The 57,671-nt window shown below is 60.9% G+C and carries 47 protein-coding genes, 1 other RNA gene and 1 pseudogene (2 of these 49 cut by a window edge); 26 read left to right on the top strand and 23 right to left on the bottom strand.

Annotated elements, in window-relative coordinates; translation table 11 throughout:
• The 5 genes from topA to AC1RP7_RS17620 form a co-directional block, all read right to left on the bottom strand.
• On the bottom strand, positions 1-87 hold the 5' portion of the coding sequence (topA, locus tag AC1RP7_RS17600) for a type I DNA topoisomerase (RefSeq protein ID WP_493181818.1). Its footprint begins 2,541 nt before the window's first position; the window shows 87 of its 2,628 coding nt (coding positions 1-87); it begins with the start codon at positions 85-87; its stop codon lies off the left edge, out of view.
• Positions 88-201: 114 nt separating this feature from the next.
• The gene (locus AC1RP7_RS17605; RefSeq protein ID WP_057715655.1) at positions 202-438 is read right to left on the bottom strand and encodes a DUF1653 domain-containing protein; all 237 of its coding nucleotides are present in this window, start codon (positions 436-438) and stop codon (positions 202-204) included.
• Positions 439-537: 99 nt separating this feature from the next.
• Positions 538-1,713 carry an acetyl-CoA C-acyltransferase FadA gene (gene fadA, locus AC1RP7_RS17610; protein ID WP_493181814.1) on the bottom strand — a complete coding sequence of 392 codons (1,176 nt, stop codon included), beginning with the start codon at positions 1,711-1,713 and terminating at the stop codon, positions 538-540.
• A 29-nt stretch (positions 1,714-1,742) separates the two neighbouring features.
• Positions 1,743-3,890, bottom strand: coding sequence for a fatty acid oxidation complex subunit alpha FadB (fadB, locus tag AC1RP7_RS17615; RefSeq protein ID WP_057715656.1), 2,148 nt, complete (start codon positions 3,888-3,890; stop codon positions 1,743-1,745).
• Positions 3,891-4,509: 619 nt separating this feature from the next.
• On the bottom strand, positions 4,510-4,947 hold the full coding sequence (locus tag AC1RP7_RS17620) for a hypothetical protein (protein WP_090454096.1): 438 nt from the start codon (positions 4,945-4,947) through the stop codon (positions 4,510-4,512).
• Positions 4,948-5,051: 104 nt separating this feature from the next.
• Here AC1RP7_RS17620 and AC1RP7_RS17625 point away from each other — a divergent pair, with 104 nt between their 5' ends.
• The gene (locus tag AC1RP7_RS17625; RefSeq protein ID WP_046041383.1) at positions 5,052-5,492 is read left to right on the top strand and encodes a universal stress protein; all 441 of its coding nucleotides are present in this window, start codon (positions 5,052-5,054) and stop codon (positions 5,490-5,492) included.
• 183 nt (positions 5,493-5,675) lie between these two features.
• On the opposite strand, the gene AC1RP7_RS17630 is transcribed toward AC1RP7_RS17625, so the two are convergent.
• Positions 5,676-7,595: an ATP-binding cassette domain-containing protein gene (locus AC1RP7_RS17630; protein ID WP_008022990.1), complete on the bottom strand. Its 1,920-nt coding sequence runs from the start codon at positions 7,593-7,595 to the stop codon at positions 5,676-5,678.
• 215 nt (positions 7,596-7,810) lie between these two features.
• Between AC1RP7_RS17630 and AC1RP7_RS17635 the strand changes: the two genes are divergently transcribed.
• Positions 7,811-9,739, top strand: coding sequence for a transglycosylase SLT domain-containing protein (locus AC1RP7_RS17635; RefSeq protein WP_057715658.1), 1,929 nt, complete (start codon positions 7,811-7,813; stop codon positions 9,737-9,739).
• Between the two features lie 54 nt (positions 9,740-9,793).
• Here AC1RP7_RS17635 and AC1RP7_RS17640 read toward each other — a convergent pair.
• Positions 9,794-10,516: pseudogene (locus AC1RP7_RS17640) on the bottom strand (Fic family protein); the annotation flags it as partial.
• Positions 10,509-12,284 (bottom strand): ABC transporter transmembrane domain-containing protein, encoded by a 1,776-nt coding sequence (locus tag AC1RP7_RS17645; protein WP_218496888.1) that lies wholly within the window; start codon positions 12,282-12,284, stop codon positions 10,509-10,511. The gene AC1RP7_RS17645 and the pseudogene AC1RP7_RS17640, both read right to left, overlap by 8 nt.
• A 251-nt stretch (positions 12,285-12,535) precedes the next feature.
• Here AC1RP7_RS17645 and AC1RP7_RS17650 point away from each other — a divergent pair, with 251 nt between their 5' ends.
• Positions 12,536-12,715 carry a PA1571 family protein gene (locus tag AC1RP7_RS17650; RefSeq protein ID WP_057715660.1) on the top strand — a complete coding sequence of 60 codons (180 nt, stop codon included), beginning with the start codon at positions 12,536-12,538 and terminating at the stop codon, positions 12,713-12,715.
• Positions 12,716-12,805: 90 nt separating this feature from the next.
• Here AC1RP7_RS17650 and pdxB read toward each other — a convergent pair whose 3' ends face one another.
• Positions 12,806-13,948: a 4-phosphoerythronate dehydrogenase PdxB gene (gene pdxB / locus AC1RP7_RS17655; RefSeq protein WP_057715661.1), complete on the bottom strand. Its 1,143-nt coding sequence runs from the start codon at positions 13,946-13,948 to the stop codon at positions 12,806-12,808.
• Between the two features lie 255 nt (positions 13,949-14,203).
• On the opposite strand from pdxB, the gene AC1RP7_RS17660 reads away from it, so the two are divergent.
• On the top strand, positions 14,204-15,598 hold the full coding sequence (locus AC1RP7_RS17660; protein WP_057715662.1) for an MATE family efflux transporter: 1,395 nt from the start codon (positions 14,204-14,206) through the stop codon (positions 15,596-15,598).
• A 126-nt stretch (positions 15,599-15,724) separates the two neighbouring features.
• On the opposite strand, the gene tusA is transcribed toward AC1RP7_RS17660, so the two are convergent.
• Together tusA and rlmM are read right to left on the bottom strand one after the other, a co-directional pair.
• Entirely contained in the window at positions 15,725-15,976 is a 252-nt protein-coding gene (gene tusA / locus AC1RP7_RS17665; protein ID WP_056721984.1) for a sulfurtransferase TusA, read from the bottom strand.
• A 191-nt stretch (positions 15,977-16,167) separates the two neighbouring features.
• Positions 16,168-17,241 carry a 23S rRNA (cytidine(2498)-2'-O)-methyltransferase RlmM gene (gene rlmM / locus AC1RP7_RS17670; protein WP_057715663.1) on the bottom strand — a complete coding sequence of 358 codons (1,074 nt, stop codon included), beginning with the start codon at positions 17,239-17,241 and terminating at the stop codon, positions 16,168-16,170.
• A gap of 222 nt (positions 17,242-17,463) precedes the next feature.
• Here rlmM and acnA point away from each other — a divergent pair, with 222 nt between their 5' ends.
• The 3 genes from acnA (at position 17,464) to AC1RP7_RS17685 (ending at position 22,861) form a co-directional block, all read left to right on the top strand.
• A complete protein-coding gene (gene acnA, locus AC1RP7_RS17675; RefSeq protein WP_493181811.1) occupies positions 17,464-20,205 on the top strand; it encodes an aconitate hydratase AcnA in 2,742 nt (913 codons plus the stop codon).
• A 193-nt stretch (positions 20,206-20,398) separates the two neighbouring features.
• Positions 20,399-21,190, top strand: a complete 792-nt coding sequence (locus AC1RP7_RS17680; protein ID WP_090454089.1) for a CPBP family intramembrane glutamic endopeptidase — start codon at positions 20,399-20,401, stop codon at positions 21,188-21,190.
• 105 nt (positions 21,191-21,295) lie between these two features.
• The gene (locus AC1RP7_RS17685; protein WP_218496707.1) at positions 21,296-22,861 is read left to right on the top strand and encodes a methyl-accepting chemotaxis protein; all 1,566 of its coding nucleotides are present in this window, start codon (positions 21,296-21,298) and stop codon (positions 22,859-22,861) included.
• Positions 22,862-23,049: 188 nt separating this feature from the next.
• Here AC1RP7_RS17685 and AC1RP7_RS17690 read toward each other — a convergent pair whose 3' ends face one another.
• Positions 23,050-23,727: an alpha/beta family hydrolase gene (locus AC1RP7_RS17690; RefSeq protein WP_493181809.1), complete on the bottom strand. Its 678-nt coding sequence runs from the start codon at positions 23,725-23,727 to the stop codon at positions 23,050-23,052.
• A 94-nt stretch (positions 23,728-23,821) separates the two neighbouring features.
• Between AC1RP7_RS17690 and ccoN (AC1RP7_RS17695) the strand changes: the two genes are divergently transcribed.
• The 16 genes from ccoN (AC1RP7_RS17695) to AC1RP7_RS17770 all read left to right on the top strand — a co-directional run bounded on the left by ccoN (AC1RP7_RS17695) (position 23,822) and on the right by AC1RP7_RS17770 (position 39,630).
• A complete protein-coding gene (gene ccoN, locus AC1RP7_RS17695; protein ID WP_102668942.1) occupies positions 23,822-25,246 on the top strand; it encodes a cytochrome-c oxidase, cbb3-type subunit I in 1,425 nt (474 codons plus the stop codon).
• A gap of 10 nt (positions 25,247-25,256) precedes the next feature.
• Positions 25,257-25,865 (top strand): cytochrome-c oxidase, cbb3-type subunit II, encoded by a 609-nt coding sequence (ccoO, locus tag AC1RP7_RS17700; protein ID WP_057715669.1) that lies wholly within the window; start codon positions 25,257-25,259, stop codon positions 25,863-25,865.
• Positions 25,866-25,883: 18 nt separating this feature from the next.
• Positions 25,884-26,081 carry a cbb3-type cytochrome c oxidase subunit 3 gene (locus tag AC1RP7_RS17705; RefSeq protein WP_218496891.1) on the top strand — a complete coding sequence of 66 codons (198 nt, stop codon included), beginning with the start codon at positions 25,884-25,886 and terminating at the stop codon, positions 26,079-26,081.
• Positions 26,078-27,031, top strand: coding sequence for a cytochrome-c oxidase, cbb3-type subunit III (gene ccoP, locus AC1RP7_RS17710; RefSeq protein WP_218496711.1), 954 nt, complete (start codon positions 26,078-26,080; stop codon positions 27,029-27,031). Before AC1RP7_RS17705 ends, ccoP (AC1RP7_RS17710) begins: the two co-directional genes overlap by 4 nt.
• Before the next feature lie 482 nt (positions 27,032-27,513).
• Positions 27,514-28,956, top strand: a complete 1,443-nt coding sequence (gene ccoN, locus AC1RP7_RS17715; protein WP_008050393.1) for a cytochrome-c oxidase, cbb3-type subunit I — start codon at positions 27,514-27,516, stop codon at positions 28,954-28,956.
• Positions 28,956-29,564, top strand: coding sequence for a cytochrome-c oxidase, cbb3-type subunit II (ccoO, locus tag AC1RP7_RS17720; RefSeq protein WP_009042961.1), 609 nt, complete (start codon positions 28,956-28,958; stop codon positions 29,562-29,564). The genes ccoN (AC1RP7_RS17715) and ccoO (AC1RP7_RS17720) overlap by 1 nt, the downstream gene beginning before the upstream one ends.
• A gap of 5 nt (positions 29,565-29,569) precedes the next feature.
• The gene (locus AC1RP7_RS17725; protein ID WP_003175465.1) at positions 29,570-29,755 is read left to right on the top strand and encodes a CcoQ/FixQ family Cbb3-type cytochrome c oxidase assembly chaperone; all 186 of its coding nucleotides are present in this window, start codon (positions 29,570-29,572) and stop codon (positions 29,753-29,755) included.
• Complete coding sequence (ccoP, locus tag AC1RP7_RS17730; protein ID WP_057715672.1) at positions 29,752-30,729, top strand: cytochrome-c oxidase, cbb3-type subunit III; 978 nt, start codon at positions 29,752-29,754, stop codon at positions 30,727-30,729. Before AC1RP7_RS17725 ends, ccoP (AC1RP7_RS17730) begins: the two co-directional genes overlap by 4 nt.
• A 335-nt stretch (positions 30,730-31,064) precedes the next feature.
• Positions 31,065-32,480 (top strand): cytochrome c oxidase accessory protein CcoG, encoded by a 1,416-nt coding sequence (ccoG, locus tag AC1RP7_RS17735; RefSeq protein ID WP_057715674.1) that lies wholly within the window; start codon positions 31,065-31,067, stop codon positions 32,478-32,480.
• An 11-nt stretch (positions 32,481-32,491) separates the two neighbouring features.
• The gene (locus tag AC1RP7_RS17740; RefSeq protein WP_218496713.1) at positions 32,492-33,031 is read left to right on the top strand and encodes a FixH family protein; all 540 of its coding nucleotides are present in this window, start codon (positions 32,492-32,494) and stop codon (positions 33,029-33,031) included.
• A 154-nt stretch (positions 33,032-33,185) separates the two neighbouring features.
• Complete coding sequence (locus AC1RP7_RS17745; protein ID WP_218496714.1) at positions 33,186-35,639, top strand: heavy metal translocating P-type ATPase; 2,454 nt, start codon at positions 33,186-33,188, stop codon at positions 35,637-35,639.
• A gap of 22 nt (positions 35,640-35,661) precedes the next feature.
• Complete coding sequence (ccoS, locus tag AC1RP7_RS17750) at positions 35,662-35,880, top strand: cbb3-type cytochrome oxidase assembly protein CcoS (RefSeq protein WP_056721958.1); 219 nt, start codon at positions 35,662-35,664, stop codon at positions 35,878-35,880.
• Positions 35,873-36,556, top strand: coding sequence for a sulfite exporter TauE/SafE family protein (locus tag AC1RP7_RS17755; RefSeq protein ID WP_154946542.1), 684 nt, complete (start codon positions 35,873-35,875; stop codon positions 36,554-36,556). The genes ccoS and AC1RP7_RS17755 overlap by 8 nt, the downstream gene beginning before the upstream one ends.
• Positions 36,557-36,793: 237 nt before the next feature.
• Positions 36,794-38,176, top strand: coding sequence for an oxygen-independent coproporphyrinogen III oxidase (hemN, locus tag AC1RP7_RS17760; protein WP_493181931.1), 1,383 nt, complete (start codon positions 36,794-36,796; stop codon positions 38,174-38,176).
• A gap of 90 nt (positions 38,177-38,266) precedes the next feature.
• Entirely contained in the window at positions 38,267-39,001 is a 735-nt protein-coding gene (gene fnr / locus AC1RP7_RS17765; protein WP_046041331.1) for a fumarate/nitrate reduction transcriptional regulator Fnr, read from the top strand.
• Positions 39,002-39,081: 80 nt separating this feature from the next.
• On the top strand, positions 39,082-39,630 hold the full coding sequence (locus AC1RP7_RS17770) for an adenine phosphoribosyltransferase (protein WP_008057870.1): 549 nt from the start codon (positions 39,082-39,084) through the stop codon (positions 39,628-39,630).
• A gap of 139 nt (positions 39,631-39,769) precedes the next feature.
• Here the strand turns inward: AC1RP7_RS17770 and AC1RP7_RS17775 are convergent, their stop codons facing one another.
• The 5 genes from AC1RP7_RS17775 to dnaX all read right to left on the bottom strand — a co-directional run bounded on the left by AC1RP7_RS17775 (position 39,770) and on the right by dnaX (position 45,592).
• On the bottom strand, positions 39,770-40,918 hold the full coding sequence (locus tag AC1RP7_RS17775) for an acyl-CoA dehydrogenase family protein (RefSeq protein WP_493181806.1): 1,149 nt from the start codon (positions 40,916-40,918) through the stop codon (positions 39,770-39,772).
• Between the two features lie 194 nt (positions 40,919-41,112).
• Positions 41,113-41,715 carry a recombination mediator RecR gene (gene recR, locus AC1RP7_RS17780; protein ID WP_057715679.1) on the bottom strand — a complete coding sequence of 201 codons (603 nt, stop codon included), beginning with the start codon at positions 41,713-41,715 and terminating at the stop codon, positions 41,113-41,115.
• 79 nt (positions 41,716-41,794) lie between these two features.
• Complete coding sequence (gene curA / locus AC1RP7_RS17785; RefSeq protein WP_102668953.1) at positions 41,795-42,826, bottom strand: NADPH-dependent curcumin/dihydrocurcumin reductase; 1,032 nt, start codon at positions 42,824-42,826, stop codon at positions 41,795-41,797.
• 278 nt (positions 42,827-43,104) lie between these two features.
• Positions 43,105-43,443 (bottom strand): YbaB/EbfC family nucleoid-associated protein, encoded by a 339-nt coding sequence (locus tag AC1RP7_RS17790; RefSeq protein WP_007971455.1) that lies wholly within the window; start codon positions 43,441-43,443, stop codon positions 43,105-43,107.
• A gap of 67 nt (positions 43,444-43,510) precedes the next feature.
• Positions 43,511-45,592: a DNA polymerase III subunit gamma/tau gene (gene dnaX / locus AC1RP7_RS17795; RefSeq protein ID WP_090454068.1), complete on the bottom strand. Its 2,082-nt coding sequence runs from the start codon at positions 45,590-45,592 to the stop codon at positions 43,511-43,513.
• A gap of 123 nt (positions 45,593-45,715) precedes the next feature.
• On the opposite strand from dnaX, the gene AC1RP7_RS17800 reads away from it, so the two are divergent.
• Positions 45,716-46,513, top strand: coding sequence for a substrate-binding periplasmic protein (locus AC1RP7_RS17800; RefSeq protein ID WP_090454066.1), 798 nt, complete (start codon positions 45,716-45,718; stop codon positions 46,511-46,513).
• A gap of 60 nt (positions 46,514-46,573) precedes the next feature.
• Here the strand turns inward: AC1RP7_RS17800 and ffs are convergent.
• From ffs to AC1RP7_RS17830, 6 genes are all read right to left on the bottom strand, one after another.
• An RNA gene (ffs, locus tag AC1RP7_RS17805) (signal recognition particle sRNA small type) lies at positions 46,574-46,670 on the bottom strand.
• Positions 46,671-46,781: 111 nt separating this feature from the next.
• On the bottom strand, positions 46,782-47,948 hold the full coding sequence (locus AC1RP7_RS17810; RefSeq protein ID WP_493181803.1) for a zinc-binding metallopeptidase family protein: 1,167 nt from the start codon (positions 47,946-47,948) through the stop codon (positions 46,782-46,784).
• A gap of 222 nt (positions 47,949-48,170) precedes the next feature.
• On the bottom strand, positions 48,171-50,528 hold the full coding sequence (ligA, locus tag AC1RP7_RS17815; RefSeq protein ID WP_493181801.1) for an NAD-dependent DNA ligase LigA: 2,358 nt from the start codon (positions 50,526-50,528) through the stop codon (positions 48,171-48,173).
• Positions 50,529-50,619: 91 nt separating this feature from the next.
• Entirely contained in the window at positions 50,620-51,474 is an 855-nt protein-coding gene (gene zipA / locus AC1RP7_RS17820) for a cell division protein ZipA (protein WP_407515280.1), read from the bottom strand.
• A 257-nt stretch (positions 51,475-51,731) separates the two neighbouring features.
• Positions 51,732-55,220 carry a chromosome segregation protein SMC gene (gene smc / locus AC1RP7_RS17825; RefSeq protein WP_154946549.1) on the bottom strand — a complete coding sequence of 1,163 codons (3,489 nt, stop codon included), beginning with the start codon at positions 55,218-55,220 and terminating at the stop codon, positions 51,732-51,734.
• 2 nt (positions 55,221-55,222) lie between these two features.
• The gene (locus AC1RP7_RS17830; RefSeq protein ID WP_057715686.1) at positions 55,223-55,882 is read right to left on the bottom strand and encodes a GntR family transcriptional regulator; all 660 of its coding nucleotides are present in this window, start codon (positions 55,880-55,882) and stop codon (positions 55,223-55,225) included.
• 277 nt (positions 55,883-56,159) lie between these two features.
• On the opposite strand from AC1RP7_RS17830, the gene xdhA reads away from it, so the two are divergent.
• Positions 56,160-57,614: a xanthine dehydrogenase small subunit gene (xdhA, locus tag AC1RP7_RS17835; protein WP_150812383.1), complete on the top strand. Its 1,455-nt coding sequence runs from the start codon at positions 56,160-56,162 to the stop codon at positions 57,612-57,614.
• Positions 57,607-57,671: the beginning of a xanthine dehydrogenase molybdopterin binding subunit gene (xdhB, locus tag AC1RP7_RS17840; protein ID WP_493181798.1), read on the top strand. 2,335 nt of this gene lie beyond the right edge of the window; the window shows 65 of its 2,400 coding nt (coding positions 1-65); it begins with the start codon at positions 57,607-57,609; its stop codon lies beyond the right edge, outside the window. Before xdhA ends, xdhB begins: the two co-directional genes overlap by 8 nt.

The raw sequence follows: 57,671 nt of genomic DNA on the forward strand, positions 1-57,671 counted from the left end.
CGACTTCACCACGTATTCGTTGCCCAAATACTTGTTGATGGTCTTGGCCTTAGCCGGGGATTCCACAATGACCAGCGATTTGCCCATGGATCAGAAAATTCCTGAATTCGAGAAGTGAAAGGCGGTTGGCGCCTGACGCGGCACCGCTATATATAGTGGCTACAAGATGAGGTCAAGCGCAGGGCTCTGCGCGCACTCCCCTTATGGCTGCGGAAAAACGCTCGGTTCGGCCTGCACCAAAGCAAAGCGTGGCACCTGTTCGCCGTCAACCTCGACGGACTCCAGGAACATGCTCAAGGGACGCACCCAAAAGCCGTAATCGCCATACAGGGCTTGGTAGAAGACCACTTCTTCTTCGGTTTCCGAATGCCGCGCAACACTGAATACGCGGTACTGCGGACCTTTGTAATGTTGGTAGAGCCCAGGTTGTATCGGCATGCTTTGGCCCTCACTCAAATTTTTTCAAAATAAAAACAAAAATAAATCCGGAAAAACAAAAACCGGGGCACTTGGCCCCGGCTTCCATCAACGAGACGCTTAAACGCGTTCGAAGACGGTGGAGATGCCTTGGCCGAGACCAATGCACATGGTGGCTACCCCGAAGGTACCGCCATTCTGCTTCATCACATTGAGCAAAGTGCCGGAGATACGCGCACCGGAGCAACCGAACGGGTGGCCCAGGGCGATCGCGCCGCCGTGCAGGTTAACCTTCTCGCTCATCTTGTCGAGTACTTTCAGATCTTTCAGCACTGGCAGGGCCTGTGCGGCGAAAGCTTCGTTGAGCTCGAAGAAGTCGATGTCGGAAATGCCCAGACCCGCGCGCTTCAGTGCTTTTTGTGTGGCCGGTACTGGACCATAGCCCATGATTGCCGGATCCACACCTGCCACTGCCATCGAACGAATCACCGCCAGAGGCTGGATACCCAGATCCTGTGCACGCTGCGCCGACATCACGATCATGCACGAGGCACCATCGGTGATCTGCGACGAGGTACCGGCTGTCACGGTGCCGCCCTTCGGATTGAACGCCGGCTTCAGAGCCGCCAGGCTTTCCAGGGTGGTTTCCGGACGAATGGTTTCGTCGTAGTCGAAGGTTTTCAGGAAACCGTTCTCGTCGTAGCCCTGCATCGGGATGATTTCGTCTTTGAACTTGCCTTCCACGGTCGCCTTGTGGGCGAGTTGGTGGGAGCGCACGCCGAAAGCGTCCTGTTGCTCGCGAGTGATGCCGTGCATCTTGCCCAGCATTTCCGCGGTCAGGCCCATCATGCCCGAGGCTTTCGCCGCGTACAGCGACATGTGCGGGTTCGGATCGACACCGTGCATCATGCTCACGTGACCCATATGCTCGACGCCACCAACCACGAAAACGTCACCGTTGCCGGTCATGATCGCTTGCGCGGCAGTGTGCAGAGCGCTCATGGACGAGCCACACAGGCGGCTGACAGTCTGGCCGGCCGAAGTGTGCGGGATCTGGGTCATCAGCGACGCCATGCGCGCGATGTTCCAGCCCTGCTCCAGGGTCTGGTTCACACAGCCCCAGATCACGTCTTCGACTTCGTTCGGGTCGACCTTGACGTTACGTTCCAGCAGTTTGCTGATCAGGTGCGCCGACATGTCTTCGGCACGGGTGTTGCGGTGCATGCCGCCCTTGGAGCGGCCCATCGGAGTACGACCGAAGTCGACAATCACGACGTCTCTAGGATTCAAGCTCATAAGTTCACTCTCACTCTAGTTGGGGGCGCTTAACCGAAGAAGCTCTGGCCGTTCTTGGCCATTTCGCGCAGCTTCGCGGTCGGGTGGTACAGCGCGCCCAAATCAGCGTACTGGTCAGCCAGGGCAACGAACTCTGCCACACCGATCGAATCGATGTAACGCAGCGCACCGCCACGGAATGGAGGGAAACCAATACCGTAGACCAGACCCATGTCGGCTTCGGCAGCGGTTTCGACGATGCCGTCTTCCAGGCAACGCACGGTTTCCAGGCACAGCGGGATCATCATCCAGTTGATGATGTCTTCGTCGGTGACTTCGCGCTGCTCGTAAACGATCGGCTTGAGCACTTCCAGTACCGAAGGATCGGCAACCTTCTTCTGCTTGCCTTTCTTGTCGGTCTCGTAGGCGTAGAAGCCCTTGCCGTTCTTCTGGCCCAGGCGCTTGGCTTCGTAGAGCACGTCGACGGCCGAGCGACGGTCGTCCTTCATGCGGTCCGGGAAGCCTTCGGCCATTACGTCACGACCGTGGTGACCGGTGTCGATGCCGACCACGTCCATCAGGTAGGCCGGGCCCATAGGCCAGCCGAATTTTTCCATGATCTTGTCGATACGGACGAAGTCCACACCGGCGCTGACCAGCTTGGCGAAACCGCCGAAGTACGGGAACAGGACGCGGTTGACCAGGAAGCCCGGGCAGTCATTGACCACGATCGGGTTCTTGCCCATTTTCTTGGCGTAGGCAACGGTGGTGGCAACAGCCAGCTCGCTGGACTTCTCGCCACGGATCACTTCCACCAGCGGCATCATGTGCACCGGGTTGAAGAAGTGCATGCCGACGAAGTTTTCCGGACGCTTGAGGGCCTTGGCCAGCAAGGTGATGGAAATGGTCGAGGTATTGGACGCCAGGATGGTGTCCTCCTTGACCTTGTCTTCAACTTCGGCCAGTACCGCTTGCTTGACCTTCGGGTTCTCGACGACCGCTTCGACCACCAGATCCACGTGACCGAAGTCGCCGTAAGACAGGGTTGGACGGATGCCGTTGAGCACTTCAGCCATTTTCGCGGCGGTCATGCGACCTTTATCAACGCGGCCGACCAGCAGTTTGGCGGCTTCGGCCAGACCCTGCTCGATACCGTGCTCGTTGATGTCCTTCATCAGGATCGGCGTGCCTTTGGAGGCCGACTGATAGGCGATACCGCCACCCATGATGCCGGCGCCCAGTACGGCGGCCTGCTTCACGTCCTTGGCGATTTCGTCGTAGGCCTTGGCCTTTTTCTTCAGTTCCTGATCGTTCAGGAACAAGCCGATCAGGCTCTGCGCAGCAGAGGTCTTGGCCAGTTTGACGAAACCTGCAGCTTCAATTTCCAGCGCCTTGTCGCGACCGAAGTTCGCGGCTTTCTGGATGGTCTTGATCGCTTCAACCGGCGCCGGGTAATTCGGACCAGCCTGGCCGGCCACGAAACCCTTGGCGGTTTCGAAAGCCATCATTTGTTCGATGGCGTTCAGCTTCAGCTTTTCCAGCTTCGGCTGGCGCTTGGCCTTGTAGTCGAACTCGCCGGAGATGGCGCGCTTGATCAGTTCCAGCGCGGCATCCTGCAGTTGCTCAGGAGCAACCACTGCGTCGACGGCGCCGACTTTCAGTGCGTCTTCAGGACGGTTTTCCTTGCCGGCGGCGATCCATTCGATGGCGTTGTCGGCACCGATCAGGCGCGGCAGGCGCACAGTACCGCCGAAGCCCGGGTAGATGCCCAGCTTGACTTCCGGCAGACCGATCTTGGCCTTGGTGGACATGACGCGGTAGTCCGCCGCCAGGCACATTTCCAGACCGCCACCCAACGCGATGCCATTGATCGCGGCGACGGTCGGGACGTTGAGGTCTTCGAAATCGCTGAAAATCTTGTTGGCTTCGAGGTTGCCAGCAACAAGTTCTGCATCCGGCAGCTTGAAGTTGTCGACAAATTCGGTGATGTCGGCGCCGACGATGAACACGTCCTTGCCACTGCTGACGATCACGCCCTTGATCGAAGCATCTGCCTTGATGGTGTCTACGGCCTGACGCAGTTCGTTCAGGGTTAGACGGTTGAACTTGTTGACGGACTCACCCTTGAGGTCGAACTTCAGTTCGACGATGCCACTTTCAAGAGCCTTAACCGTGATGGCTTTACCTTCGTAAATCATCAACTGATCTCCACGATATGGAAGCTGAACAGTACACGTCGGACGCAGGCGAACGGCTTGGCAGGGACGTTGATCGTCAATGCTACGCCCATTCCCCCGGCACACCCGCCAACGCGATAGTCGGGATTCTGTAGGAGCGGTCTGAAATACAAACGCTCAATTCATACGCCCGTTTGATTTGGGTACGTCACCTTCACGGAATTTCCGACAATTGTCAATCGCCCGAAACACGGGTTGAAACGCGACTTTCCGGTCATATCCGTACTGCGAAGACCTTAAACACGCTTGAGCATGCAAGGTCATTCATAGAATCAATTGTTAGAAAGTTCGCCCTAATTCGCTGCAGCCCGTGTTTAACAAGCTACGCTGGCGGAACCCAGGGGAAAATTGTGAACGCTTTTGGCGAATGCCCAGCGTAAGATCAGCCAACACCGTTTTTACCGGCCTGCCTGGCCAACTCCAGCCCGATGATGAATGTCGGGCTTTTTATTGCCTGCGAAAAACACCTGTAGGAGCGAGCTCGCTCGCGATGGACGTCAACGATGACGCGGGAAGCCTGGCACCCCGCGGCGCTCTCAGGTTCATCGCGAGCAGGCTCGCTCCTACAGGGGATCGGGTTTCAGGCGAGGGCTTTGAGGGTGGCGTCGATCTGCTGCAACACCTCGGCCTCACCCTTCTCGCCCCAGTACAACGTGATCATTTGCTTGTCCGCCTCGACTTTGTAGACGTTGGCCGGCAATTTTTCGAAATGATCGAGCAGTGCCCTGTCTTCACAGATTTCCTGCCATTGATTGACCCAGACACCCGGTGATTTTTGCCAGTAACTCCAGCACGCCGGCTGATTGCCACGTCGAGGACGATGGTACTGGGCGCAGGGGCTCGGCGGCTCCTGGCTGAGCCAGTGCGGCCACTCCTGAGGCGCCAATTGCATGGCCAGCCCGATGCGCCGAGCCTCCATCCGCAAGGCGATGCGCCCGCTCTGAACTCGCGACGGCCGCAACCATGCCAGCGGACTCAGCACCACCAGCAGGATTGACACCACTATCCAGACCGTCATATCTGTACTCCCGAATTTGAATGAGCCCATTGTGTCACTTTGGAACCAATGCGCTTGAAACCAGCCATACTTACCAATATTGCATCCCTCAGGAGGAGCACCTCATGCCCTACAACCATATTCTGGTCGCTGTAGATCTGACCGAAGAGTGCGACCCTGTGATTCACCGCGCTCGCGAACTGTCGGTGAGCAACGGTGCGAAATTGTCGCTGGTGCACATTGTCGAGCCGATGGCGATGGCCTTCGGCGGCGACGTGCCGATGGACCTGTCACAACTGCAACAGCAGCAGTTCGATCAAGCCAAGGAGCGCCTTGACCGCTTGATCCTGAAATACCCGGAGCTCTCCAGGGAATACAGCCACCTGACCTACGGACAGCCACGCCAGGAGATCCACCACCTGGCCAAGGAGCAAACCTGCGACCTGATCGTGGTGGGCAGCCATGGCCGGCATGGTCTGGCACTGTTGCTGGGCTCCACCGCCAATGACGTGCTGCATGGCGCGCCTTGTGATGTGCTGGCGGTGCGTCTGCAAAACAAAAGCTGACAACACACCCTTGTAGGAGCGAGCCTGCTCGCGATGGTCGTCAACGATGACACGGGAAGCCTGACACCCCGCGGCGCTCTCAAGTTCATCGCGAGCAAGCTCGCTCCTACAGGGGGATTGCATTTCATATGAAAAGCCCGGCGTTCATCACTGAACGCCGGGCTTTTTTTGTTACCGGGTCAATCAGGCATCCAGCTCGGCCCAACGCTCGACCATGATGTCGAGTTCAGCCTGCAACTGCTCCAATTGAGCAATCACCGCAGCCGTTTCGGCCGCCGGACGCTGATAGAAGCCGGCATCCGCCATCTGTGCTTCAACGGCGGCAATCTGCTGCTCCATGGCCTCGATCTGCCCCGGCAACGCCTCCAGTTCGCGCTGCAATTTGTAGCTGAGCTTTTTCTTCGCCACTGGCGCTTCGACAGCTGCCGCAACCGGCGCAGGCTCGGCCTTCACCACCGCGGAGTTCAGGTCGGCCTTGCCGGACTTGCTCTCGGTCACGCCCAGTAGACGCGGCGAGCCGCCCTGGCGCAGCCAGTCCTGGTAGCCACCGACGTACTCGCGAACCTTGCCTTCACCTTCGAAGACCAGGGTACTGGTGACCACGTTGTCGAGGAATGCCCGGTCGTGGCTGACCATCAGTACGGTGCCGTTGAAGGTCAGCAAGACCTCTTCCAGCAGCTCGAGGGTTTCGACGTCGAGGTCGTTGGTCGGTTCGTCGAGTACCAGCAGGTTCGCCGGCTTGCTGAACAGCTTGGCCAGCAACAGACGGGCACGCTCACCACCCGACAGCGCCTTGACTGGCGTGCGGGCACGCTGCGGGCTGAACAGGAAGTCGCCGAGGTAGCTCAGCACGTGGCGGCTCTGGCCGTCGATATCGATGAAGTCGCGACCTTCGGCCACGTTGTCGATCACGGTTTTTTCCAGATCCAGCTGATGGCGCAACTGGTCGAAGTAGGCGACATCAATCCGGGTGCCCTCTTCCACTTTGCCGCTGGTCGGCTGCAAGCCGCTGAGCATCAGTTTCAGCAGGGTGGTCTTGCCGGTACCGTTGGCGCCGAGCAAACCGATACGGTCGCCGCGCTGCAGCACCATGGAGAAGTCCTTGATCAGGAACGGACCGTCCGGGTGAGCGAAACTCACGTTATCGAGGACCATTACCTGCTTGCCGGACTTGTCGGCGGTTTCCAGCTGGATATTGGCCTTGCCGGTACGCTCACGACGCTCGCTGCGCTCGACGCGCAAGGCTTTGAGCGCACGTACGCGACCTTCGTTACGGGTGCGACGGGCCTTGATGCCCTGGCGAATCCACACTTCTTCCTGGGCCAGGCGCTTGTCGAACAGCGCGTTGGCGGTCTCCTCGGCCGCCAGTGCGGCTTCCTTGTGCACGAGGAAACTGGCGTAGTCGCCGTTCCAGTCGATCAGGCCGCCGCGATCCAGTTCGAGGATGCGGGTTGCCAGGTTCTGCAGGAAAGAACGGTCGTGCGTGATGAACAGCACGGCGCCCTGGAAATCCTTCAGCGCTTCTTCAAGCCAGGCGATGGCACCGATGTCCAGGTGGTTGGTCGGTTCGTCGAGCAGTAGCAGGTCCGGCTCGGACACCAGGGCCTGGGCCAGCAGGACGCGACGACGCCAGCCGCCGGACAACTCGGCGAGGGTCTTGTCGGCCGGCAGTTGCAGGCGGCTCAAGGTGCTGTCGACGAGGGTCTGCAAGCGCCAGCCATCGCGGGCTTCGAGGTCGTGCTGGACGTGCATCAGCTTGTCCAGATCGGCGTCAGTGACGATGTTCTGGCTCAGGTGGTGATATTCGGCGAGCAAGGCGCCAACGCCGTCCAGGCCTTCGGCCACCACGTCGAACACTGTCCGCTCGTCGGCCACCGGCAATTCTTGCGGCAATTCGCCGATCTTGAGCCCGGGTGCGCGCCAAACGGAGCCGTCATCGGGCTTCTGGTCGCCCTTGACGAGCTTCATCATGCTGGACTTGCCAGTGCCGTTGCGGCCGATGATGCACACCCGCTCACCACGGGCGATCTGCCAGGACACCTTGTCCAACAACGGCATAGCGCCGAAAGCAAGGGACACATCGCTGAATTTGAGCAGGGTCATGAGCTTCTCCAAAAACCGGGCGCGCATTCTACCTGACTTGAGGCTTCAGAAGGCCGGCAATTTCACTCTCGCAGCACTCTGCATGACAAATGTTGCGAACTGATGCGGGAAGACCCGCAAAGCTTTCACCGGCTGCTGGCAAAAGGCTAAGCTACAGACAATTCAGCGCGGGCCTGGCCCGCGCTTGTCATGATTTTTCTCTGCCCGGACGTCTCATGCGCAGTCGCCTTTTCAATCTTTTATCTGCTTTTTTACTGTCTGCAGCTGCCGTTCAATCCGCCCAGGCGGTGGACCTGTCCACCCAACGCCAGTATTACGATGAAGCCAAGCGCGCCCTGGCCAAGGGCGATAGCGGACCGTATTTCCGTTACAGCCAGGCCCTCGCCGATTATCCGCTGGAACCCTACCTGGCGTACGACGAACTGACCGCGCGCCTGAAAACCGCGAGCAACGCCGAAATCGAGAAATTCCTCGCCGAACACGGCGACCTGCCCCAGGCCAACTGGATGAAGTTGCGTTGGTTGCGCTGGCTGGCGGAACGGGGCGACTGGGCGACCTTCGTCAAGTACTACGACCCGAAAATGAACTTCACCGAACTGGACTGCCTGAATGCGCAGTACCAGATCAGCCACAACCTCAAAGCCGAAGGTTACGCCAACACTGAAAAGCTCTGGCTGACCGGTAAATCCCAGCCCGAAGCCTGCGATGCCCTGTTCGGCATGTGGGCCGCCGATGGCCAGTTGACCGAGCAAAAACGTTGGGAACGCGCCAAACTCGCCGCCCAGGCGCGCAACTATCCCCTGGCCAACAGCCTGATCAACGGCATGACCACCCTCGCCCCTCGCGGCCGCTTGCTGGTGGACGTGGCGCAGAAACCGGAACTGCTCAACCAGCCGTCACGCTTTACCCCGGCCGATGAAGCCATGTCCGATGTGGTCAGCCTCGGCCTGCGCCGCCTGGCTCGTCAGGACCCGGACAGGGCCATGAATCTGCTCGACGGTTACGCCAGCAGCATGCATTTCTCCCGGGATGAAAAAGTGGCGATCGCCCGGGAAATCGGGCTGACCCTCGCCAAACGTTTCGACAGTCGAGCCCTGGACGTCATGACCAAATACGATCCGGAACTGCGCGACAACACGGTTTCCGAATGGCGCTTGCGCCTGCTCCTGCGCCTGGCGCGCTGGGACGATGCCTATCAGTTGACCCGCCGCCTGCCCCAGGACCTGGCCACCACCAACCGCTGGCGTTACTGGCAGGCCCGCACCCTGGAGCTGGCGCAACCGCAGAACCCGGAAGCCCAGACCCTGTATCGAAGCGTGGCTCGTGAGCGCGACTTTTATGGGTTCCTCGCGGCGGATCGCTCGCAGTCACCCTATTCGCTGAATAACAAGCCGCTGGTGATGAGCCAGGCGCTGATCAACAAAGTGCGCAACACCCCCGGCATACGTCGCGCCCTGGAGTTCCACGCTCGCGGGCAAATCGTCGACGGGCGCCGCGAGTGGTACCACGTCAGCCGTCACTTCAGCCGCGACGAAATGGTCGCCCAGGCCAAACTGGCCTACGACCTGAAATGGTACTTCCCGGCCATTCGCACCATCAGCCAGGCGCAGTACTGGGACGATCTGGATATCCGTTTCCCGATGGCCCACCGCAACACGCTGGTGCGTGAAGCGAAGAATCGCGGCCTGCATCCGAGCTGGGCGTTTGCCATCACTCGCCAGGAAAGCGCCTTCATGGAAGATGCCCGCTCCGGGGTCGGCGCCTCGGGCCTGATGCAACTGATGCCCGCCACCGCCAAGGAAACCGCACGCAAGTTCAGCATTCCCTATAGCTCGCCACAGCAACTGTTCAACCCGGACAAGAACATCCAGCTCGGCGCCGCATACCTGAGCCAGGTGCACAGCCAGTTCAACGGCAACCGCGTCCTCGCCTCCGCCGCCTACAACGCCGGCCCGGGCCGAGTGCGCCAATGGCTGCGCGGTGCGGACCACCTGAGTTTCGACGTGTGGGTGGAAAGCATTCCGTTCGACGAAACCCGCCAGTACGTGCAAAACGTGCTGTCGTATTCGGTGATCTATGGCGAGAAGCTCAACTCACCGCAGCCAATCGTGGATTGGCATGAGCGGTATTTCGACGATCAATGATTCAAATCGACCCTCAAAAAAAGCCCGCATCTCAGATTCGGGCTTTTTTGTTGCTCAGAATTTCTTTGCCGACTTGAGTCGTGCGAAGACCTGTTTTCCAAGCTGGGTCAGGCGATACTTTTGTGCCGGACTACTTGGCGACTCAGGATGGGTCATCTCTATCCATTCGACCGCTAATGCAGGCCTGAGATAGTTAGCCCGAAAGGTCGCCCTGTGCACCAATCCGATGTCAGCCATCAATTCGCTGATCTTTCGCGGACCGTTAAGATGCAGTGCAGAAAGCAACTTCTCTACTGGGTCGGTTACTGGGTCGGTTACTGGGTCGATTTCTGGCTCACCCCGTACCGCCTCCGATAGTGCAAGGCTCATGGCTTGCAACATGAACTCTACGAAAGGCGTTGATTCCGCCAAATGATCGGCCGCCGACAATGCCGCGTAGTACGCCTCCTGCTGATCCCGAATCACGGCCTCAACCGGCAAATAAGATAATACCGGGCGCCACTGACTGAGTATCAGGGTTTGCCAAAGGCGTCCCATACGTCCGTTACCGTCAGCGAAGGGATGGATGAACTCAAATTCATAATGAAAGACGCAGCTGGTAATCAGCGGATGCCAGTCCGAGGCACCAAGCCACGCCAACAAGTCATCAATCAAGTGCACAACGCGACTCGGCGGCGGCGCCACATGGATCAACTTATCGCCACGATAGATACCCACGCCGGTTCGACGAAACTGCCCGCATTCATCAATCAATCCGCCCATCAGCAATTCATGCCGCTTCATGTCCATCACTGAACTGCAACGCCGCCAACCGCGCATACAACGCATTGCTGGCAATCAGCTCCAGATGCGTGCCCACCGCCACCAGTTTCCCTTGGTCCATCACCGCAATTCGGTCGGCGTTTTTCACCGTGGCCAGGCGATGGGCGATCACCAGGGTGGTCCGGTTTTTCATCAGTGTCGGCAGCGCCTGCTGGATCAGGTGTTCGCTTTGGGCGTCGAGGGCGCTGGTGGCTTCGTCCAGGAGCAGGATCGGGGCGTCTACCAGCAACGCACGGGCAATGGCCAGGCGTTGGCGCTGGCCGCCGGACAAGCCGAGACCACCGTCCCCCAGATGAGTCTGGTAACCATTGGGCATGGCTTCGATAAAGTCATGGGCGTAAGCGACTTTTGCCGCTTCCTGTACCTCGGCCAACGTCGCCTGCGGATTGCCGTAGCGAATGTTTTCTTCAATGCTGCCGAAAAACAGCGCCGGGGTTTGCGACACCAGGGCAAAACAGCGACGCAGGTCCAGCGGGTCGAGTTGAGTCAACGGCACGCCATCGAGCAGGATGCGCCCCTCGGCCGGGTCGTAAAAACGCAGCAGCAAGTCATACACCGTGGATTTTCCGGCCCCCGATGGCCCGACCAGCGCCAGCGTCTCACCGGCATTGACGGTCAGGCTCAACCCGTCGACAGCATAATTTTCCGGCCGCGACGGGTAGGAAAAACGCACATTGTGCAGTTGTAGTTGGCCATTGACCCGCTCCGGCAGCTTCACCGCGTCCGCCACCGGCGGCAGGATGATGTTTTCCGAACGCAGCAACTCGGCAATCCGCTCGGCCGCGCCGGCTGCCCGCTGCAACTCGCCAATCACTTCGCTCAACGTGCCGAACGCGCTGCCGACAATCAGGCTGTAGAACACGAACGCCGCCAGCTCGCCAGCGGAAATTCGCCCGGCGATGACGTCCATGCCACCAACCCAGAGCATCACCCCGACGGCACCCAAGACCAACACGATCACCAGGGTAATCAGCCAGGCCCGCTGGAAGATGCGCTTGCGCGCAGTGTTGAACGCCTCTTCCACCGTCACGGCAAACCGTCGCTCGTCCTGGGCCTGATGGTTGTAGGCCTGCACGGTCTTGATCTGCCCCAGGGTTTCGGACACATAACTGCCGATATCGGCAATCCGGTCCTGACTCAGGCGTGAGAGGTTACGCACCCGGCGTCCGAAAATCAGGATCGGCGCGATCACCAGGGGCAAGGCAACCACCACGATGCTGGTGAGTTTGGGGTTAGTGATGAACAGCAGGACGATCCCACCGATCACCATCAGCAAATTGCGCAGGAACAATGACAGCGAAGAACCGATGACCGATTGCAACAGCGTGGTGTCGGCGGTCAGGCGGGACTGGATTTCCGAGCTGCGATTGTCTTCGTAAAACCCCGGGTGCAGGTAAATCAGATGATTGAACACGTTGCGGCGGATATCGGCGACGCAGCGCTCGCCGATCCACGACACCAGGTAAAACCGTGCAAAGGTTCCGATCGCCAATCCCGCCACCAGTAACATGAACAGACCGATGGACTGATTGAGCAGATGCGGTGACTGGGTCATGAACCCCTCGTCCACCAGCAGGCGGATGCCTTGCCCCATGGACAAGGTGATGCCAGCGGTGACGATCAGCGCCAGCAAGGCGCCAAAGGCCTGCCAGCGATATGGCGCGATGAAGCGACTGGCCAGGCGAATGGCACGGCGGTGACGGGCAGAGAGCATCGTAATCATCCTGGACAAGGCAATCATTAGGGTCAGCCTATACCGCTCAATGGGGTGGCTTGCTGCAAATCACAATGAGTCGGGTTAATTATGTCCGCCAACACTAGAGGCTAGACGCTATTGGTCTAAAGTTCGGGTAGCCACGTGGTGGCATTTCTGGTGGACTGGTTATGCCCCCTAGGAAAGATCGCAGGGAGTTGTCATAGCCCGGTCACCTGGCGGTTCTACAGTAAGCACACAACCTGATGAGGAGACAGGCCATGTCCTTGCAACACAGCAGCGATGACAAGATTCAAGTGATCCGCACGCAACCAGACCAGTCTCTGGGTTGCTCGATTATTGACGAGCAGGGTCGCGAAGTACCGATCACTGAAGAAATGATCCAGAAAGCTTGCAGCGAACTGGATAAGCGATTGGTCAAACCTGCCAAACAAAAGTGATATAGCCACCGTCTTCTTGACCCGGCCCATTGTTGGCCGGGTTTTTTATGGGCGCCTGTCCGGACATTGTGGGGCGCCCTTCGCGGTCTATCAGACTGCCGTTGCCCCCAACGCCGCCACAATCCTCTGCAACTCAGGCGCATCCCCCTCGATCCGCACCTGCAATCCGTCGATCTCTCGACGCGAAGGATAATTCTTGCGCAACGCATCAAATGCCGCTCGCTGTTCGCTGACACTGCCGACAAGGCTGCGACGGAAGTCCGCATCGTCACGTCGCGGGTCATACACGCCACGGCACAGCATCGCCAACGCCCAGGCCGGGTCACTTTGCGCATTGAGGGTCACGTGCGACAGCCACGGCGCCGGCAGCAAATCGCCCAGGCTGACCCGGGCTGGCTGCCCAAGGAAATCGCAATAGGCCTGATAAATCTGCGCGGTGCCCCGCTGCTTGCCGTCGAGGCTGTAGCCGGCAATGTGTGGCGTTGCCAGCACGCAGAGTTCGGCCAGCGCCACGTCGACTTCAGGCTCGCCTTCCCAGACATCGAGCACCGCTTGCAGGTCTTCGCGCTCCAGCAGCACGTCGCGCAGTGCTGCATTGTTGACCACCGGCCCGCGACTGGCATTAATCAGCCAGGTGCCGGACCTGAGCTGGTTCAGGTGTTTTTCATCGAACAAATGCCAGGTCGATTGCTGACCCTGTTTAGTCAATGGCGTGTGCAGACTGATGACGTCGCACTCGTCGATGATCTGCTCGAGGCTGACGTAGTCTCCACCTTCCGCAGTTTGCCGTGGCGGATCGCACACCAGCACCTTCCAGCCCAGGCCTTGCAATACCTTGACCAGGCGTCCACCCACTTCGCCGGCACCGACCACGCCGTAGGTACGCCGGGTCAGGTCGACACCCTCGATTTCGGCCAGGGTCAGCAGACTGCCGAGCACATAGTCGACCACACCACGGGCATTGCAGCCCGGCGCGCTGGACCAGGTAATACCGGCCTGCTGAAAGTAATTCAGGTCCAGATGATCGGTGCCGATGGTGCACGTACCGACAAAGCGCACCTTGCTGCCCTCGAGCAGCGCGCGATTGACGTTGGTCACCGAGCGCACCAACAGCACATCGGCCTGCTCGACCGTGGCACGGTCGATGGCGCGACCCGGTACCCGGCGGATTTCACCGAAGCCTTCGAAGAAGGCATCGAGCAGAGGGATATTTTCGTCGGCAACAATCAGCATGGCAGGCTCCTTTGGCGGGTTGGCAGTGTAGGCGCAGAATTCATCTCTGTGTAGGAGCGAACATGCTCGCCATGGGCGTTAACGATAACGAGGGCTGCCTGAATGAACGCGGCGCCCTCACATTCATCGTGAGCGAGCTCGCTCCTACAGAGAGAGCGGAGCGATTACAAATACCCAACACAGTCTTTTCCTGACCGAAGCGTCAACGCGTAGAATGCGCAGCCCTGCGCATCAAAACCTCTGGACGCTTCGCTTGTGAATTCCGTGACTGACACTACCGCCGCCCCACGCACGACCCCGGTTCGCCTGGAGCTCAAGGGCCTGCTCGGCCTGGCCCTGCCGATCATGATCGCGCAACTGGCCACCACGGCCATGGGCTTCGTCGATGCGGTGATGGCCGGCCGCGTCAGCCCACGGGACCTGGCATCGGTGGCCCTGGGCAACTCGATCTGGATTCCGGTCTACCTGTTGATGTCCGGCGTCCTGCTGGCAACCACACCCAAGGTCGCGCAACGCTTTGGCGCCGGGCAGTTTGACGAAATCGGCCCGCTGGTCCGTCAGGCGCTGTGGCTCGCATTGTGTGTCGGGTTGATCGGCAGCGGCCTGTTGCTCGGCGCCGAGCCGATCCTGCACTGGATGAAAGTTGATCCGCAATTGATCGAGCCGAGCATGGGTTACCTGCACGGAATCGCCTTCGGCTTGCCGGGCATGGCGTTCTATTACGTGCTGCGCTGCTACAGCGATGGCATGGGTCGGACCCGTCCGAGCATGGTCATTGGCTTGTGCGGGCTACTGCTGAACATCCCGCTGAACTACACGTTGATCTATGGCCATTTCGGCGCCCCGGCCCTGGGCGGCGTCGGTTGCGGCTGGGCCAGCGGCATTGTGATGTGGTTCATGGCGTTGAGCATGGCCGGCTGGACCTTCTGGGCCCCGTTCTATGCCCGCACCCGTGTACTGGTGCGCTTCGACCGGCCGAAATGGGCCGTGATCAAGCGCCTGGTCAGCATTGGCCTGCCGATCGGTATCGCCGTCTTCGCCGAGTCCAGCATCTTCGCGGTCATCGCCCTGTTGATCGGCAGTCTCGGCTCCACCGTGGTGGCAGGGCATCAAATCGCCCTGAATATCAGCTCGTTGCTGTTCATGATTCCTTACTCGCTGGGCATGGCGGTGACCGTGCGGGTCGGCCAGGCACTGGGGGCCGGCAATCCTTGGCAGGCGCGCTTCGCGGCGAAGGTCGGGCTAGGCGCGGCACTGGTGTTCGCGGCGTTCTCGGCGGCACTGATCCTGCTCCTGCGCGAACCTATCGCCTCGATCTACACGCCTGACAAGGCCGTGATCCAGATTGCGTCGATGTTGATTGTGTATGCCGCGCTGTATCAGTTTTCCGATGCCATCCAGGTGATCTGCGCCGGCGCGCTGCGTGGGTACCAGGACACCCGGGTGACGATGATCCTGACCTTGTTCGCCTATTGGGGCATCGGCCTGCCGGTCGGCTACGTGCTGGGACTGACCGATTGGTTCGGTCCGGCCAGCGGCCCGAGCGGGCTGTGGGAAGGGTTGATTGCCGGTTTGAGCTGTGCGGCGCTGATGCTGTCGATCCGACTGACGCTCAGTGCGCGCCGGCGGATTCGTAACAGCCAGGGTTGATCGCCACAACCCTGCAGGAGCGAGCTTGCTCGCGAAGGTCGTGAACGATAACGCGCGAAAACCAGATGCCCAACGGCGCCTTCGTTATTTTCGCGAGCAAGCTCGTTCCTACAGGGGGGTTGTTGGTTAAACAGACTTCTTGCGAATCCAGTAGAGGTAGGTGCCCTCATCTTCGTGCTGTGCCACCAGTTCATGGTCGAGAAACACACAGAACTTGGGAATGTCGCGACGGGTCGACGGGTCAGTGGCGATCACCTTGAGCAGGCCGCCGGGCACCAGATCACGGATGTGTTGATGCAGCATCATCACCGGCTCGGGGCAATTGAGGCCGGTGGCGTCGAGGGTGCCGTCTACCGGCGTATCAAGCATTTCACTCATGATTCACTCCTGAAACTGGCCGGCATTGTCGCGCATTGCCGGGTGTAACGTCATCTGTGGCATTACGCCGCCCCCTTGTAGGAGCGAGCCTGCTCGCGATGATCGTTAACGATAACGCTGGATGCCTGACACCCCAATGCGCTCTCAGGTCCATCGCGAGCAGGCTCGCTCCTACAGGGGATTGCGGTGTTTCAGCGGGACTTGGGTTTCTTCACGTCCAGTCGGCGCAAATGGCAAGTCACTTCCTCGCGGTCGTGGTACAGCTGCTTGCAGCCAATCTCGACCTTGATACCCCGGGCCTTGAAGCCATCGGCAATGCGCTCGAGCAAACGCTTCACTTCGGCATAGCGCTGCTTCATCGGCAGCTTGAGATTGACCACCGCCTCGCGACAATGGCCGTCGCCGATCCACTCTTCCAGCATCGCGGCGTTGCGCGCCGGCTTCTCGACGATGTCGCAGACCATCCAGTCCACCGGTTGCTTGGGCTTGAAGGTGAAACCGTCAGCCATCAAGTGCTGCACCAGACCGGTGTCCATCAGGCTTTCGGCCATCGGGCCGTTGTCGATGGCCGTGACCAGCATGCCACGGTTGACCAGTTGCCAGGTCCAGCCACCAGGGGCGGCCCCCAAGTCAACGCCGGTCATGTCGCCATGCAGGCGCTCGTCCCACTGGTCGCGCGGGATGAAGTGGTGCCAGGCCTCTTCCAGCTTGAGGGTCGAGCGGCTCGGCGCCTCGCGGGGGAACTTCAAACGGGGAATGCCCATCGGCCACATCGCCGAGTTGTTCGACTCCGCCAGGCCCATGAACACTTCACGACCGCTCTTGAACGTCAGCAGCAAACGCGGCTTGTGGGCATCTTCCACCAGCTTGCCGGCCGCCATCAGCGCCTTGCGCAGGTGCACTTCGAATTTCTTGCAGAAGTTCGACAGTTCCTTGCCGTCGTTGGTGTCGACCATTTCCAGCCACAGGCTGCCGCACAGCGGAAAGTCCGCCATGTGGGCGAGGATCACACTGATGCGGTCGGTTTCCGGCAGATCGATGAAAATCCCCCGGGCCCATTGGCGCGGGAAGATCAGCTCGGCAAAACGCTGCCCGCGCATCAGGCGCTCGGCGCCGTCTTCTTCGGTGCAGACAAACTCGGCGCAGGCAGTTGCCGCCTTGGCCTTGGCATAACCGGCCACGTTCAAGCGCGCGGCGAGGTCGGAAATCTCGGAACAGACTTCGCCTTCGAAGCCCGGCCGGCAATGCATAAAGAGGGTGTTCATTAATACTCCTGGACCCTGTAGGAGCGAGCTCGCTCCCACAAAGAGAGACCGCTTGCCCTGAAGCAAAGCCTGTCACGAAAACCGGCGCATGATAGCCGAGATCGGAAGCTGGAGCTTGTCGATAGAACCCGGTTATTAGCCAGCTACTGAAAACAGAGCTAGGTTTAATGTTCTGCCCATCCCCTCAGTCCGTAGCCGTGCGGACTCAAAGGAGTGATTGCAATGCCGTCCCTCGATAGCCTGAATACGCTCAAGACCCTGCAAGTCGGCAACAAGACCTACCACTACTTCAGCCTGCCCGAGGCCGCCAAAAGCCTGGGTGATCTGGACAAGTTGCCGATGTCGTTGAAAGTCCTGCTGGAAAACCTGCTGCGCTGGGAGGACGAAAAAACCGTCACCGGTGCCGACCTCAAGGCATTGGCCGCGTGGCTCAAGGAGCGTCGTTCCGACCGCGAGATCCAGTACCGCCCCGCGCGGGTGCTGATGCAGGACTTCACCGGCGTACCGGCGGTGGTCGACCTGGCCGCGATGCGCGCGGCGATGGCCAAGGCCGGCGGCAATCCGCAACGGATCAACCCGCTGTCGCCGGTGGACCTGGTGATCGACCACTCGGTGATGGTCGACAAGTTCGCCAGCAGCAGCGCCTTCGAGCAGAACGTCGACATTGAAATGCAGCGCAATGGCGAGCGCTATGCGTTCCTGCGCTGGGGCCAGAGTGCCTTCGACAATTTCAGCGTGGTGCCGCCGGGCACCGGGATCTGCCACCAGGTGAATCTTGAATACCTCGGCCGCACGGTCTGGACCAAGGACGAGGACGGCCGCACTTACGCCTTCCCGGACACTCTGGTTGGCACCGATTCCCACACCACCATGATCAACGGCCTCGGCGTGCTTGGCTGGGGTGTCGGCGGTATCGAGGCGGAAGCGGCGATGCTCGGGCAACCGGTGTCGATGCTGATTCCCGAAGTCATCGGTTTCAAACTCACCGGCAAGCTCAAGGAAGGCATCACCGCCACCGACCTGGTGCTGACCGTGACCCAGATGCTGCGCAAGAAAGGCGTGGTGGGCAAATTCGTCGAATTCTACGGCGACGGCCTTGCCGACCTGCCCCTGGCCGACCGCGCGACCATCGCCAACATGGCCCCGGAATACGGCGCCACCTGCGGTTTCTTCCCGGTGGACGACATCACGCTGGAATACCTGCGCCTGTCCGGCCGGCCCCCGGAAACGGTGCAACTGGTCGAGGCCTACAGCAAGGCCCAGGGCCTGTGGCGCCTGCCCGGCCAGGAACCGGTGTTCACCGACAGCCTGGCGCTGGACATGGGCAGCGTCGAAGCCTGCCTCGCGGGGCCGAAACGCCCGCAGGACCGGGTGACGCTGCCGAATGTCGCGCAAGCGTTCAGCGACTTCACCGACCTGCAATTCAAGCCCACCAGCAAGGAAGAAGGCCGTCTGGAAAGTGAAGGCGGTGGCGGTGTTGCCGTCGGCAATGCCGATATGGCCGGCGAAGCGGATTACGATTACGAAGGCCAGACCTATCGCCTGAAAAACGGCGCCGTGGTCATCGCCGCGATCACCTCCTGCACCAACACCTCCAACCCCAGCGTGATGATGGCCGCCGGGCTGGTGGCGAAGAAGGCCGTGGAAAAAGGCCTGAAACGCAAACCCTGGGTGAAGAGCTCGCTGGCCCCCGGCTCGAAAGTGGTCACCGACTACTACAAGGCGGCCGGCCTGACCCAGTACCTCGATGAATTGGGCTTTGCCCTGGTCGGCTATGGCTGCACCACTTGCATCGGCAACTCCGGGCCGCTGTCGGAGCCCATCGAGAAAGCCATCCAGCAAGCCGACCTCACCGTGGCCTCCGTGCTCTCGGGCAATCGCAACTTCGAAGGCCGGGTGCATCCATTGGTGAAAACCAACTGGCTGGCCTCCCCGCCGCTGGTGGTGGCCTATGCGCTGGCCGGCACGGTGCGCACCGACCTCAGCCGCGAGCCGCTGGGCGATGGCAAGGACGGCAAACCGGTGTACCTGCGGGACATCTGGCCAAGCAGCAAGGAAATTGCCGACGCCGTGAATCAGGTCAACACCGCCATGTTCCACAAGGAGTACGCCGAAGTGTTTGCCGGTGACGAACAATGGCAGGCGATCAAGGTTCCGCAGGCGGCGACCTATGTCTGGCAGGACGACTCGACTTACATCCAGCACCCGCCGTTCTTCGACGACATCGGCGGCCCAGCGCCCGTGGTCAAGGATGTCAGCGGCGCCAGGATCCTCGCACTGCTCGGCGACTCGGTGACCACCGACCACATCTCCCCGGCCGGCAACATCAAGGTCGACAGCCCGGCAGGGCAATACCTGCGCGACAAAGGCGTGGAACCGCGGGACTTCAACTCCTACGGCTCGCGGCGTGGCAACCATGAAGTAATGATGCGCGGCACCTTCGCCAACATTCGCATACGCAACGAAATGCTCGGCGGCGAAGAAGGCGGCAACACCCGCTACATTCCCACCGAGGAAAAAATGTCGATCTACGACGCCGCCATGCGCTATCAGGCTTCGGGCACGCCGCTGGTGGTGATCGCCGGCCAGGAATACGGCACCGGCTCGAGTCGCGACTGGGCGGCCAAGGGCACCAACCTGCTGGGGGTGAAAGCAGTCGTCGCCGAAAGCTTCGAACGGATTCACCGCTCCAACCTGGTGGGCATGGGCGTGCTGCCGTTGCAATTCAAGCTGGATCAGAACCGCAAGAGCCTGAAACTGGGTGGCAGCGAAACCCTGGACATCCTCGGCTTGACCGGCGTCGAGCTGACGCCACGGATGAACCTGACGCTGGTCATCACCCGCGAAGACGGCAGCCGCGAGAAGATCGAGGTGTTGTGCCGCATCGATACACTCAATGAGGTGGAGTACTTCAAGTCCGGAGGGATTCTGCATTATGTGTTGCGGCAGTTGATCGCGTCTTGACCGACCGCTGACAAAGACACCGCCTTCGGGCGGTGTCTTTGTTTGGGCCACGAAAAGCCATGTGGGAGCGAGCTTGCTCGCGATATGGAGAGAACATTCAACATTGTTGCCGACAGTCGGTAAGCTATCGCGCGCAAGCTCGCTCCCACAGGGGTTTGACAGTGCATCGCAAATCCCGACAAAAGGACTTCAAATGATTGCCCTGCCATGGACGCTTCTGGCTCTGCTTTCCTTCGGCTACGGACTGGCGCTGACCTACGGCCATCTCGGCTGGCTCTCGGCAATCTCGGTGTTCCTGTTGCTGGTCGCAGGTGTCGCCGTCCGCCAACGCGACATCCCTTTTGCCCGCAACCTCGGCCACGGCCTGTTCATCGTCCTGGCCCTGGCATTGGCGACGCATTGGCTACCCGGCTTCTATAACGGTCGCGCCATCGACCCCCAGCGTTTTACCGACAATGCCGTGTCATTCGCCATGCACCTGAACCTGGACAAACCGCTGATCGGCTTCTGGCTGTTACTGGTTTGCCCGTGGATTGTCGGCCGCCGTTCGCTTCGGTTGTCACTGTATGCCACCGTACTGGCCCTGACCTTGAGCGCCATGCTGGCATTGGGTGGCGCGCTGTTGCTGGGCGTAATCGCCTGGGCGCCGAAATGGCCGGATCAAGCCTGGCTGTGGTTGCTGAACAATCTGCTGCTGGTGACGCTGGTCGAAGAGGCGCTGTTCCGTGGCTACATCCAGGGCGGCCTGACCCGGTATCTCAAAGACCGGCCCTACGGTGAACACCTCGCCCTGCTGCTGGCGTCATTGGTCTTCGGCCTGGCCCATGCCGGCGCGGGATGGCAGTGGGTATTGCTGGCAACGCTGGCCGGGGTCGGCTATGGCCTGGCCTATCGGTTCGGGGGGCTGGGTGCCGCCATCGCCAGCCACTTTGGCCTGAACCTGCTGCACTTCGGTCTGTTCACCTATCCGATGCTCGCCGGCTGACGCAAGGGTCATTTTGCGACGCATTGCCGATTATCGAAAAATAATCTCAACAATCCGCCAGCCTTGCCGATACAGCCCTTGAAAGCCTTGCGGATTAAAAAAGCCATGCGTAACAACCAGCCAATTACACAACGCGAGCGGACCTTCCCGGCTCAGCAACGGTTGATTTCCACCACCGATGCCAAGGGCATGATCACCTACTGTAACGACGCTTTCGTCGAGATCAGCGGGTTTTCCCGAGAGGAATTGATCCGTGCACCGCACAACCTGGTCCGTCACCCCGACGTCCCGGCGGCGGTGTTCGCACACATGTGGGACACGCTGAAACAAGGCTTGCCATGGATGGGCATTGTCAAGAATCGCTGCAAGACCGGTGATCATTACTGGGTGAACGCCTATGTGACACCGATCTTCGAAGGCAATCAGGTGATCGGTTATGAGTCGGTGCGGGTCAAGCCCACCGCCGAACAGATCCGCCGTGCCGAAGCGCTCTACCAGCGCATCAACCAGGGCAAGTCAGCCATTCCCTCCTCGGATAAATGGTTGCCGATCCTGCAGGACTGGCTGCCGTTCATTCTGGTCAGCCAATTGAGCTTCATGATCGGTGCCTCGTTGAACTCCCACTGGGGGTTTGCCCTGGCTGCCGGTCTTTCGGTGCCACTGGGCCTGATGGGCCTCCAGTGGCAACAGCGAGGCCTCAAGCGTTTGCTGCGCCTGGCCGAGCAGACTACCTCCGATCCGTTGATCGCACAGATGTACACCGACAGTCGCGGCGCCCAGGCGCGTCTGGAAATGTCCATCCTCAGTCAGGAAGCACGCCTGAAAACCTGCCTGACGCGTCTGCAGGACACGGCCGAACACCTGACCGATCAGGCCCGACAGTCCGACGCCCTGGCGCACAACAGCTCCAGCGGCCTGGAACGTCAACGGGTCGAGACCGAGCAAGTGGCCACCGCGGTCAACCAGATGGCCGCGACCACCCAGGAAGTCGCCAGCCACGTGCAACGCACCGCCGACGCCACCCAGGAAGCCAACCGCCTGACCGGTCGTGGTCGTGACATCGCCGGGGAAACCCGCGAAGCCATCCAGCGCCTGTCGGTAGTCGTCGGTGAAACCGGCGTCACCGTGACCCAACTGGCCAAGGACAGCAACGAAATCGGCGGCGTGGTCGACGTGATCAAAGGCATCGCCGACCAGACCAACCTGCTGGCCCTGAACGCCGCCATCGAAGCGGCCCGTGCCGGCGAAATGGGTCGTGGTTTTGCGGTGGTGGCCGACGAAGTCCGTCAGCTGGCGCAACGCACCAGTGAGTCCACCGGGCAGATTCACGCACTGATCGCCAAGCTCCAGCACACCGCCGGCACTGCCGTGCAAACCATGGAAGCCGGGCATCGTCAGGCGGAAGAAGGCGTGGCGCGGGTACTGGAAGCGGACCAGGCCCTGGTGGGGATCAGCGAAGCGGTGGCCAACATCACCGACATGACCACCCAGATCGCCGCCGCGACCGAAGAGCAAAGTGCCGTGGCCGAAGAGATCAGCCGCAACATCAGCAACATTTCGGAACTGGCGGACCAGACCTCGGAACAAGCACAGAACTCGGCGTTGCTGAGTGAAGAGCTGACCAAGACTGCCAATACACAGTATTCGTTGGTGGAGCGGTTTAACCGCTGATTGCTGCTGGAATGATAAAAACCCGGACAGTGAGAGCTTCCGGGTTTTTTATTGAGCCGGTGACAGTGATGTTGTCTGGTAGTCCCCCATCGCGAGCAAGCTCGCTCCCACAGGGTTTTGAGCCACACCACAAATCACTGTGGGAGCGAGCTTGCTCGCGGTGGGGGCCTTACAGCCCGCACAAAACCTCACTGAAGGAATGAAGCCACCTTCTGCGCCGCAGCCGCCAAATGCTGCTCATGGTTAAACCCCGAAGCCTTCAGCGGCTTCAAGTCATGATCCCCCGCCACCAGCCAGAACACGTCGATACCCGGCGATAGCGCGTAACCCTCGACCGCCTCCCGGTTGCCCAACGCATCGCGCTCACCTTGCACGATTAAGGTCCGCGCCTTCAACTCCGCCAAATGCTCAACCCGTGGCTTCTCCGGTTTGCCCACCGCATAGAACGGATAACCCAGGCACACCAGCCCATCCGCGCCCAACTCATCCGCCAGCAGACTGGCCATGCGCCCGCCCATGGACTTGCCGCCGATGGCCAGCGGCCCAGTGACATGGCGTCGCACCTGGGCATACACCTCACGCCAGCATTCCAGCAGTTTCGGCGCGGGGTTCGGCGGACGTCTACCGCCATCGAGGCGCCGTTGCGCCATGTAGGGAAACTCGAAGCGCAACACGTTGACGCCTTGAGCGGCGAGGCGTGCAGCCATGTCGCTCATCCAGCCGCTGTCCATCGGTGCGCCGGCGCCATGGGCGAGGATCAGCGTCGCCGCAGCCTTGCCAGCGGCGGCATTCCACAACCATCCATGATCCCGCACGCACTGCGCCCATTGATCCCCGTCAATACCGGCCTTGTGCCCTTTGTCCATGCTTGCCTCGCTTTTAGTCTGCCTATAACTCCGGCCGAAGGGTGCACTGCCTTGCGCTGCGCGCTCACTTCGGCTGAACCGTGGATGGGGAACCATGAACACTTCTATCAGTACCGCCTACAACTACAAGGTGGTCCGCCAATTCGCCATTATGACGGTGGTGTGGGGCATCGTCGGCATGGGGCTCGGGGTTTTTCTCGCTGCCCAGTTGGTCTGGCCCGAACTCAACTTCAATTTGCCGTGGACCAGCTTCGGCCGCCTGCGCCCACTGCACACCAACGCCGTGATCTTCGCCTTTGGCGGCTGCGCGTTGTTTGCCAGTTCGTTCTACTCGGTGCAACGCACCTGCCAGACCCAATTGTTTGCGCCGAAAATCGCCGCGTTCTGTTTCTGGGGCTGGCAGCTGGTGATCCTGCTGGCGGCCATCAGCCTGCCGCTGGGCTACACCAGCTCCAAGGAATACGCCGAGCTGGAATGGCCGATCGACATCCTGATCACCATTGTCTGGGTCGCCTACGCCATCGTGTTCTTCGGCACGATCATGCAGCGCAAGACCAAGCACATCTATGTCGGTAACTGGTTCTTCGGTGCGTTCATCGTCACCGTGGCGATCCTGCACATCGTCAACAACATGGAACTGCCCGTCAGCTTCACCAAGTCCTACTCGCTGTACTCCGGCGCCACCGATGCGATGGTGCAATGGTGGTACGGACACAACGCCGTAGGCTTCTTTCTCACCGCCGGTTTCCTCGGGATGATGTATTACTTCGTGCCGAAACAGGCCGAACGTCCGGTGTACTCCTATCGTTTGTCCATCGTGCACTTCTGGGCACTGATCACCCTTTACATCTGGGCCGGTCCGCACCACTTGCACTACACGGCGCTGCCGGACTGGGCGCAGTCGCTGGGCATGGTGATGTCGCTGATCCTGCTGGCGCCGAGCTGGGGCGGGATGATCAACGGCATGATGACCCTGTCCGGTGCCTGGCATAAGTTGCGCAGCGACCCCGTCCTGCGCTTCCTCGTGGTGTCGCTGGCGTTCTACGGCATGTCGACCTTCGAAGGGCCGATGATGGCGATCAAGACGGTCAACGCCCTCTCCCACTACACCGACTGGACCATCGGCCACGTACACGCAGGCGCCTTGGGCTGGGTGGCGATGATCTCCATCGGCGCGCTGTACCACATGATCCCGAAAGTCTTCGGCCGCGAGCAGATGCACAGCATCGGCCTGATCAACGCGCACTTCTGGCTCGCCACCATCGGCACCGTTCTGTACATCGCCTCGATGTGGGTCAACGGCATCGCCCAGGGCCTGATGTGGCGTGCGGTGAACGAGGACGGCACGCTGACCTACTCCTTCGTCGAAACCCTGGTGGCCAGCCACCCAGGCTTCGTCGTGCGGCTGGTGGGTGGCGCGATCTTCCTCAGCGGCATGTTCCTGATGGCCTACAACACCTGGCGCACCGTGCGGGCCTCGCAGCCTGCCGAAGTCGCCGCTGCCGCGCAGATGGCCTGAGGAGTCCGCCATGAAACACGAAACTATCGAGAAAAACGTCGGCCTGTTGCTGCTGCTGATGATCCTGGCCGTGAGCATCGGCGGCCTGACCCAGATCGTCCCGCTGTTCTTTCAGGACGTGACCAACAAACCGGTGGAAGGCATGAAGCCCTACACCGCGCTGCAACTGGAAGGTCGCGATATCTATATCCGCGAAGGCTGTGTCGGCTGTCACTCGCAGATGATCCGTCCGTTCCGCGCCGAGACCGAACGCTACGGGCACTACTCGGTGGCCGGTGAAAGCGTGTGGGATCACCCGTTCCTGTGGGGCTCGAAACGCACCGGGCCGGACTTGGCCCGTGTCGGTGCGCGCTACTCCGATGACTGGCACCGCGCGCACTTGTACAACCCGCGCAACGTCGTGCCGGAGTCGAAGATGCCGGCGTACCCGTGGCTGGTGGCCAACCCGGTCGACAGCAGTCATACCGAAACCAAGATCAAGGCCATGCGTACCCTGGGCGTGCCGTACACCGACGAAGACATCACCGGCGCCGTCGCTTCACTCAAGGGCAAGAGCGAAATGGATGCGTTGGTCGCCTACCTGCAAGTGCTCGGCACTGCCATCAAGAGCAAGAGGTGAGCCATGCCCCTGTCTTTTATAGAGATCGAATTGAGCACTGGAATGATCCGCGGCCTCGGCACCGTCGTGGTGTTCGTGGCCTTCGTCGGCCTGACACTGTGGGTATTCAACGGCAAGCGCGGCCCGGAATTCGCCGAAGCGCGCCTGCTGCCGTTCGCCGACGAGCCACAACCCGACATCACTGACGAATCAGCAACAAGGAGTACCCGGCCATGACCACCTTCTGGAGTACGTGGATCTGCGTACTGACCATCGGCAGCCTGATCGGCCTGACCTGGTTGCTGCTCAGCACCCGCAAGGGCGAAACCAAGGGCAGTGTCGACCAGACCATGGGCCACAGCTTCGACGGTATTGAGGAGTACGACAATCCGTTGCCGCAATGGTGGTTCATGCTGTTCGTTGGCACCTTGGTGTTTGCCGTCGGCTATCTGATCCTCTATCCGGGCCTGGGCAACTGGAAAGGCATCCTCCCCGGCTACGAAAACGGCTGGACCGGGGTGCACGAATGGGAAAAGGAAATGGCCAAGGCTGACACGAAGTTCGGGCCGATCTTCGCCAAATTCGCGGCAATGCCCGTGGAAGAAGTGGCCAAGGACCCGCAGGCTCTGAAAATGGGCGGCCGCCTGTTTGCCTCCAACTGCTCGGTGTGCCACGGCTCGGACGCCAAGGGTGCATTCGGCTTCCCCAACCTGACCGACAGCGACTGGCGCTGGGGCGGCAACCCGGAAACCATCAAGACCACCGTCATGGCCGGCCGGATGGCGATGATGCCGGCCTGGGGTGAAGTCCTGGGGGAGGACGGTGTGAAAAACGTCGCTGCGTATGTGCGCCATGGCTTGGCCAAGCTGCCATTGCCTACCGACAGCAAAGCCGACCTGCAAGCAGGACAGCAAGCCTTCAGCACCACCTGCGTCGCCTGTCACGGAGCCAACGGCCAGGGCACTGAAGCCATGGGCGCACCGAACCTGACCCACCCGGCCGGCTTCATTTACGGTACAAGCCTGACACAGCTTGAACAGACGATTCGGCATGGTCGCCAAGGCCATATGCCGGCGCAGAATGAACTGCTCGGCAACGATAAGGTGCAGTTGCTGGCTGCGTATGTGTACAGCCTGTCCCACGGTTTGAATACCGAGCGCCTGCAGGCTGAAGACAACCGCAAATAAATTCCGACCGCTCTGCTGCCGCATTCTCCCGGATGCGGCAGTTCCCTGCCCCTTTGCGACCCATTGTCGCACCCTCGCACAGACTTTCTTTCGGAACCCCGGATTCGAGTCTAAGCTTCCCCCGATGCGGACTGGCCGGTGCCGGTTCCAGGTCGACCCTGAACGATGTGTTCGACGAATCTGCCCGATGACAGGCCGCAAAGGCTGGTAGATACCGGCTGTCGCGCCAGTTGCCTTCGGTCAGCCAAACGTTGCGTTTGAACACACCCCGTTACATCCGACCTGACCCCCTCGCCTGATCAGTCCGCCGGGACGTTTTGCCCACGGGCAATTTTGTCCCTACGCGGCGCATGGAAAGGCCGCAGAATCAGCTTTTGAAAGCATTGACCCAGGTCATGGCGCGTTGCAATGACCCCCTGCTTTCTCCATACTTGCGGCCGATTTTTAATCCTAATAAAACACCCAAACCGTGGAACCTTAGAATGAGCACAGCAATCAGTCCGACTGCTTATAACTATAAGGTAGTCCGCCAGTTCGCCATCATGACGGTGGTCTGGGGGATCCTTGGCATGGGGCTTGGTGTCTTCATCGCCTCGCAACTGGTCTGGCCGGAGTTGAACTTCGGTCTGGCATGGACGAGCTTTGGACGCCTGCGCCCGTTGCACACCAACCTGGTGATTTTCGCCTTCGGTGGATGTGCACTGTTTGCCACTTCTTATTACGTCGTGCAGCGAACCTGCCAAACGCGACTGATTTCCGACAGCCTCGCCGCCTTCACCTTCTGGGGATGGCAAGCGGTGATCGTCGGCGCGATCATTACCTTGCCGATGGGTTTCACCACCACCAAGGAATACGCGGAACTGGAATGGCCCCTGGCTATTCTGCTGGCCATTGTCTGGGTCACCTACGGTCTGGTGTTCTTCGGCACCATCGTCAAGCGCAAGACCAAGCACATCTATGTGGGTAACTGGTTCTACGGCGCGTTCATCGTCGTGACCGCGATGCTGCACATCGTCAACCACATGTCGCTGCCGGTCAGCCTGTTCAAGTCCTACTCGGCCTACTCGGGTGCGACGGACGCGATGATCCAGTGGTGGTACGGCCACAACGCCGTGGGCTTCTTCCTGACCACCGGCTTCCTGGGCATGATGTACTACTTCGTGCCGAAACAGGCCGAACGTCCGATCTACTCCTATCGCCTGTCGATCGTGCACTTCTGGGCGCTGATCACCCTGTACATCTGGGCCGGTCCGCACCACCTGCACTACACCGCGCTGCCGGACTGGGCTCAGTCCCTGGGCATGGCAATGTCGATCATCCTGCTGGCGCCAAGCTGGGGCGGCATGATCAACGGCATGATGACCCTGTCGGGCGCCTGGCATAAGCTGCGCACCGACCCGATCCTGCGCTTCCTGGTCGTCTCCCTGGCGTTCTACGGCATGTCGACCTTCGAAGGCCCGATGATGGCGATCAAGACCGTCAACTCCCTGTCGCACTACACCGACTGGACCATCGGCCACGTACACGCCGGCGCTCTGGGCTGGGTTGCGATGATCTCGATCGGCGCCATCTACCACATGATCCCGAAACTGTTCGGTCGTGCGCAGATGCACAGCACCGGCCTGATCAACACGCACTTCTGGCTCGCGACCATCGGTACCGTGCTCTACATCGCCTCGATGTGGGTCAACGGCATCACCCAGGGCCTGATGTGGCGTGCAATCAACGATGACGGCACCCTCACCTACTCGTTCGTCGAAGCGCTGCAAGCCAGCCACCCGGGCTTCATTGTCCGCGCCCTGGGCGGTGCGTTCTTCGCCACCGGCATGTTGTTCATGGCCTACAACGTATTCCGTACCGTACGCGCCTCGAACCCGGCTGAAGCCAAAGCCGCCGAACAGATTGCCGTAGTTGGAGCTCACTGATGAAGCATGAAGCAGTCGAGAAGAATATTGGCCTGCTGGCCTTCTTCATGGTCATCGCCGTCAGCATCGGCGGCCTGACCCAGATCGTTCCGCTGTTTTTCCAGGATGTCACCAACAAGCCGGTCGAGGGCATGAAGCCCCGCACCGCCCTTGAACTGGAAGGCCGGGACGTTTATATCGCCAACGGTTGTGTCGGCTGCCACTCGCAGATGATCCGCCCGTTCCGTGCTGAAACCGAACGCTATGGCCACTACTCCGTCGCCGGTGAAAGCGTCTGGGACCACCCGTTCCTGTGGGGTTCCAAGCGTACCGGTCCGGACCTGGCCCGCGTCGGCGGTCGTTACTCCGATGACTGGCAGCGTGCGCACTTGTACAACCCGCGCAACGTGGTGCCTGAGTCGAAAATGCCAGCCTACCCGTTCCTCGTGGAAAACAAGCTCGACGGCAAAGACACCGCCAAGAAAATGGAAGTCTTGCGCACGCTCGGCGTCCCTTACACCGACGAAGACATCGCCGGCGCCAAGGATGCTGTGAAGGGCAAAACCGAAATGGACGCGCTGGTGGCCTATCTGCAAGGCCTGGGCACCATCATCAAAAGCAAACGGTGATCTAAATGGATATCGGGATGATTCGTGGCCTGGGCACCGTCGTTGTGATGGTGGCCTTCATCGGTCTGGCGCTGTGGGTATTCAGCCCCAAGCGCAAGTCTGAGTTTGAAGACGCGACCTTGCTGCCTTTTGCGGATGATCCCGAAGCCATCAAGCACGTCGAGCAAGCTTCTAGGAGTAACAAAGAATGACTACATTCTGGAGTCTGTACGTCACAGTCCTCAGTCTCGGTACGATCTTTTCCCTGACCTGGCTGCTGCTGTCGACCCGCAAGGGCCAGCGCAGCGAGCAGACAGACGAGACCGTCGGGCACTCCTTCGATGGCATCGAGGAGTACGACAACCCGCTGCCGAAATGGTGGTTCATGCTGTTCGTGGGCACCATCATCTTCGCACTGGGTTACCTGGTGCTGTATCCGGGCCTGGGTAACTGGAAAGGCCTGCTGCCGGGTTATGGCTACCTCGACAACGAGAAGCAGACCCCGTTCGCCAACGGCCAGACCGGCTGGACCGGCGTTCACGAGTGGGAAAAGGAAATGGCCAGGTCGGACGCCAAGTTCGGTCCGATCTTCGCCAAGTTCGCGGCCATGCCAATCGAAGAAGTGGCCAAGGACCCGCAAGCCTTGAAGATGGGCGGCCGCCTGTTCGCCTCCAACTGCTCGGTTTGCCACGGTTCCGACGCCAAGGGCGCCTACGGCTTCCCTAACCTGACCGACGCCGACTGGCGCTGGGGCGGCGACGCGCAAGCCATCAAGACCACCATCATGGGCGGCCGTCACGCGGTGATGCCTGCATGGGCTGAAGTGATCGGCGAGCAAGGCGTGGCCGACGTGGCCGCGTTTATCCTGACCAACCTCGATGGCCGCAAGCTGCCGGAAGGCGCCAAGGCCGACCCGGCTGCCGGGCAGAAACTGTTCGCCACCAACTGCGTGGCGTGCCACGGTCCGGAAGGCAAGGGTACGCCAGCGATGGGCGCACCTGACCTGACTCACCCGGCAGCGTTCATCTACGGCTCGAGCTTCGCTCAACTGCAGCAGACCATCCGTTACGGCCGTCAGGGCCAGATGCCTGCGCAAGAGGCAATGCAGGGTAACGACAAGGTTCACCTGCTGGCCGCTTACGTCTACAGCCTGTCTCACGGTGAGAAGGCAGCGGACGCCGAGTAAGGCAAACGCTTGAAGCAACAAAAAACGGCCCCGCCAATGTGAATTGGCGGGGCCGTTTTGTTTAAGGCCAGGTGTCGATCTTCAAGTGTTCAATCGCAAAGAGCGCTCATGAAAGGAAGCCGGGTTGAACGCCCCCACCCCCGAAAACTCGTCCATAATTCCCAAGTCAATTGATTCAAGTCATTACACCATCAATTGATTTTGCCAAACGTGACCAAAGGTCGCACCCGCAGGCCAGAGCGACAGGCGTATCATTGCGCCACTGCAACACCCCTTTTTGACCGCGGTCGGCACGTACTGACCGAGGCATTTTTCCACTGCCGTGGGATGCAATGATGAGCAACCAGATTCCGGTACACGACGTCACTCCACCCACCAAAAACGCGAACAACAGCGTCGACCTCTACGCCTCCAGGGAAAAAATCTACACCCGCGCCTTCACCGGCCTGTTTCGCAACCTGCGGATGACCGGCGGAGCCCTCTTGTTCCTGCTGTACTTCGGCACGGTGTGGCTGGACTGGGGCGGTCATCAGGCCGTGTGGTGGAACCTGCCGGAGCGCAAGTTCTTCATTTTCGGCGCCACCTTCTGGCCTCAGGATTTCATTCTGCTGTCCGGCATGTTGATCATCGCCGCCTTCGGCCTGTTCTTCATCACCGTGTACGCCGGACGGGTCTGGTGCGGCTATACCTGCCCGCAAAGCGTCTGGACCTGGATTTTCATGTGGTGCGAAAAAGTCACCGAAGGTGACCGCAACCAACGCATCAAGCTCGACAAGGCGCCAATGAGCGCCAACAAGTTCGTGCGCAAGCTCAGCAAACACAGCCTGTGGCTGTTGATCGGCTTCGTTACCGGCATGACCTTCGTCGGCTACTTCTCGCCGATCCGCGAACTGGTATTCGAATTTTTCACCGGCCAGGCGGATGGCTGGTCGTACTTCTGGGTCGGCTTCTTCACCCTCGCCACTTACGGCAACGCCGGCTGGTTGCGCGAACAGGTGTGCATCTACATGTGCCCGTACGCACGCTTCCAGAGCGTGATGTTCGACAAGGACACCCTGATCGTTTCCTACGATCCGCGCCGTGGCGAAGGCCGTGGACCGCGTAAAAAAGGTATCGACTACAAGGCCCAGGGCCTGGGTGACTGCATCGACTGCACCATGTGCGTCCAGGTCTGCCCGACGGGCATCGACATCCGCGACGGCCTGCAAATCGAATGCATCGGTTGCGCCGCCTGCATCGATGCCTGCGACGCCATCATGGACAAGATGGACTACCCGCGCGGACTGATCAGCTACACCACCGAGCACAACCTGTCCGGACAGAAAACCCATAAACTGCGCCCGCGCCTGATTGGCTATGCCATTGTGCTGCTGGCGATGATCAGCCTGCTGGTAACGGCATTCTTCATGCGTGCGCTGGTGGGTTTCGATGTCAGCAAGGACCGTGTGCTGTACCGCGAGAACGCCGAAGGCCGGATCGAAAACGTCTACAGCCTGAAAATCATGAACAAGGACCAGCGCGACCATACCTACCTGCTCGAAGCATCCGGCCTGCCGGATCTCAAATTGCAGGGTCGACGCGAGATCAAGGTTGCGGCCGGCGAGATCGTCAGCCAGCCTGCCGAGCTGTCCGTTGCACCGGAAAAGCTGCCGTCGAGCACCAACGAGGTGAAATTCATCCTCAAGGACGCCGATGACGACAGCGTCCACATTGAAGCCAAGAGCCGGTTCATCGGCCCACAGAATCGTTGAGAGAACTGAACATGCCCGCAGCAAATGCCGCAAGCCCCTGGTACAAGCACCTCTGGCCGTGGATCATCATCGGGATCCTGGCCTGCTCGGTGGCCCTGACCTTGTCCATGGTGACCATCGCGGTGAACAACCCGGACAACCTGGTCAACGACAACTACTACGAGGCCGGCAAAGGCATCAACCGCTCCCTCGACCGTGAGCTGCTGGCCCAGACCCTGAAAATGCGCGCCAGCGTTCATCTCGACGGCATGACTGGCGAGGTTGACCTGCGCCTGAGCGGCGACAGCCAGCCCAAGACCCTGGAGCTGAACCTGATCTCGCCGACCCAGCCGGAAAAGGATCGCAAGATCATCCTGACCCGCAGCGAAACCGAGCAGGGCCGCTACATCGGCCAGTTGAGTGACAAGATCGAAGGCCGGCGTTTTGTCGAGTTGCTTGGCACTCAGGACGAGCACATCTGGCGCATGTTCGAAGAGGAACCGGTCAGCCATGACAAGGATCTGCTGCTGGGTGACGAACCGCTGCAAGGTGCTGAAGACCTGAAAAAGTAAAGCCGCGCTTCGCGCATCGCGAGCAAGCTCGCTCCCACAGTTGATCACCGCCGTGCTCAGAACCTGAGTACACCCATGATCCCTGTGGGAGCGAGCTTGCTCGCGATGAGGCCCTATCCGACGATAGAGATTCAGCAGTACTAGTGAATACTCCATGACCACCACCCCACTCCCCTGCTACCACTGCGCCCTGCCCGTCCCGGCCGGCAGCCGCTTCACCGCTGCGGTCCTGGGGCAAACCCGCGAATTCTGCTGCCCAGGCTGCCAGGCCGTGGCCGAGGCCATTGTCGCCGGTGGCCTGGAAAGCTATTACCAGCACCGCAGCGAAGCCTCGGCCAACCCTGAAGCGCTGCCGGTGCAACTGGTGGATGAACTGGCACTGTACGACCGCGCCGATGTGCAGCAGCCCTTTGTCCGCCACGATGGCGAACTGGCCGAAACCACGCTGCTGATGGAAGGCATCAGCTGCGCGGCCTGCGGCTGGCTGATCGAAAAACACCTGCGCACCTTGCCGGCCGTAGCCGAAGCGCGCCTGAACCTGTCCAACCATCGCCTGCACGTCCGCTGGGCCGATGGGCAGTTGCCGCTGAGCCAGGTCCTCAGCGAACTGCGTCACATCGGGTACGCCGCACACCCGTATCAGGCCGACCGGGCCAGCGAACAACTGGCCAGCGAAAACCGCCTGGCCCTGCGCCAGCTCGGCGTGGCCGGTCTGCTGTGGTTCCAGGCGATGATGGCAACCATGGCCACCTGGCCTGAATTCAACATCGACCTCAGCCCCGAACTGCACACCATCCTGCGCTGGGTCGCGCTGTTCCTCACCACCCCGATTGTGTTCTACAGCTGCGCGCCGTTCTTCAAAGGCGCCATGCGCGATCTGCGCACCCGCCATCTGACCATGGACGTTTCCGTGTCGCTGGCCATCGGCAGCGCCTACATCGCCGGGATCTGGACGTCCATCACCGGGGTCGGCGAGCTGTATTTCGATGCCGTCGGCATGTTTGCCCTGTTCCTGCTGGCCGGGCGTTATCTGGAACGCCGAGCCCGCGAGCGCACCGCCGCCGCCACCGCGCAGCTTGTGAATCTATTGCCCGCCTCGTGCCTGCGATTGACAGCCGACGGCCAGAGCGAACGCATTCTGCTCAGTGAACTGCGTGTAGGCGATCAGGTGCTGGTTCATCCGGGCGCCATTCTCCCGGCTGACGGCAAGATCCTCGACGGCCAGTCGAGTGTCGACGAGTCGCTGCTGACCGGCGAATACCTGCCGCAACCACGCACCCTCGGCGACGCGGTCACCGCCGGCACAATGAACGTCGAAGGCGCACTCACCGTCGAGGTCCAGGCCCTGGGCCAGGACACTCGCCTCTCGGCCATCGTTCGCCTGCTCGATCGTGCCCAGGCGGAAAAACCGCGCCTGGCGGAAATCGCCGACCGCGCCGCGCAATGGTTCCTGCTGTTGTCGCTGATCGCCGCCGCCGCGATTGGCCTGTTGTGGTGGCAGTTGGATGCCTCGCGAGCCTTCTGGATCGTGCTGGCGATGCTGGTGGCGACCTGCCCGTGCGCCTTGTCGCTGGCGACGCCGACCGCCCTCACCGCCGCCACCGGCACACTGCACAAACTCGGTCTGTTGCTGACCCGCGGCCATGTGCTGGAAGGCCTGAACCAGATCGACACGGTGATTTTCGACAAGACCGGCACCCTCACCGAAGGACGCCTGGCGCTGCGCTCGATCCGCCCCCTCGGCGCGCTCGACAGCGATCAATGCCTGAGCCTCGCCGCCGCCCTGGAAAACCGCTCCGAACATCCGATCGCCCGCGCTTTCGGTCGTGCGCCGACGGCTGCCGAAGAAGTCCACAGCACACCGGGCCTTGGCCTGGAGGGGCTGGTTGATGGGCGGCGTCTGCGTATCGGCCAACCGGGTTTTGTCTGCGAACTCAGCGGCGCCATGGTGCCATCGATGCCCGAAGAACCCGGCCAATGGCTGCTACTGGGCGACAGCGAGGGGCCGCTGGCCTGGCTCGTCCTCGATGATCGCTTGCGTGCCGATGCGCCAGCGCTGCTCGCCGCGTGCAAGGCCCGTGGCTGGCGCACGCTGCTGCTGTCCGGCGACAGCTCGCCGATGGTCGCCAGCGTGGCGGCGGAACTGGGTATCGATGAAGCCCGCGGCGGCTTGCGTCCAGACGATAAACTGCAGGTCCTGCAACAACTGCACAAGGAAGGTCGCAAGGTGTTGATGCTCGGTGACGGGGTCAATGACGTGCCGGTGCTGGCGGCTGCGGATATCAGCGTCGCCATGGGCTCGGCCACCGACCTGGCGAAAACCAGTGCCGACGCCGTGCTGCTGTCCAACCGCCTCGACGCGCTGGTGCAAGCCTTCAGCCTGGCGCGGCGCACCCGTCGGGTCATTATCGAGAACCTTCTGTGGGCCGGGTTGTACAATGGCCTCATGTTGCCCTTCGCCGCCCTCGGCTGGATCACTCCGGTATGGGCGGCGGTGGGCATGTCGATCAGTTCGTTGACCGTGGTGTTGAACGCGCTGCGCCTGACTCGCATGCCGAGCGCGCCCGCCCCCGGCACCACGCCAGAAACCCGCCCGCTGCCGGCCTGAGCCGCGCGGGCATGGAGTCCAGATGCCAGCTCTTTACGTGATGATTCCCGCTGCGCTGCTGATCGTGGCCATCGCCGTCTATATCTTCTTCTGGGCGGTGGACAGCGGTCAGTACGACGACCTTGACGGCCCGGCCCACAGCATCCTGTTCGACGACCAGGACCCGAACCACACCGCCGCCGTCGACGAGGCCAGCGGCCAACCGGCCAAAACGGACGACAAGGCCCCGCCCCATGCTTGAATTGACGCCACTGCTGGTGTCTGCGGTGATCCTCGGCTTGCTCGGCGGCGGCCATTGCCTGGGCATGTGCGGCGGCTTGATGGGCGCGCTGACCCTGGCGATTCCCAAGGAGCAACGCAGCCGCCGCTTTCGCCTGCTGCTGGCCTATAACCTGGGCCGGATTCTGAGCTATGCCTGTGCCGGACTGCTGATCGGCCTGGCCGGATGGGCCGTGGCCAGCAGCCCGGCGGCGATGTTCCTGCGCATCCTCGCCGGCTTGCTGCTGATTGCCATGGGCCTGTACCTGGCCGGCTGGTGGAGCGGCCTGACCCGTATCGAAAGCCTCGGTCGAGGCCTGTGGCGGCACATCCAGCCAGTCGCCAACCGGTTACTGCCGGTGTCGAACGTTCCGCGCGCGCTGCTGTTGGGCGCGCTCTGGGGCTGGCTGCCGTGCGGCCTGGTCTACAGCACCTTGCTATGGTCGGCCAGCCAGGGCAACGCGCTGGACAGTGCGTTGTTGATGCTCGCGTTCGGGCTCGGCACCTGGCCAGTGCTGCTGGCGACAGGCCTTGCCGCCGAGCGCATCACCGCACTGTTGCGCAAGCGCAGCGTGCGGATGGCGGGTGGGATGCTGGTGATGCTGTTTGGCATCTGGACGTTGCCGGGGCCGCATCAGCATTGGTTGATGGGGCACTAACATTGTGGCGAGGGGGCTTGCCCCCGTTCGGCGGCGAAGCCGTCGTAAACCCGGCAACTCCTTTCGCACTGACTCACCGCATTCTCTGATTTTGGGGCTGCTTCGCAGCCCAACGGGGGCAAGCCCCCTCGCCACAAATGAGCTTCAAACGCCCACTTGATGCAAATCAAGATCCCCCACCCCGCCCTCGCATAAAGTGGCCGACACTGCCAGCCTATCCGGGGGAATGCCCGCATGATGCTCGACGCCATTCGTTGGGACACCGATCTGATCCGCCGTTATGACCTGGCGGGACCACGCTACACCTCGTACCCGACCGCCGTGCAATTCAACAGCCAGGTCGGCACCTTCGACCTGTTTCATGCCCTGCGCGACAGCCGCAAGGCCCAACGCCCGTTGTCGCTGTACGTGCACGTGCCGTTCTGCGCGAACATTTGCTATTACTGCGCCTGCAACAAGGTCATCACCAAGGATCGCGGCCGGGCGCAACCGTACTTGCAGCGACTGGAACAGGAAATCCAGTTGATCGCCTGCCACCTCGACCCTACGCAGAAAGTCGAGCAACTGCACTTCGGTGGCGGCACACCGACCTTTCTCAGCCACGACGAACTGCGCCAGTTGATGGCGCATTTGCGCAAACACTTCAATTTGCTGGACGACGACTCCGGCGACTACGGCATCGAGATCGACCCGCGCGAGGCCGACTGGTCGACCATGGGCCTGCTGCGGGAACTGGGTTTCAATCGGGTCAGCATCGGCCTGCAAGACCTCGACCCGGCCGTGCAACGTGCAGTCAATCGCCTGCAAAGCCTGGAAGAAACCCGCGCGGTAATCGACGCCGCCCGCACCTTGCAGTTTCGCTCGATCAATATCGACCTGATCTACGGCCTGCCGAGACAGACACCGGAGAATTTCGCCCGCACCGTGGAAGAGGTCATCCGCCTGCAACCGGACAGACTATCGGTGTTCAACTACGCCCATCTGCCAGAACGCTTCATGCCGCAGCGGCGCATCAACAGCGATGAACTGCCGACACCGGCGCAGAAACTGGAAATGCTGCAGCGCACCATCGAGCAACTGATCGCCGCCGGTTACCGCTACATCGGCATGGACCACTTCGCCCTGCCCGACGACGAGCTGGCGATTGCCCAGGAAGAATCGACCCTGCAACGCAATTTCCAGGGCTACACCACCCACGGTCATTGCGATCTGATCGGCCTCGGTGTGTCGGCGATCAGCCAGATCGGCGACCTGTACTGCCAGAACAGCAGCGACCTGAACCAGTACCAGAACGCGCTCGCATCCATGCAACTGGCCACCAGCCGCGGCCTGCTGTGCAATGCCGATGACCGGCTGCGGCGTGCGGTCATCCAGCAATTGATCTGCAATTTCAGTCTCGAATACGCTGACATCGAGCAGGCCTTCAACATCGATTTCCAAGGCTATTTCGGCGATCTCTGGCCCCAGTTGCAATACATGGCCAAAGACGGGCTGATTGAACTCGATCGCGACAGGATCACCGTCCTGCCCGCCGGGCGACTGTTGGTGCGCTCGGTGTGCATGGTGTTCGACGCGTACCTGGAACAACACAGTCGCCAGCGATTTTCACGGGTAATCTAATTCTGCAAGCTAGCGCCCCAGACTGGCCTCGATATCCTATGGTGAGTTACCCTTACGTCTTATGTGTGAATTCCCACAAGGATTGAAGAAATGTCCGAGCCAGTAAAACTGCGCGCTCATAATCAAGCCCATTGCAAGGATTGCAGCCTGGCCCCTCTTTGCCTGCCACTTTCGCTGAATCTGGAAGACATGGATGCGCTGGACGAAATCGTCAAACGTGGCCGGCCGCTGAAAAAAGGCGAATTTCTGTTCCGTCAGGGCGATACCTTCGATTCTGTCTACGCGGTCCGTTCTGGCGCCCTCAAGACCTTCAGCCTGAGCGACACCGGTGAAGAACAGCTCACCGGCTTCCACCTGCCCAGCGAACTGGTCGGTCTGTCGGGCATGGACACGGAAAAGCACCCTGTGTCGGCACAAGCCCTGGAAACCACCTCGGTGTGTGAAATTCCTTTCGAGCGTCTCGACGAACTGGCCCTGCAATTGCCGCAGTTGCGCCGTCAGCTGATGCGGGTGATGAGTCGCGAAATCCGTGACGACCAGCAGATGATGCTGCTGTTGTCGAAAAAGACCGCCGACGAACGCATCGCCACCTTCCTGGTCAACCTTTCGGCACGTTTCCGCGCCCGGGGTTTTTCCGCCAATCAGTTCCGCCTGAGCATGTCGCGTAACGAAATCGGCAACTACCTGGGCCTGGCGGTGGAAACCGTATCCCGCGTCTTTACCCGCTTCCAGCAAAACGAGCTGATTGCGGCAGAAGGCAAGGAAATCCGGATTATCGACCCGATCCAGCTGTGCGCCCTGGCCGGTGGCTCACTGGAAGGCTGAAACAAAACGTTGCGGCTGAGCGAAACGGGTCAGCCGCCGTTATACTGCGTCGTTTGCAGCCCTGCCAGGACACCACGACGATGGTCTTCGACTCCTTCGACATCAAATCCCTCATCCGCCCTGTCATCGACTTCCCGAAACCGGGTGTGATCTTTCGCGACATCACCCCGCTGTTCCAGTCGCCCACGGCCCTGCGCCTGGTGATGGACAGCTTCGCCCACCGTTATGTCGAGGCTGACTTCACCCACATCGGCGCGATGGACGCCCGTGGCTTCCTGATCGGTTCGGTACTGGCCTATCAGTTGAACAAGCCGCTGGTGCTGTTCCGCAAGCAAGGCAAGCTGCCAGCCGACGTGCTGGCCGAGGGCTATGCGACCGAATACGGCGAAGCCTTCCTGGAAGTGCACGCCGACAGCCTGTGCGAGGGGGATTCGGTGGTGATGTTCGATGACCTGATCGCCACCGGCGGCACCCTGATTGCCGCCGCCAACCTGATCCGCCGCATGGGCGCCCGGGTGCATGAAGCGGCGGCGATCATCGATCTGCCGGAGCTAGGTGGCTCGCAGCGTCTGGAAGACATGGGCATTCCTACGTTCTGCCTGACGCAGTTTGCGTTGAGCGACAAGTAAGCGGCGCCGGTCAGACCGCCATCGCGAGCAAGCTCGCTCCCACATTCGACCGCGTTCTGTCAGAAAGAATGCAATCCACTGTGGGAGCGAGCTTGCTCGCGATGGCGTCAGCGGCAACACCACTAAATTCAAGATCGGCTCAAAGCCCCATCTGCTTGCTGATGATCTCGTTCATCACTTCCCGCGTCCCGCCGCCAATCGACAGGATGCGGTTATCGCGGTACAGCCGCTCCACCAGGCTCTCGCGCATGTAACCCAGCCCACCGAGTATCTGCACCGCATCGTTCACGATCCGGTCCGCAGTATCCGTCGCAAAATTCTTGGCCATGGAAATCTCCTTGATCACACTCTGCCCCGCCGCCATTTTCGCGGCCTGGCGGTATGTGAACTCCCGGGACACCTCCAGCGCGGTCGCCATCTCGGCGAGGCGATGCTTGATCACCTGAAACTTGCCGATCGGTTTGCCAAAGGCTTCGCGCTCGAGCGCCCATTTCAGGCTCTCTTCCAGCGCCAGCTGTGCGGTCATGTTGGCCATCAATGCCAGGGCCAGGCGTTCGCTCTGGAAGTTGCCCATGATGCAAGCAAAGCCCATGTTCTCGGCGCCGATCAGGTTTCCTGCGGGCACTGGGCAATCATCGAAGAACAGTTCAGCGGTGTCTGACGCCCACCAGCCCATTTTCTTCAGCTGCCGTCCTACGGTGAATCCCGGTGCGCCCTTCTCGATCAGTAACAGGCTGATGCCACCGAAACCCGGTTCGCCCGTTCGCACTGCGACGGTATAGAAATCCGCGCGCACGCCGCTGGTGATAAAGGTCTTGCTGCCACTGACCCGGTAAAAGTCACCGTCGCGCACGGCACGGGTTTGCAGGTTGGCGACGTCGGAACCGCCGCCGGGCTCAGTGATGGCCAGGGCGCTGATCTTCTCTCCCGACAGCACCTGGGGCAGCACTCGGTCCCGCACTTCGGGTCGGGCCCACTTGAGGATGGGCGGCAAGCCGATATCCAGCGACCCCAGGCCGGCAACCAACCCGCCTGAGCCACAACGCATCAACTCTTCACTGGCGGCAACCTTGGCGAACAGATCCCCTTCGTGGCTGCCTCCGTAGGCCTCCGGGTACCCGATGCCGAGAACCCCCGCCGCGCCGGCCTTGAGGTAGAGCTCGCGAGGAAAGCTTTCGGCTTCTTCCCACTGCGAGACGTCAGGAAGAATCTCGCGTTCGACGAAACGTCTGACGCTGTCGCGGACCAATTGGTGGCTGGGGTCGAAGTATTCCTGAAAGGCAGACATCGGCGAGCTCCACTGAAGGGGTCAGTGAAGTTAACCGAGCGCTTGCTTGGTTTTCAACAGGATTGTGTCATTCAGACGGACCGCGCCGCCTGCATCGCGAGCAAGCTCGCTCCCACAGGGGTTCTGCGGTGCACACAAAACCAATGTGGGAGCGAGCTTGCTCGCGATGGCGTCAGCATGGACGCCACATGAACTCAGAGCGAAATCGGCTTACGCCCGGCAAACGAATGTGCCAGCGTCCCGCCATCCACCAGCTCCAGCTCGCCACCCAGCGGTACGCCATGGGCGATGCGCGAGGCGATCAGGCCTTTGCTGCTGAGCAATTGGGCGATGTAGTGCGCCGTGGCTTCACCTTCCACGGTCGGGTTGGTGGCCAGAATGACTTCGGTGAAGGTGCCGGCCTCTTCGATCCGTGCCATCAACTGCGGAATGCCGATGGCTTCCGGCCCCAAGCCGTCGAGCGGCGACAGATGGCCCTTGAGCACGAAATAGCGCCCGCGGAAACCGGTCTGCTCCACCGCATAGACGTCCATCGGCCCTTCCACCACGCAGAGCAAGGTATCGTCGCGACGGGTATCGGCGCATTGCGGGCACAGATCATCTTCCGTCAGCGTACGGCACAAGCGGCAGTGACCGACCCCTTCCATGGCCTGGCTCAGGGCCAGCGCCAGGCGCGAGCCGCCGCTGCGGTCACGCTCGAGCAACTGCAACGCCATGCGCTGGGCGGTTTTCTGACCCACGCCTGGCAGAATTCGCAGGGCGTCGATCAGTTGGCGAATCAAAGGGCTGAAGCTCATGGTGGAAAAGTCCGACAAAACAACGAGACGCGGTTTATACCCGCGCCTCGGTTGAGCGTCAAATTGCAGCGTGAATTACTCAGTCCCGGGAAACCCGAACCACCAATTTACCGAAGTTGCGCCCTTCCAGCAGGCCGATGAACGCATCAGGCGCCTGTTCCAAGCCATCGACCACGTCTTCGCGGAACTTCACCTTGCCATCGCGTACCCAGGGCGCCATGGCACTGAGGAATTCCGGCTGGCGATCACCATAGTCATCGAACACGATGAAGCCCTGGATGCGCACCCGCTTGGTCAACAGGGTGCGCTGCAACAGTGGCAGGCGATCCGGGCCGCTCGGCGCCTCATGGGCGTTATAGGACGCGATCAAGCCACACAGCGGAATCCGTGCCTTGGGATTGAGCAATGGCACCACGGCGTCGAATACCTTGCCGCCGACGTTTTCATAATAGATGTCGATGCCCTTGGGACAGGCTTGCGCCAGTTCGTCGGCAAAGTCCGGGCTCTTGTGGTCGATGCAGGCGTCGAAGCCCAACTCGTCGACCACATAACGGCACTTTTCCGCACCACCCGCCACACCGACCACGCGCAACCCCTTGATCTTTGCCACCTGGCCGACCACCGAGCCCACCGCCCCGGACGCCGCTGCGACCACCAGGGTTTCGCCGGCCTTCGGCTGGCCGATGTCCATCAGGCCCATGTACGCGGTCATGCCCGGCATCCCCAGCACCCCGAGGGCCATCGAAGGGCTTGGCAGCGCGGGAATCGGAATGATGCTGCGACCGTCATTGATGCTGTGGCTTTGCCAACCGGTGGCACCGACCACCAGATCACCTTCCTGAAACTTCGGATTGAGCGAACGCTCGACCCGGCTGACAGCGCCCCCGGTCATGACTTCGCCGATTTCCACCGGTGCGGCGTAGGACGGTGCGTCACTCATGCGTCCGCGCATGTAGGGATCCAGCGACAGGAAAACGGTCTTGAGCAGCACCTGACCGTCGGCCAGGTCCGGTAGCGCCACCCGCTCCATACGGAAGTTTTCCGGCGTTGGCGCGCCCACCGGGCGAGAAGCCAGGACAATGCGTTGATTGAGGGTCATGGGGTCGGACATGGCAGCGTCTCCTGTGATCGATGAGGTTCAGTGATGTAGGGAGCAGACCTTTGTGGCGGTATGGCGTTCGATGTTTATTCAGCAAGACCGAGGCGACTTCATCGCGGGCAAGTCGGATCGCCGCACCGCCGCTCCCACATTTGGAATGCAACCCCCCCTGTGGGAGCGAGCTTGCTCGCGATGACGGCATTCCAGACACTACATCTCCAATGCCGAAAACAAAAATGCCAGGCGCATTGCCTGGCATTTTTGTAGCTCATCTGCCGCCTGAAGGCGAATCAGAATGGCAGTTTCATGCCCGGCGGCAGTTGCATGCCGGCAGTCATGCTGCCCATTTTGTCCTGGCTGTTGGCTTCGATCTTGCGCACGGCATCGTTGACCGCGGATGCGATGACCGCTTCGAGCATTTCCTTGTCGTCTTCGCTCATGCCTTCGACCAGGCTTGGGTCGATGGTCACGCTCTTGACGTCATGACGACCGGTCATCACCACGGTGACCATATCGCCACCGGCCTTACCGGTGACTTCGGCGTTGGCCAGTTCTTCCTGCATCTTGGCCATTTTTTCCTGCATCTGCTGCGCCTGCTTCATCAGGCCGGCCATGCCACCTTTCATCATGGTAATCACCTCAAAAGTACTTGGATTAAAACAGCGCCCGGCCCATGCGGCCAGGTGCCTTCAGTTATTAGCCCTGAGTGACCAGGGCGTCGACAGGTTCAATAGTATCGTTACGGACCACTGCACCGAACTGCTGCATCATTTGCTGGATGAACGGATCACCGTGGATCGATTCCTCTGCCTCGCGCTGACGGTTGGCGCGGCGGCGCGAAGCCGCTTGTGCCGGGGTTTCCTGCTCGGGCTTGATCAGCTCGATGCTCAGGGTCAGCGTGCGCTGGTGATACTGGTTCAGCGCATCGTTGAGGCGCCGCTGTTGAGTGGCGTTGAACAAGGCACTGTGGGCCGGGTCCAGGTGCATCAGCCAATTGTCGCCATCGACCGCGATCAGCGTGCAGTTGGCGGCGATACTGCCGGTCATGCCGGAGATCGGCAATTTCGGGAACAGCTCCAGCCATTGCAGGGCCAGACCGGTGGCCGGCATCGCCGCGGGCTCAGGCTCGGGCTCCGGAGCCGGGTCGGCGGCATGCTCGCTGGCCAGTTCGTCGAGGTAACTGTAGGCCGAATCCATGTCCGGCTCGATGTAATCCTCGTCCAGCGGCGGCTCGTCATCCAGGTCCATGCCCGGCGTCGCGGCATCGACGTCGGCCACCGAAGGTTCCGGGATCGGCGCGGCGGCCCACTCCGGGGCGTCCGGCACCACGCTGTCCGGCGTCGGCAACGGCATTGGCGGTAATTCGGGTTGTTCGCTGGCGGTTTCCAGCACCGGCTCTGCCGCCGGTTGCTGGACGGGCGCTGGCTCGACCGGGTCATTCCACGGCAGGTCGACAACCTCTTCGACCACGACCGCTTCAACCACAGGCACAGGCGCAGGTTCTGGCACAACGACCGGCGCAACCGGTTCCGGTGCAGGTGCTGGAGCTGCCACTGGCGCAGCCGCTATCGGCGCAACGGCCGCAGCGACTACCGGCGCAACAACCGGCGCGGCAGCCACTGAGTTTGCGGAATCAACTGTGGCCTGGCTGATCCCCACTGGCTTTAGCGGTTGCCTCGGGGCATCCGCGGTGTCTGCGGGCCGGAACGCCAGCATCCGCAGCAACACCATTTCAAAACCGCCCCGGGGATCCGGCGCCAGCGGCAGGTCGCGGCGCCCGATCAGGCCCATCTGGTAGTAGAACTGCACGTCTTCGGCCGGCAACGCCTGGGCCAGTGCCAGCACGCGATCACGGTCGCCGTGACCGTTGTCGACACCTTCCGGCAAGGCCTGGGCGATGGCAACGCGGTGCAGCACATTGAGAATTTCCGAAAGCACGCCGTTCCAGTCCGGGCCTTGTTCGGCCAGGTGGCGGACGGCTTCGAGCAACGCCTTGGCATCGCCTTCGATCAGGGCATGCAGGACGTCGTAGACCTGCCCGTGATCGAGGGTCCCGAGCATCGCCCGCACGTCGGCGGCCATGACCTTGCCTTCACCGAAGGCAATCGCCTGGTCGGTCAGGCTCATGGCATCACGCATCGACCCGTCGGCGGCACGGCCCAGCAGCCACAGCGCATCGTCTTCGAACGGCACGTTCTCGACACCCAGTACGTGGGTCAGGTGCTCGACAACGCGTTCCGGCGTCATGTTCTTCAGGGAGAACTGCAGGCACCGCGACAGAATCGTTGCAGGAAGTTTCTGCGGGTCAGTGGTCGCCAGGATGAACTTGACGTAGGGTGGCGGCTCTTCGAGGGTTTTGAGCAGTGCGTTGAAGGAATGGCTGGAGAGCATGTGCACTTCGTCGATCAGGTAGACCTTGAAGCGCCCGCGGCTCGGGGCGTACTGCACGTTGTCGAGCAATTCGCGGGTATCTTCGACCTTGGTGCGGCTCGCGGCGTCGATCTCGATCAGGTCGACAAAGCGGCCTTCGTCGATTTCGCGACACACCGAGCATTCGCCACAGGGGGTCGAAGTGATACCTGTCTCGCAGTTAAGGCATTTGGCAATGATTCGCGCGATGGTGGTCTTGCCGACCCCACGGGTACCGGTAAAGAGGTAGGCGTGGTGCAGCCGCTGGCTGTCCAAGGCATTGATCAGAGCCTTGAGCACATGGGTCTGGCCGACCATTTCGCGGAACGAGCGCGGACGCCATTTACGTGCAAGAACCTGATAACTCATCGAAAACCGTCGCAGCGAAGGAAGCAGAAGCGGCTAATGCTAGCGGAGCAAGGGACAAATTGCATCCGGTGCGCTCGTGTATTGTGGCTAAGCTGCACATCGGGGGCTTTTAACGGAGTGTTTATGCGGCTGGCCTTGGGGGCATTGCTGTTGATCAGCCTGGACGGCGTGGCTGCGCAAGCACCGCTGCGCTTCGTGATATCCGACAGCTGGACCATGCCCATGGTGCAGCTTGAACGGGGCAAGCCGACCCAGGGCATCCTGTATGACGTGATGCTCAGCCTCGCGACTCAGGTCGGCGTGCCGGCCGAATTCCATGTGTTGCCTCGCGGGCGGGTGGAAAACGCCATGGCGCAAGGCGAGGTCGATGTCCGCTGTTATGCCGCGCAATCGTGGCTGCCCGATCAGCCTGACGATTATCTCTGGAGCATCCCGCTCTTCATTCAACCTGACTTGTTGATCACCCGGCATGCGCCGCCCGGCGCAGTCAACCCCGCCGACTTGCCGGAACAGCCCATTGGCACCGTGCTCGGTTACAGCTACCCGACCCTGCAGCCGCTGTTCGACACCGGCCAACTGCAGCGCGACGACGCACGCAATCAGGAACAAGTGCTGGAAAAGCTCCTGGCCGGCCGCAATCGCTATGCCGTCAGCAATCAATGGAGCCTGGACTGGTTCAATCACCGCCTGCTGCCGGAGCAGCAACTGCAAGGCGTGGCAGTGCTGCAGGAAAACCAAATCGGTTGCTACGTTCGCAACGACCCGAAGATCCCGGTGCAGAGCATCCTGCGCACCCTGGCGCGGATGAAGATGTCCGGGGAGATCGATGAGGTTGTTCGGCTGTATATCGGTGGCGAGCCTGCGGCTGTGGATAAACCGCAAACGGCAAAAAACCGCCCCGGACAAGATCCTGGCAGCTAGCGAAAGTCTGATTTCAGAAAGATAACGCGAGAGAACACTCGCGTGGCGTTAAGGTGGTAACCCTACCAGCCACACCCCGGCACACAATGTCACCGCTGCGGCTGCTCCCTTCCAGGCCTGACCGGGTTCACGGCTGATCGTTGCGGGGGGACCGATAGGGTCACCATAACGACGCTCACCTGTCGGCGAGCCGCGCCATTGTACCTATCTGAGGCGAAGTTACAACCGTTGGTTTCGGATTAAAAACATGAGGGGCTTCAAGCACTTGCTATTGCGCCTCAAGCACCTCGTCCGCCCTGCCGCCCTCCTGCTGAATCACCAGGTGAATAAAGTGCAGCTTGGCAATGACCGCTGGCGGCAGGACGAACGGATAGAAATCCGGCTGCCCCATGCTGCGTGACAATTCGTTGAGCATGCCGGCCAGTTCGATCCAGGCATTGACGAACGACAGGAACGCCGCGCCGCCGGGATGCTGCGGATCGTAAAGGGTTTGAGGTGGAAACGGCTGATAGTCGAAGTCCATTTCCCGGGCACTCATGCCAAACCCCAGCGCGGTGTCCACCGCATCCATCATGTGCAGGTAATGCGCCCAGGTTTCCGCCCAGTCTTCCCACGGATGCATGGTCGCATAGGCGCTGACGTAGTGCTGCTGCCAGTCGAGCGGTGCGCCCTGCTGATAATGCCGCTCGAGGGCTTCGGCATAGCTGGCGCGCTCATCGCCGAACAATCCGCGAAAAGGCTCAAGCCACTGGCCATTGGCGATCAATCGATCCCAGTAGTAGTGCCCGACTTCGTGACGAAAATGCCCGAGCAGCGTGCGATAGGGTTCGTGCATTTGCACTCGCACCTGCTCGCGGTGCACATCGTCGGCTTCCTTGATGTCGAGGGTGATCAGGCCATTGGCGTGCCCGGTAGTGGGCGGTTTGCCTTCGAGGTCCACGCCGATGAAATCGAAGGCAAGGCCCGTGTCCTCATCGACGGCTTTGGGAATCACCTGTAACCCCAGGCTGAGCAGTTGCGCCACCAGACGCCGCTTGGCGGTTTCCACCTTGCGCCAGCGCTCGTGGTTGTCGGCTATCGATAGGTCAGGAATGGTGCGATTGAGGCTGCAGGCAATGCACAAGACGTCACCGTCATTGGCAGGCAGCAACCAATTACAGGCCGCTGGGGAGTCTAGATTGGCGCAGCGTCGAAACAGGCCCGCCCCGGGATCGGCATCCAGCCGCCAGGTGCCTGCCTGCACACCCGGTTGCAGCGCAGACAAGCGACTCTGCTCCGGCTGATAACCCAACGCCGCTGAACAGGCCAGGCACTGGCTGTTGCGAAAGAACAGCGACTGCCCGCAACGACAGGACCAGACCTTGCTGTTGCGCGAGCTTTCGCCCATGAACGGCGCGGCGATGCGCGAGCTGAGTTGCTCGAAGAAAGGGTACATGGCGATCTCTCCCTGGGGCTTGCCAAGACTAGATCATTACCGTGACAAGATCGTTCCCACACGCAAGACCATCCCTGACCGTGGCGAGGGGGCTTGCCCCCGTTCGGCTGCGAAGCAGTCGTGAATGCGGCTAGCTCGGAGTGTCAGCAAAGACAGTGTTTGCCGGTTTTAGGGTTGCTTCGCAACCCAACGGGGGCAAGCCCCCTCGCCACAGGGTTCGTGCTAGACCGGGATGTTGTGATCCTTCAGGAACGCCACAAACGCCTCTTCATCCAGCACCTTCAGCCCCAGCTCATTGGCCTTGGTCAACTTCGAACCGGCACCCGGCCCAGCCACCACGCAATGGGTCTTGGCCGACACCGAGCCGGCGACCTTGGCGCCGAGGCTTTCGAGTTTGTCCTTGGCGATATCGCGGCTCATCAGCTCCAGCGAACCGGTCAGCACCCAGGTCTGCCCGGCCAGCGGCAAGCCTTCGACGACCTTCTTCTCGCTCTGCCAGTGCATGCCGAAATCGGCCAGTTGCTTCTCCGCCGCTTCGGCCAATTGGCGATTGGCCTCGACCGCGAAGAACTCGCGCACCGAATTGGCCTGTTTTTCCGGCAGCGCCTGGCGCATATCCAGCCAGTCAGCACCGATCACAGCCTGCAGCGAGCCGAATTTGTCCGCCAGTTTCTGCGCCCCGCCCGGCCCTACCAAGGGGATATGCAGTTTGTCGAGGAAACCGCCCAGCGTGGTGCTCGCCGAAAACTCGGCACCCAACTCGCCCTGATCCTGAATCTGCAGGCCATGCCTGAGCAAATCAGCGATCACCTGCTGGTTATGCTCATCCTCGAAGAAACTGTGGATCTCGTGCGCGACTTCCAGGCCAACATCCGGCAAGTACGTCAGCACCTGCGGCAAGGCCTGTTGCACCCGCTCCAGCGAACCCAGGGAGCGGGCCAGGACCTTGGCTGTCTCCTCGCCGACATCAGGAATCCCCAGGGCGTAGATGAACCGCGCCAGCCCCGGCCTCTTGCTGTCTTCGATGGCGCCGAGCAGGTTCTTGCTCGACAGTTCGGCAAAGCCTTCCAGATCGACGATCTGCTCGAAGGTCAGGGCGTACAGATCCGCAGGCGAGCTCACCAAGCCTTCGTCGACCAGTTGCTCGACACTCTTCTCACCCAGGCCTTCGATGTCCATGGCGCGACGGGACACGAAGTGAATGATGGCCTGTTTGAGTTGCGCACCACAGGCCAGCCGGCCGACGCAGCGATACACCGCGCCTTCACTGACCGTTTCGCGCCCCTTGCTGCGCTTGATCAGTTGCGTGCGCTCGACATGGGAACCGCACACCGGACATTGCTCGGGAATCTGTACTGGTCGGGCGTTTTCCGGACGACGCTCCATGACCACTTGCACCACTTGCGGAATCACGTCACCGGCACGGCGGATGATCACCGTGTCGCCGATCATCAGGCCCAGGCGCGCGACTTCGTCCATGTTGTGCAAGGTGGCGTTGGCCACCGTGACGCCCGCGACCTTGACCGGTTTCAGACGCGCCACCGGCGTCACCGCCCCGGTGCGGCCGACCTGGAATTCCACATCGAGCAGCTCGGTGAGTTCTTCCATCGCCGGGAATTTGTGGGCGATGGCCCAACGTGGCTCACGAGCACGAAAACCCAGTTCGCGCTGGGAGGCAATGCTGTTGACCTTGAACACCACGCCGTCGATTTCATACGGCAGCGCGCTGCGACGCTCACCGATGTCGCGGTAGTAATCCAGGCACTCGGCGATGCCGTGCGCCAGTTTCAACTCATGACTGATCGGCATGCCCCAGGCCTGGAGTTGCTGCAAATTGCCGATGTGCGTATCGGCGATGTCCGCCGACACCTGGCCGATGCCGTAGCAGCAGAACTCCAGCGGGCGATTGGCGGTGATCTTCGAGTCCAGCTGGCGCAAACTGCCCGCCGCCGCGTTGCGCGGGTTGGCGAAGGTCTTGCCGCCGACTTCCAGTTGCGTGGCGTTGAGCCGCTCGAAACCGGCCTTGGACATGAACACTTCGCCGCGCACCTCCAAGGTCGCCGGCCAGCCGGTGCCGTGCAGCTTGAGCGGAATGTTGCGTACGGTGCGCACGTTGACGCTGATGTCTTCGCCGGTGGTGCCATCGCCGCGGGTCGCGCCGCGCACCAGCACGCCATCCTGATACAGCAGGCTGACGGCCAGGCCATCAAGCTTGGGCTCACAGCTATATTCAACGGTTGCGCCGCCACCGAACAGGTCGCCCGCCGGCAGGTCCAGGCCTTCGGTCACCCGGCGGTCGAACTCACGCATGTCGGTTTCTTCGAAGGCGTTGCCCAGACTGAGCATCGGCACTTCGTGACGCACCTGGGTAAACGCCGACAGCGCCGCGCTGCCCACTCGCTGGGTTGGCGAGTCGCTGGTGATCAGTTCGGGATTGGCCGCTTCCAGGGCCTTGAGCTCGCTGAACAAGCGGTCGTATTCGGCGTCCGGAATGCTCGGTTCGTCGAGCACGTGGTAACGATAGTTGTGCTGATCCAGCTCAGCGCGCAGCTCTAAAATACGGTTCTTGGCGGCGGTCATGGGTGTTCTCTCATAAAGCAAAAGAGCAGCCGAGGCTGCTCAATCTGTTTTGCCGATCATCCCGCGCACCGCGCGGGAATAACCATTTCAATCAACGTTTCTGGGTCAGGGCGCGGCGTTCGAACTCGACAATGCGCTGACGGTAGTGCTCGATCGTCTGGGCGGTCAGCACGCTGCGCTGGTCGTCCTTGAGCTCACCGTTGAGCTCCTGGGACAGTTTACGCGCCGCTGCCACCATCACGTCGAAGGCTTGCTTCGGATGGCGAGGACCTGGCAGACCCAGGAAGAAACTCACCGCCGGGGTGCTGAAGTGGTCGATGTCGTCCAGGTCGAATACGCCAGGCTTGACCGCGTTGGCCATGGAGAACAGCACTTCACCGTTGCCGGCCATGCTTTCGTGGCGATGGAAAATATCCATCTCGCCGAAACGCAAACCGCTCTCCAGAATGTTCTGCAACAGCGCCGGGCCCTTGAAGCCGGCAGCGTCGCGGCAGATCACGCTGATCACCAGCACTTCTTCAGCTTGCGGCTGATCCTTGTCGTTGACCGCTGGCGCGGACTTGGTGTTGTCCGGGAAATCGTCGTCGCGGCTGCTGAAGCTCGGGCCGCCGTCCAGATCCAGGCTGAGGTTCATGTCGCCCTGGGAAGGCTCGCTGTGGCCACGCTTGCCACGTTTGGAGCCCGACTCGCGAGGCTCCCGCGCCGGCATGCTCACCGACGGCAGATCCTGCTCGTCCAGTTGCGGCTCTTTATGTGCGTCCAGCACGCGCGGCGGGCCCAGCAGCTCGGCGCTGCTGTCCTCGTCCGGCAGGTTGGACAGACTTCGATCAAGACGGAACTTCAGTTTTCCCTTGCCGCCGCGCATACGGCGCCAGCCATCGAAAAGAATACCGGCAATGACAATAATGCCGATGACGATCAGCCACTCGCGCAGACCGATTTCCATGTAATCCCGTGCCTCTATAAAAAATGCTGAAAAATAAGGGGTTTACAACCTGCAAACCGCTTTAAAACGTGGCGCCAACTCTATGTTCTGACAGGCGTTTTGCCCACGTATACGAAAAATTGACATTAAACTAGCACGACCAAAGGCAACTTTACACCGTCTACCACGTTGGCTAGCGCGAATATGTCGATTGGCCAGCAAGTCGAAGCCAGGAAAAGAGTCCTACAAACCGAAAACACTCTTCCTACAACCACGACTCAGGCATCCACCATCGCCATCGCCTCCTCGACATCCACCGCCACCAGACGTGAACAACCGGGTTCGTGCATCGTCACACCCATCAGTTGTTCGGCCATTTCCATGGCGATCTTGTTGTGGGTGATATAGATGAACTGCACTGTCTGTGACATCTCTTTTACCAATCGCGCGTAGCGTCCAACGTTAGCGTCATCCAGTGGCGCGTCAACCTCATCGAGCATGCAGAACGGCGCCGGGTTCAACTTGAAGATCGCAAAAACCAGAGCCAATGCGGTCAGGGCCTTTTCGCCGCCGGAGAGCAAATGGATGGTGCTGTTCTTCTTTCCTGGCGGCTGCGCCATGATTGTTACCCCTGTATCGAGTAGATCTTCGCCCGTCAGTTCCAAATACGCGCGGCCTCCACCGAAAACTTTTGGGAAAAGCGCCTGTAAACCGCCATTGATCTGATCAAAGGTATCCTTGAAACGGTTGCGGGTTTCCTTGTCGATCTTGCGAATCACGTTCTCAAGGGTTTCAAGGGCTTCCACCAGATCGTCGTTCTGCGCATCCAGATAACGCTTACGCTCCGATTGTTGCTGGTACTCATCGATGGCCGCCAGGTTGATCGCGCCCAGACGCTGGATCCTGGCGGCGATGCGCTCGAGTTCTTCCTCAGCTTCCTTCTCGCTGGCCTCGGCAGTCAGTGTCGCGAGTACGCCGTGGAGATCGTAGCCGTCTTCCAGCAATTGGTCCTGCAAAGTCTTGCGGCGTACGGTCAGGGCTTGCCATTCCATGCGCTGGGTTTCGAGCTGGCTGCGAATCAACTGGGATTGCTGTTCGGCCTGGCTGCGGCGCTTCTCGGCGTCGCGCAGTTCGCGGTCGGCATCTTCGAGGGCGATCTGCGCGGTCTTGAGTTCTTCGTCGACGGTCATGCGCTTGTCGAGCAACTCCTCGAGTTTCAGGCGCAGCTCTTCCAGTGGCGCTTCGCCCTCCTCCAGATTGAGGCTCAGTTGCTCGCGTTTTTCAGTCAGGCGCTCGGACTGCATCTCCAGACGCTCCAGCGCCTGGCGCGTCGAATCATGCTGCGCCTTGAGCGAGCCCAGACGCACCGCCAGCTGATGGGCGTGATCCTTGTGCTGCCGCGCTTCCTGACGCACCCGGTCCAGACGCTCACGCAGGCTGTCGCGCTGGGCCAGCAGCAACTCACGCTGCTCGGTGTCCTGCGCCATGCTGTCGAGGGCTTCCTGCAATTGCAGGCGCGCTTCGCCGATGTTTTCGTGTTCCAGCGCTCGCTGCTCATCGAGTTCGATGAGCTCTTCGTCGAGGCGGGTACGGCGCAGGGTCAATTGTTCGGCCTTGGCCTTGCCGGCAGACAATTGAGCCTTCAACTCACCTTGCTGACGTGCTTCGTCCTGCAGCAAACGGCGCAGATGTTCGCGACCGTTCTCTTGCTGACGCTGCTGTGCCCTGAGATTCTGCAGTCGGGTTTCCAGGGTTTCGACAGCGGCTTCGCGTTCTTCGCGCTCCAGGCCCAGTTGCTGGATTTCCTGACCCCGGGCGAGCACGCCGCTTTCCGCTTCACTGGCCCGACGCACCCGCAAAAAATGCCGACCGACCCAGTAACCGTCGCGGCTGATCAGGCTCTGCCCGGCAGCCAATTGACTGCGCAAGGCCAAGGCCTGTTCGAGGCTGTCCACCGGCTTGACCTGCCCCAGCCATGGCGACAGATCGAGCTGCGCCTCGACCTTGTCCAGCAGGCTGCCCGGCACCCGTACGCCATCGCTGGACGGGCTGAGCAAGCGCAAGTCGCCCTGGGCAAACCCGGACAGATCGAAATCGTTGAAGTCGTCCACCAGCACCGCTTGCAGGTCGGCGCCAAGCACGGTTTCCACCGCCAGTTCCCAACCGGCCTCAACCTTCAGGCCTTCGGCCAGGCGCGGGCGATTCGCAAGATTCTGTTCGCGCAGCCATTCGGCGGTACCAGTGCCCGGGTCGAGCGCGGCTTGCTGCAAAGCTTCGAGTGAAGCCAGTCGACCGTTGAGGCGCTGCAAATCGCCTTGCGCCTGCTGCTGCGCGGTCAGCGCTTGCTGCAGTTCCTGACGCAACTGCTCAAGCTTTTCGACCTGGGCTTCTTCGCTGGTCTGCAAATCCTCGAGTGTTGCTTCGGATTCCGCGAGTTGCTCGCTGAGCGCCATGATCGCCGCGTCTTCCGGGTCCGCCGAGAGCAAGGCGCGTTCTTCGCCAAGACGCTTCTGGCGATCGGCCAGGCGCTCCAGGCTGGTTTCCAGTTGCTGGATCCGCGATTGCTGCACTTCGGCCTGACGGCGCGGCTCGGCGGCGGTGAGGTTGAACGTATCCCACTGCTCTTGCCAGCCGTGCATGGTGGTTTCGGACTCTTCCAGCGCGGCAGCAGCCTCTTCGGCGGCGGCGCTGGTGACTTCCTGCTCCGGGGTGAGCATGTCCAGCTCTTCGCCGAGGGTCAGCAGCAGCGTGCGGTCGTGGCCCAGGTGCGATTCGGTTTCCAGGCGCGCGCGCTCGGCCTCTTTCAGGTCATCCTGCAACTGGCGCAAACGCTGCTGACCGTGCTGGATGCTCTGCTCGACCCGGGCAATGTCGCCGCCGACCGAGTAGAAGCGCCCCTGCACCAGGTTGAAGCGTTCCGACAGGTCGTGGTGCCCGTCACGCAGGCGCTCGATGCTTGCGTCGGCATTGCGCTGTTCGGCCACCAAGGCTTCGAAAGAAACTTCCTGGTTGCCGATGATCGCTTCACGCTGGCCGACCTGATCGTTCAGCGCCTGCCAGCGCAGGGCCGACAGTTGGGCCTTGAGCTGACGCTCCTCGCCCTTGAATTCCTGATACTTCTTGGCGGCCTCGGCCTGGCGGTGCAAGCGTTCGAGCTGACGCTCAAGCTCTTCGCGCAGGTCGGTCAGGCGCTCAAGGTTTTCGTGGGTGCGGCGGATGCGGTTTTCCGTCTCGCGCCGGCGCTCCTTGTACTTGGAGATACCCGCGGCCTCTTCGATGAAGTTGCGCAGGTCTTCGGGCTTGGACTCGATCAGCTTGGAGATCATCCCCTGCTCGATGATCGAATAGCTGCGCGGGCCAAGGCCGGTGCCGAGGAAGATGTCGGTGATGTCGCGGCGCCGGCATTTGGTGCCGTTGAGGTAATAGGTAGTCTGGCTGTCGCGGGTCACTTTGCGGCGAATGGAGATTTCCGCATAAGCGGCGTACTCCCCGAGCAAGGTGCCGTCGGAGTTGTCGAACACTAGTTCGATGCTCGCCTGGCTTACCGGCTTGCGGCTGGTGGAGCCGTTGAAGATGACGTCGGTCATCGATTCGCCGCGCAGGTTCTTCGCCGAACTCTCGCCCATCACCCAGCGCACGGCGTCGATGATGTTCGATTTGCCGCAGCCATTGGGCCCGACCACCGCCGCCATGTTACTGGGGAAGTTCACCGTGGTCGGGTCGACGAAGGATTTGAACCCCGCCAGCTTGATGCACTTGAGCCGCACCCTCAGGCGTCCGTCAGGGCAGAGATCACCAGATCGCAACTGCGCTGGGCGTAAGCCGTCAGCACTTCGCGAATCTGCACAAAGTCACGGGCCAGCACGGCAGCGAGCAAGCGTTCGAACAGTTCGAGGAATTCGCTCATCGACGCTTTGCGCTGCTCCAGCGCGAGAAAATAGGCACGGCTCATGGCCGGCTGCAGATTCTCGACTGTCTCCTGCAAGTACGGGTTGTTGGCGAACGGGTACGCGGCGCGCATCACGTTGAAGCTGTCGTCGACGAAAGTGCGGATGTCCTGACGCTCGTAGCTGGCAGTCAGGCGTTGCTGGATCTGCACGAACGGCGCCATGTCGGCCTGGGTTTTCCAGCCGCTGGCCACGGAGTTACCGAGCAGGATATAGAGTTCGCTCATCAGCGTGCACAGGCTCTGCACCTTGTGCGGTGTGAGCTCGGTGACGTGGGCGCCCCGTCGCGGCAGGATCGCGATCAGGTGCCGACGCTCGAGGATCAGCAAGGCCTCGCGGACCGAACCGCGGCTGACGTTGAGGGCCAGCGTGACCTTCTGTTCCTGGATGCGCTCTCCGGGCTTCATTTCACCGCGAATGATGCGTTCGGCGAGGTGGTGAGCGATTTGCTCGGCGAGGCTGTCCGGCGCCTTGAACGTCATGGTTGTCCTTCAAACTCTTTGATCTGTACAAGCGGCGCAGTGTAGCGCAATTGCTGTGTCAGGGCGGAGTGCCCGCCCGGAGGTTTTTGGCACGATTCAAGCAAATTCAAGCAAAAAGGCAGGCTATCGAACCAGCGACAATAATTAAGGAACAGGTGGTTAATCGACAAATTGCAATTTCCTGACCTTTAAGTCAGAAAATCATTGACCGAAAAGTCAGACCTGCTAAATTCAGTTCCTATCGGTTAACAACAATAATGAGTCTGCGAGGCCTTCCGTGATCCAGTTTTTACTAAACCAGGAACTCCGTAGCGAGCACGCCCTGGACCCGAACCTGACCGTGCTCAATTATCTGCGCGACCATGTGGGCAAGCCCGGCACCAAAGAAGGCTGCGCCAGCGGTGACTGCGGCGCCTGCACCGTGGTGGTCGGCGAATTGCAGACCGATGATGACGGCCGCGAACACATTCGCTATCGCAGCCTCAACTCGTGCCTGACCTTCGTGTCGTCCCTGCACGGCAAGCAACTGATCAGCGTCGAAGACCTCAAGCACAAAGGTGAACTGCACAGCGTGCAGAAAGCCATGGTCGAGTGCCACGGCTCGCAATGCGGCTTCTGCACCCCCGGTTTCGTGATGTCGCTGTTTGCCCTGCAAAAGAACAGCGATGCACCGGATCATGCCAAGGCCCACGAAGCACTGGCCGGCAACCTCTGCCGTTGCACCGGCTACCGGCCGATCCTGGAAGCCGCCGAGCAGTCCTGCTGCGCCAAGCAACCGGACCAGTTCGACGCCCGCGAGGCCGACACCATTGCCCGCCTGAAAGCCATTGCCCCGACCGATATCGGCGAACTCAACAGCGGCGACAAGCGCTGCCTCGTGCCGCTGACCGTGGCCGACCTGGCCGACCTCTACGACGCTTATCCACAGGCCCGCCTGCTGGCCGGCGGTACTGACCTGGCGCTGGAAGTCACGCAGTTCCACCGCACCCTGCCGGTGATGATCTACGTCGGCAACGTCGCCGAGATGAAGCGCATCGACCGCTTTGACGATCGCCTGGAAATCGGCGCCGCCACGTCCCTGTCCGATTGCTACGAGGCCTTGAACGCCGAGTACCCGGACTTCGGTGAATTGCTGCACCGCTTCGCGTCCTTGCAGATCCGCAACCAGGGCACCCTGGGCGGCAACATCGGCAACGCCTCGCCGATTGGTGACTCGCCGCCCCTGCTGATCGCCCTCGGCGCGCAAATCGTGCTGTGCAAAGGCGAAACCCGCCGTACCCTGGCGCTGGAAGATTACTTCATCGATTACCGTGTCACTGCGCGCCAGGAAAGCGAGTTTATTGAGAAGATCATCGTGCCCCGCGCCAGCGTCGAAAAACTGTTCCGTGCCTACAAGGTTTCCAAGCGCCTGGACGATGACATCTCGGCAGTCTGCGCCGCCTTCAACATTCGCCTGGAAAACGGCGTCGTCGCTGAAGCCCGCGTCGCCTTCGGCGGCATGGCCGCCATCCCGAAACGCGCCGCTGCCTGCGAAGCCGCGTTGCTCGGCTCGCCATTCAACAACGCCACTGTCGAACGCGCCTGCGCTGCCCTGGGCGAAGACTTCACGCCGCTCTCGGACTTCCGCGCCAGCAAGGAATATCGCCTGCTCAGCGCACAGAACCTGCTGCGCAAATACTTCATCGAACTGCAAACACCGCACATCGAGACTCGGGTGACCGCTTATGTCTAATCATCACGCCGTAGAGAAGACCCAAGCCGAATTGGCTGAACTGTTCGCCAAGGACCT

This window comes from Pseudomonas sp. GW822-FHT01E03 (genome assembly GCF_058802985.1).

Coding starts and splice junctions, on each gene's coding strand:
- AC1RP7_RS17650 (WP_057715660.1), top strand. CDS start 12,536: ATGTCCTTGCAACACAGCAGCGATGACAAGATTCAAGTGATCCGCACG.
- ccoN (WP_008050393.1), top strand. CDS start 27,514: ATGAGCACAGCAATCAGTCCGACTGCTTATAACTATAAGGTAGTCCGC.
- zipA (WP_407515280.1), bottom strand. CDS start 51,474: ATGGAAATCGGTCTGCGCGAGTGGCTGATCGTCATCGGCATTATTGTC.
- ccoP (WP_218496711.1), top strand. CDS start 26,078: ATGACCACCTTCTGGAGTACGTGGATCTGCGTACTGACCATCGGCAGC.
- recR (WP_057715679.1), bottom strand. CDS start 41,715: ATGAGCTTCAGCCCTTTGATTCGCCAACTGATCGACGCCCTGCGAATT.
- ccoG (WP_057715674.1), top strand. CDS start 31,065: ATGAGCAACCAGATTCCGGTACACGACGTCACTCCACCCACCAAAAAC.
- ccoO (WP_057715669.1), top strand. CDS start 25,257: ATGAAACACGAAACTATCGAGAAAAACGTCGGCCTGTTGCTGCTGCTG.
- AC1RP7_RS17620 (WP_090454096.1), bottom strand. CDS start 4,947: ATGACGGTCTGGATAGTGGTGTCAATCCTGCTGGTGGTGCTGAGTCCG.
- AC1RP7_RS17625 (WP_046041383.1), top strand. CDS start 5,052: ATGCCCTACAACCATATTCTGGTCGCTGTAGATCTGACCGAAGAGTGC.
- AC1RP7_RS17725 (WP_003175465.1), top strand. CDS start 29,570: ATGGATATCGGGATGATTCGTGGCCTGGGCACCGTCGTTGTGATGGTG.
- hemN (WP_493181931.1), top strand. CDS start 36,794: ATGCTCGACGCCATTCGTTGGGACACCGATCTGATCCGCCGTTATGAC.
- AC1RP7_RS17800 (WP_090454066.1), top strand. CDS start 45,716: ATGCGGCTGGCCTTGGGGGCATTGCTGTTGATCAGCCTGGACGGCGTG.
- AC1RP7_RS17630 (WP_008022990.1), bottom strand. CDS start 7,595: ATGACCCTGCTCAAATTCAGCGATGTGTCCCTTGCTTTCGGCGCTATG.
- fadA (WP_493181814.1), bottom strand. CDS start 1,713: ATGAGCTTGAATCCTAGAGACGTCGTGATTGTCGACTTCGGTCGTACT.
- ccoN (WP_102668942.1), top strand. CDS start 23,822: ATGAACACTTCTATCAGTACCGCCTACAACTACAAGGTGGTCCGCCAA.
- fadB (WP_057715656.1), bottom strand. CDS start 3,890: ATGATTTACGAAGGTAAAGCCATCACGGTTAAGGCTCTTGAAAGTGGC.
- ccoS (WP_056721958.1), top strand. CDS start 35,662: ATGCCAGCTCTTTACGTGATGATTCCCGCTGCGCTGCTGATCGTGGCC.
- AC1RP7_RS17605 (WP_057715655.1), bottom strand. CDS start 438: ATGCCGATACAACCTGGGCTCTACCAACATTACAAAGGTCCGCAGTAC.
- AC1RP7_RS17755 (WP_154946542.1), top strand. CDS start 35,873: ATGCTTGAATTGACGCCACTGCTGGTGTCTGCGGTGATCCTCGGCTTG.
- ccoP (WP_057715672.1), top strand. CDS start 29,752: ATGACTACATTCTGGAGTCTGTACGTCACAGTCCTCAGTCTCGGTACG.
- curA (WP_102668953.1), bottom strand. CDS start 42,826: ATGTCCGACCCCATGACCCTCAATCAACGCATTGTCCTGGCTTCTCGC.
- AC1RP7_RS17830 (WP_057715686.1), bottom strand. CDS start 55,882: ATGACGTTCAAGGCGCCGGACAGCCTCGCCGAGCAAATCGCTCACCAC.
- AC1RP7_RS17740 (WP_218496713.1), top strand. CDS start 32,492: ATGCCCGCAGCAAATGCCGCAAGCCCCTGGTACAAGCACCTCTGGCCG.
- dnaX (WP_090454068.1), bottom strand. CDS start 45,592: ATGAGTTATCAGGTTCTTGCACGTAAATGGCGTCCGCGCTCGTTCCGC.
- AC1RP7_RS17810 (WP_493181803.1), bottom strand. CDS start 47,948: ATGTACCCTTTCTTCGAGCAACTCAGCTCGCGCATCGCCGCGCCGTTC.
- pdxB (WP_057715661.1), bottom strand. CDS start 13,948: ATGCTGATTGTTGCCGACGAAAATATCCCTCTGCTCGATGCCTTCTTC.
- acnA (WP_493181811.1), top strand. CDS start 17,464: ATGCCGTCCCTCGATAGCCTGAATACGCTCAAGACCCTGCAAGTCGGC.
- AC1RP7_RS17690 (WP_493181809.1), bottom strand. CDS start 23,727: ATGGACAAAGGGCACAAGGCCGGTATTGACGGGGATCAATGGGCGCAG.
- tusA (WP_056721984.1), bottom strand. CDS start 15,976: ATGAGTGAAATGCTTGATACGCCGGTAGACGGCACCCTCGACGCCACC.
- fnr (WP_046041331.1), top strand. CDS start 38,267: ATGTCCGAGCCAGTAAAACTGCGCGCTCATAATCAAGCCCATTGCAAG.
- ccoO (WP_009042961.1), top strand. CDS start 28,956: ATGAAGCATGAAGCAGTCGAGAAGAATATTGGCCTGCTGGCCTTCTTC.
- AC1RP7_RS17775 (WP_493181806.1), bottom strand. CDS start 40,918: ATGTCTGCCTTTCAGGAATACTTCGACCCCAGCCACCAATTGGTCCGC.
- AC1RP7_RS17680 (WP_090454089.1), top strand. CDS start 20,399: ATGATTGCCCTGCCATGGACGCTTCTGGCTCTGCTTTCCTTCGGCTAC.
- AC1RP7_RS17635 (WP_057715658.1), top strand. CDS start 7,811: ATGCGCAGTCGCCTTTTCAATCTTTTATCTGCTTTTTTACTGTCTGCA.
- AC1RP7_RS17770 (WP_008057870.1), top strand. CDS start 39,082: ATGGTCTTCGACTCCTTCGACATCAAATCCCTCATCCGCCCTGTCATC.
- AC1RP7_RS17790 (WP_007971455.1), bottom strand. CDS start 43,443: ATGATGAAAGGTGGCATGGCCGGCCTGATGAAGCAGGCGCAGCAGATG.
- rlmM (WP_057715663.1), bottom strand. CDS start 17,241: ATGAACACCCTCTTTATGCATTGCCGGCCGGGCTTCGAAGGCGAAGTC.
- AC1RP7_RS17685 (WP_218496707.1), top strand. CDS start 21,296: ATGCGTAACAACCAGCCAATTACACAACGCGAGCGGACCTTCCCGGCT.
- AC1RP7_RS17645 (WP_218496888.1), bottom strand. CDS start 12,284: ATGATTACGATGCTCTCTGCCCGTCACCGCCGTGCCATTCGCCTGGCC.
- AC1RP7_RS17745 (WP_218496714.1), top strand. CDS start 33,186: ATGACCACCACCCCACTCCCCTGCTACCACTGCGCCCTGCCCGTCCCG.
- ligA (WP_493181801.1), bottom strand. CDS start 50,528: ATGACCGCCGCCAAGAACCGTATTTTAGAGCTGCGCGCTGAGCTGGAT.